General features: G+C 65.5%; 40 protein-coding genes and 2 pseudogenes. 18 read left to right on the top strand and 24 right to left on the bottom strand.

Annotated features, from left to right (window positions below):
• Positions 1 to 124, top strand: a pseudogene (locus tag VF194_RS06580) (IS5/IS1182 family transposase); the annotation flags it as partial.
• 241 nt (positions 125 to 365) lie between these two features.
• On the opposite strand, the gene VF194_RS06575 reads toward VF194_RS06580, so the two are convergent.
• Positions 366 to 1,295, bottom strand: a complete 930-nt coding sequence (locus VF194_RS06575) for a patatin-like phospholipase family protein (RefSeq protein WP_330889251.1) — start codon at positions 1,293 to 1,295, stop codon at positions 366 to 368.
• A gap of 25 nt (positions 1,296 to 1,320) precedes the next feature.
• Positions 1,321 to 2,574: a UbiH/UbiF/VisC/COQ6 family ubiquinone biosynthesis hydroxylase gene (locus tag VF194_RS06570; protein WP_330889248.1), complete on the bottom strand. Its 1,254-nt coding sequence runs from the start codon at positions 2,572 to 2,574 to the stop codon at positions 1,321 to 1,323.
• Between the two features lie 107 nt (positions 2,575 to 2,681).
• Between VF194_RS06570 and VF194_RS06565 the strand changes: the two genes are divergently transcribed.
• From VF194_RS06565 to pgi, 4 genes are all read left to right on the top strand, one after another.
• A complete protein-coding gene (locus VF194_RS06565) occupies positions 2,682 to 3,515 on the top strand; it encodes a DUF1194 domain-containing protein (RefSeq protein WP_330889246.1) in 834 nt (277 codons plus the stop codon).
• Between the two features lie 209 nt (positions 3,516 to 3,724).
• Entirely contained in the window at positions 3,725 to 4,699 is a 975-nt protein-coding gene (gene glpX, locus VF194_RS06560; protein ID WP_330889244.1) for a class II fructose-bisphosphatase, read from the top strand.
• 13 nt (positions 4,700 to 4,712) lie between these two features.
• On the top strand, positions 4,713 to 6,350 hold the full coding sequence (locus VF194_RS06555; protein ID WP_330889242.1) for an alpha-D-glucose phosphate-specific phosphoglucomutase: 1,638 nt from the start codon (positions 4,713 to 4,715) through the stop codon (positions 6,348 to 6,350).
• A 23-nt stretch (positions 6,351 to 6,373) separates the two neighbouring features.
• A complete protein-coding gene (gene pgi / locus VF194_RS06550; protein ID WP_414656078.1) occupies positions 6,374 to 8,038 on the top strand; it encodes a glucose-6-phosphate isomerase in 1,665 nt (554 codons plus the stop codon).
• 61 nt (positions 8,039 to 8,099) lie between these two features.
• Here pgi and VF194_RS06545 read toward each other — a convergent pair whose 3' ends face one another.
• From VF194_RS06545 to VF194_RS06505, 9 genes are all read right to left on the bottom strand, one after another.
• Positions 8,100 to 9,494 (bottom strand): hypothetical protein, encoded by a 1,395-nt coding sequence (locus VF194_RS06545; protein ID WP_330889238.1) that lies wholly within the window; start codon positions 9,492 to 9,494, stop codon positions 8,100 to 8,102.
• Positions 9,491 to 10,600: a hypothetical protein gene (locus VF194_RS06540; RefSeq protein ID WP_330889236.1), complete on the bottom strand. Its 1,110-nt coding sequence runs from the start codon at positions 10,598 to 10,600 to the stop codon at positions 9,491 to 9,493. Before VF194_RS06540 ends, VF194_RS06545 begins: the two co-directional genes overlap by 4 nt.
• Positions 10,601 to 10,682: 82 nt before the next feature.
• A complete protein-coding gene (locus tag VF194_RS06535; protein WP_330889234.1) occupies positions 10,683 to 11,111 on the bottom strand; it encodes an NUDIX hydrolase in 429 nt (142 codons plus the stop codon).
• A gap of 39 nt (positions 11,112 to 11,150) precedes the next feature.
• Complete coding sequence (locus tag VF194_RS06530) at positions 11,151 to 13,463, bottom strand: xanthine dehydrogenase family protein molybdopterin-binding subunit (RefSeq protein ID WP_330889232.1); 2,313 nt, start codon at positions 13,461 to 13,463, stop codon at positions 11,151 to 11,153.
• A gap of 119 nt (positions 13,464 to 13,582) precedes the next feature.
• The gene (locus VF194_RS06525; protein ID WP_330889230.1) at positions 13,583 to 14,839 is read right to left on the bottom strand and encodes an MFS transporter; all 1,257 of its coding nucleotides are present in this window, start codon (positions 14,837 to 14,839) and stop codon (positions 13,583 to 13,585) included.
• A gap of 2 nt (positions 14,840 to 14,841) precedes the next feature.
• On the bottom strand, positions 14,842 to 16,002 hold the full coding sequence (locus VF194_RS06520) for an acyl-CoA dehydrogenase family protein (RefSeq protein WP_330889228.1): 1,161 nt from the start codon (positions 16,000 to 16,002) through the stop codon (positions 14,842 to 14,844).
• A gap of 70 nt (positions 16,003 to 16,072) precedes the next feature.
• Positions 16,073 to 16,873, bottom strand: a complete 801-nt coding sequence (locus tag VF194_RS06515; protein ID WP_330889226.1) for a TIGR02186 family protein — start codon at positions 16,871 to 16,873, stop codon at positions 16,073 to 16,075.
• On the bottom strand, positions 16,870 to 17,796 hold the full coding sequence (locus tag VF194_RS06510) for a sulfite exporter TauE/SafE family protein (protein ID WP_330889224.1): 927 nt from the start codon (positions 17,794 to 17,796) through the stop codon (positions 16,870 to 16,872). The genes VF194_RS06515 and VF194_RS06510 overlap by 4 nt, the downstream gene beginning before the upstream one ends.
• Positions 17,797 to 17,862: 66 nt before the next feature.
• The gene (locus VF194_RS06505) at positions 17,863 to 18,249 is read right to left on the bottom strand and encodes a DUF962 domain-containing protein (RefSeq protein WP_330889222.1); all 387 of its coding nucleotides are present in this window, start codon (positions 18,247 to 18,249) and stop codon (positions 17,863 to 17,865) included.
• Positions 18,250 to 18,420: 171 nt separating this feature from the next.
• Here VF194_RS06505 and VF194_RS06500 point away from each other — a divergent pair, with 171 nt between their 5' ends.
• The 10 genes from VF194_RS06500 (at position 18,421) to VF194_RS06455 (ending at position 32,846) form a co-directional block, all read left to right on the top strand.
• Positions 18,421 to 18,876 (top strand): MerR family DNA-binding transcriptional regulator, encoded by a 456-nt coding sequence (locus VF194_RS06500; RefSeq protein WP_330889220.1) that lies wholly within the window; start codon positions 18,421 to 18,423, stop codon positions 18,874 to 18,876.
• A gap of 73 nt (positions 18,877 to 18,949) precedes the next feature.
• Positions 18,950 to 20,086: a thiolase family protein gene (locus VF194_RS06495; protein WP_330889218.1), complete on the top strand. Its 1,137-nt coding sequence runs from the start codon at positions 18,950 to 18,952 to the stop codon at positions 20,084 to 20,086.
• Between the two features lie 19 nt (positions 20,087 to 20,105).
• Entirely contained in the window at positions 20,106 to 22,424 is a 2,319-nt protein-coding gene (locus tag VF194_RS06490) for a 3-hydroxyacyl-CoA dehydrogenase/enoyl-CoA hydratase family protein (protein WP_330889216.1), read from the top strand.
• Between the two features lie 27 nt (positions 22,425 to 22,451).
• Complete coding sequence (locus VF194_RS06485) at positions 22,452 to 24,245, top strand: acyl-CoA dehydrogenase C-terminal domain-containing protein (protein WP_330889214.1); 1,794 nt, start codon at positions 22,452 to 22,454, stop codon at positions 24,243 to 24,245.
• A gap of 64 nt (positions 24,246 to 24,309) precedes the next feature.
• Entirely contained in the window at positions 24,310 to 25,458 is a 1,149-nt protein-coding gene (locus VF194_RS06480) for an acyl-CoA dehydrogenase family protein (protein WP_330889212.1), read from the top strand.
• 52 nt (positions 25,459 to 25,510) lie between these two features.
• Positions 25,511 to 26,719 (top strand): acetyl-CoA C-acetyltransferase, encoded by a 1,209-nt coding sequence (locus tag VF194_RS06475; RefSeq protein WP_330889211.1) that lies wholly within the window; start codon positions 25,511 to 25,513, stop codon positions 26,717 to 26,719.
• 25 nt (positions 26,720 to 26,744) lie between these two features.
• Entirely contained in the window at positions 26,745 to 28,874 is a 2,130-nt protein-coding gene (locus VF194_RS06470; protein ID WP_330889209.1) for a 3-hydroxyacyl-CoA dehydrogenase NAD-binding domain-containing protein, read from the top strand.
• Positions 28,875 to 29,171: 297 nt separating this feature from the next.
• The gene (gene dctP / locus VF194_RS06465; protein ID WP_330889207.1) at positions 29,172 to 30,323 is read left to right on the top strand and encodes a TRAP transporter substrate-binding protein DctP; all 1,152 of its coding nucleotides are present in this window, start codon (positions 29,172 to 29,174) and stop codon (positions 30,321 to 30,323) included.
• Positions 30,324 to 30,423: 100 nt separating this feature from the next.
• Positions 30,424 to 31,476, top strand: a complete 1,053-nt coding sequence (locus VF194_RS06460; RefSeq protein ID WP_330889205.1) for a TRAP transporter small permease subunit — start codon at positions 30,424 to 30,426, stop codon at positions 31,474 to 31,476.
• Positions 31,477 to 31,478: 2 nt separating this feature from the next.
• A complete protein-coding gene (locus VF194_RS06455; protein WP_330889203.1) occupies positions 31,479 to 32,846 on the top strand; it encodes a TRAP transporter large permease subunit in 1,368 nt (455 codons plus the stop codon).
• Between the two features lie 65 nt (positions 32,847 to 32,911).
• On the opposite strand, the gene VF194_RS06450 is transcribed toward VF194_RS06455, so the two are convergent.
• From VF194_RS06450 to VF194_RS06415, 8 genes are all read right to left on the bottom strand, one after another.
• Positions 32,912 to 33,850, bottom strand: coding sequence for an AEC family transporter (locus tag VF194_RS06450; protein WP_330889201.1), 939 nt, complete (start codon positions 33,848 to 33,850; stop codon positions 32,912 to 32,914).
• 8 nt (positions 33,851 to 33,858) lie between these two features.
• Positions 33,859 to 35,220 carry an acyl-CoA thioesterase gene (locus VF194_RS06445; protein ID WP_330889199.1) on the bottom strand — a complete coding sequence of 454 codons (1,362 nt, stop codon included), beginning with the start codon at positions 35,218 to 35,220 and terminating at the stop codon, positions 33,859 to 33,861.
• Positions 35,221 to 35,302: 82 nt separating this feature from the next.
• Positions 35,303 to 35,965: a helix-turn-helix domain-containing protein gene (locus VF194_RS06440; protein WP_330889197.1), complete on the bottom strand. Its 663-nt coding sequence runs from the start codon at positions 35,963 to 35,965 to the stop codon at positions 35,303 to 35,305.
• Positions 35,955 to 36,806 (bottom strand): crotonase/enoyl-CoA hydratase family protein, encoded by an 852-nt coding sequence (locus VF194_RS06435; RefSeq protein WP_330889195.1) that lies wholly within the window; start codon positions 36,804 to 36,806, stop codon positions 35,955 to 35,957. The genes VF194_RS06440 and VF194_RS06435 overlap by 11 nt, the downstream gene beginning before the upstream one ends.
• A 56-nt stretch (positions 36,807 to 36,862) precedes the next feature.
• Entirely contained in the window at positions 36,863 to 37,357 is a 495-nt protein-coding gene (locus tag VF194_RS06430) for a GNAT family N-acetyltransferase (protein WP_330889193.1), read from the bottom strand.
• On the bottom strand, positions 37,354 to 38,310 hold the full coding sequence (locus VF194_RS06425; RefSeq protein WP_330889191.1) for a DMT family transporter: 957 nt from the start codon (positions 38,308 to 38,310) through the stop codon (positions 37,354 to 37,356). Before VF194_RS06425 ends, VF194_RS06430 begins: the two co-directional genes overlap by 4 nt.
• A 125-nt stretch (positions 38,311 to 38,435) precedes the next feature.
• On the bottom strand, positions 38,436 to 39,239 hold the full coding sequence (locus VF194_RS06420) for a PhzF family phenazine biosynthesis protein (protein ID WP_330889189.1): 804 nt from the start codon (positions 39,237 to 39,239) through the stop codon (positions 38,436 to 38,438).
• A gap of 106 nt (positions 39,240 to 39,345) precedes the next feature.
• Entirely contained in the window at positions 39,346 to 39,612 is a 267-nt protein-coding gene (locus VF194_RS06415) for a DUF1127 domain-containing protein (RefSeq protein ID WP_330889187.1), read from the bottom strand.
• A 105-nt stretch (positions 39,613 to 39,717) separates the two neighbouring features.
• On the opposite strand from VF194_RS06415, the gene VF194_RS06410 reads away from it, so the two are divergent.
• A complete protein-coding gene (locus VF194_RS06410) occupies positions 39,718 to 41,145 on the top strand; it encodes a PLP-dependent aminotransferase family protein (RefSeq protein ID WP_330889185.1) in 1,428 nt (475 codons plus the stop codon).
• Here VF194_RS06410 and thiD read toward each other — a convergent pair.
• The 3 genes from thiD to folP form a co-directional block, all read right to left on the bottom strand.
• Positions 41,142 to 41,990 (bottom strand): bifunctional hydroxymethylpyrimidine kinase/phosphomethylpyrimidine kinase, encoded by an 849-nt coding sequence (thiD, locus tag VF194_RS06405; protein ID WP_330889183.1) that lies wholly within the window; start codon positions 41,988 to 41,990, stop codon positions 41,142 to 41,144. The genes VF194_RS06410 and thiD overlap by 4 nt on opposite strands.
• On the bottom strand, positions 41,987 to 43,333 hold the full coding sequence (glmM, locus tag VF194_RS06400; protein ID WP_330889181.1) for a phosphoglucosamine mutase: 1,347 nt from the start codon (positions 43,331 to 43,333) through the stop codon (positions 41,987 to 41,989). Before glmM ends, thiD begins: the two co-directional genes overlap by 4 nt.
• Positions 43,334 to 43,465: 132 nt before the next feature.
• Positions 43,466 to 44,356 (bottom strand): dihydropteroate synthase, encoded by an 891-nt coding sequence (gene folP, locus VF194_RS06395; protein WP_330889180.1) that lies wholly within the window; start codon positions 44,354 to 44,356, stop codon positions 43,466 to 43,468.
• Positions 44,357 to 44,760: 404 nt separating this feature from the next.
• Between folP and VF194_RS06390 the strand changes: the two genes are divergently transcribed.
• Both VF194_RS06390 and VF194_RS06385 read left to right on the top strand, forming a co-directional pair.
• Positions 44,761 to 45,153, top strand: coding sequence for a hypothetical protein (locus tag VF194_RS06390; RefSeq protein WP_330889178.1), 393 nt, complete (start codon positions 44,761 to 44,763; stop codon positions 45,151 to 45,153).
• A gap of 89 nt (positions 45,154 to 45,242) precedes the next feature.
• Complete coding sequence (locus VF194_RS06385) at positions 45,243 to 45,449, top strand: hypothetical protein (protein WP_330889176.1); 207 nt, start codon at positions 45,243 to 45,245, stop codon at positions 45,447 to 45,449.
• A 3-nt stretch (positions 45,450 to 45,452) separates the two neighbouring features.
• Here the strand turns inward: VF194_RS06385 and VF194_RS06380 are convergent.
• A pseudogene (locus VF194_RS06380) lies at positions 45,453 to 45,581 on the bottom strand (IS1 family transposase); the annotation flags it as partial.
• Between the two features lie 299 nt (positions 45,582 to 45,880).
• Positions 45,881 to 46,977 (bottom strand): ATP-dependent metallopeptidase FtsH/Yme1/Tma family protein (locus VF194_RS06375; RefSeq protein ID WP_330889174.1); only part of this gene is annotated, 1,097 nt, incomplete at its 5' end.

The following is a 46,977-nucleotide window of genomic DNA, read 5'->3' as shown; positions in this document are numbered from 1 at the left end:
CCGCATCGAGCGCTTCTTCTGCCGCCTCAAGCAGTTCCGAGCCATCGCCACCCGCTACGACAAACGAGCCGACCATTTCGCAGCAGCCACAAAGCTCGCCGCCGCCATCCTCTCATACAATTGACGACACACCCTAGCGGTCCAACCGCAACAATGTTGAACGTGGCGCTTACCTTGAAGTCATGTTAGCCGATAGGGATTAGCGGTCCAACCGCAACAAAATCGTTTGCCGCATGCCCGAGTGCACGATGTTAGCCGATAGGGATTAGCGGTCCAACCGCAACCCCGGTCAACGCTCTCGATCTCCCATCGCTATGTTAGCCGATAGGGATTAGCGGTCCAACCGCTTGCGCTTGTACGCTCCCTCACCCCTCCGCCCGATAGCGCTGCAGCACCGGCAAGGCCGATTCCACGGCCGCGCGGCCTTCGGCGATGGCGTCCCTGGCGCGGTCGAACTGCAAAAGGCCCATGCCGGCCAGCCGGGGCATCAGCAGCACATGCGGCGGATCGCCGGCCAGCCGGGCGCGGGTGATGCGATCCTGCATGATGTTGATCGCCGTGGCCAGCACGTCGAAATAGCCCGGCGTCTCCGGCCCCGGCTGCAGCAGCTTGCGCGTGATCAGCGAGGCCTGATTGCGCAAGGCATTCGGCATCTGGCTGAGAATGCGGCCGAGAAATTCGTTCTTCGCATGGGTTTCGACCTCGCCCTGATCGGGCGTCTCCTCGACGAAGCGCCGGCCGAGCAACTCGCCGTTCAGGTTGACCGCGATGATGACCTCGGCGCCGAGCGCGCGGCAGGCCGAGACCGGCACCGGATTGACCAGCCCGCCATCGAGCAGCCAATGCCCGTCATGCGATACCGGGCTGAGGATGCCGGGAATGGTGATCGAGGCGCGCACCGCTTCGGCGATCTGGCCGTCCTGCAGCCAGACCTCGCGGCCATTGGCGAGATCGGCCGCCACGGCGGCGAATTTCTTCGGATAGCTTTCGATCGGCGCGTCGATGCCGAGCCGGTGCAGATAGGCGACGATCTTCTTGCCGTCGATCAGGCCGCCGCCGGTGACGCGGATGTCGAGCAGGCGCACGATCTCGCGCCAGGACATCGTCTCCGCCGAAGCCTTCAATGCATCGAGCCGGCCGGCGATATAGGCGGCGCCGACCAGAGCCCCCATCGACGAGCCGCAGACGACATCCGGCTCGATGCCGGCCTCGATCAGCGCTTCGATCACGCCGATATGGGCCCAGCCGCGCGCCGCGCCGCTGCCCAGAGCCAGTCCGATCCGCGGGTTGCGCATGCGGGCCTCTCTCGCTTTCGGCCCGTCAGGCCAGCCGCTCGCCCTTCAACAGGCGCGGCAGCTTGCCGACATCGCCCATGGCATGGCGCATGAAGAATTTCTTCAGCGGCGGGATGCGGTCGACGACGCCCAGACCGAGATCGCGCGCGATGCGGATCGGCGCGATGTCGTTCGAGAAGAGCCGGGTCAACCCGTCGGTCACGGCGCTCAGCACCAGCGTGTCGGTGCGGCGCCAGCGGGCATAGCCTTCCAGCACATCGGCCTGGCCGAGATCGAGACCCAGGCGTTTCGCCTCGACCAGGGCTTCGGTCAGCGCGGCGATGTCGCGCAGGCCGAGATTGAGACCCTGGCCGGCGATGGGATGGATGCCATGCGCCGCATCGCCGATCAGCGCCAGACGGTGATCGGTGTAACGCTCGGCATGCAGGAAGGTCAGCGGATAGGACCAGCGCGGGCCGACGACATGCGCCTCGCCATAGCCGCTGCCGAAACGGCGCCGCATCTCGGCATCGAAGGCCACGTCCGGCAACGCCATGATGGCCGCGGCGCGCGCGGTCGGCTCGGTCCAGACGAGCGACGAGCGGTGCCGGCCTTCGGCATCGTCGGTCATCGGCAGAATGGCGAAGGGCCCGGCGGGCAGGAAGCGTTCCTGCGCCGCGCCTTCATGCGGCAGCTCATGCGCCACCGTGCAGACGATGCCGGTCTGCTCGTAGGACCAGCGCATGGTGCGGATGCCGGCGCCCTCGCGCACCATCGACTGGCGCCCGTCGGCGCCGATGACGAGGCGGCAGTGCAGTCCGGTGCCGTCGCCAAGCTCGAGTTCCGCGGCGCGGCCGGAGCCGGGCATGCCGCGCGCGATGCGGCTCACCCCCATCGGCGCGAACAGCTTCAGCAGCGGCAGGTGCTCCAGCGCGGCCTGCTGCGCCTGACGCATGATGCGGTTCTCGACCATGTAGCCGAACGGCTGATCGCCGATCGCGGCATGGTCGTAATGCAGGAACAGCAGCGAATCGCCATCGGAGACGCGGATATCCCACATCGGCTGCGCCGCGCCGACATGGCGCCACAGGCCGATCGCGTCCAGCATGCGCTGCGAGGCCAGCGCGATCGCCGAGACGCGGCCGTCGAAGCCGGCGCCAAGCGCCCGGTCGGGATCTTCGCGGTCGATCACGGCGACGGAAATGCCATGCGCGGCGAGCGCGATGCCCTGCGTCAGGCCGGCCAGCCCGCCGCCGACGATGGCGACCTCGAAAGCCTGAATATCCGGTGAATCTGTCATGGCCGTAGCTTCGGCGCCTCGCCCCGGCTTGTCCAGAGCCGGGCCGGCCGAAACCGGGATGGACGCCACCCCGGGGCCGTACTAGCCTTAAGGGCATGCCGCGATGGATGCCGGTCCTTCTGCTGACGGGGTGCATGGCGGCCGGCTTCGCTGGCGCCGGCGAAGCGGCCGAGGAGAAGATCGCGGTCGATCTGGAACTGCAGCTTGCCGTCGACATCTCGGGCAGCATCGATGCCGACGAGGCGCGGCTGCAGCGCGAGGGCTATGCAAGGGCGATCTCGGATCCCGCCGTGGTCAAGGCGATCCAGAGCGGCATCAACGGGCGCATCGCCGTATCCTATTTCGAATGGTCGGACAGCTACAGCCAGCAGGACGTCTTCGGATGGATGCTGATCCAGGACCAGGCCAGCGCCGAGGCCGTGGCGCGCCGCCTGATCGAATTCCCGATCCGCACCGCCCGGCGCACCAGCATCTCCGGCGCCATCCTGCATGCCCTGCCCCGCTTCGGCAGCAGCCCGTACAAGGGCCTGCGCCGCGTGCTGGACATTTCCGGCGACGGCCCGAACAACGACGGCTCGCCGGTCGATCTCGCCCGCGATCAGGCGGTCAATGCCGGCATCGTCATCAACGGCCTGCCGATCATCAACGACCGGCCGAATAGTTGGGGCTTTCCGGTGCTGAAGGATCTCGACCGCTATTACGAAGGCTGCGTCACCGGCGGGCCGGGCTCCTTCGTCGTGGTGGCGGAAAGCTTCGAAACCTTCTTCGAGGCGATCAGGCGCAAGCTGATCCTGGAGGTCGCCGCCCTGCCGGCCAGGCCGGAAACCCTGCCCCGCCACGGCCCGCTCGTCCGGATCCAGCGCAATGCCGGCTACGACAAAGGCTGCGATATCGGCGAACGGCAAAGCCAGGATTTCTGGCGCCGGCGCTATGAGCAATAGGCGCTCCCGATGGCCCTCAGTGCGGGCGCGGCGGCTTTCCCGTCGTCGTCCCGATGATCTTTTTCGGACCGCCCGGCGAATCGGGCTGCCGCGCCTTGGCCGCGCCCGGTTTTTGCCGTATTCCCAGGGAATAAGGTCGCAACCATAGCAGACGGACAGGTCCGGCCGGGCACCCGTTCCGCTTCATTCTTCTTGGGGAGTATCCGCTCATGACTTCGCGCCAGGCTCCGGTCCAGAGTCCCTTCGACCGCGCCGATTTTCCCTTTGCGCTGCGGCAGGTCACCGAGGCCGCCGCTTTGGCCGCCTACGACTGGGTCGGCCGCAGCGAAAAGGAAAAAGGCGACGGCGCCGCCGTCGATGCCATGCGCAGGGCGCTCAGCGAGATCGACATCAACGCCGTCGTCATGATCGGCGAAGGCGAGAAAGACCGTGCACCGCTGCTCTATCGCGGCGAGCGGATCGGCAAGGCCGAGCCGGAAATCGAGATCGCCGTCGATCCGATCGAAGGCACGACGAACATGGCCAACGGCGTCGAGAATTCGATGGCGGTCTTCGCGCTGAGCCCGCGCGGCAGCATGTTCGACCTCGGCCCCAGCTTCTACATGGACAAGCTGGTGGTGCCCAGGGCGGCCAGGGGCAAGGTCGATCCGACCTGGCCGGTGAACAAGAGGCTGGCCGCGCTGGCGGCGGCGCTGGACAAGCCGGTCTCGGAGCTGCGCATCTTCGTGCTGAACCGCAAGCGCCATCATGCCATGATCAAGGAGATTCACGATTGCGGCGCGCGCACGGTGCTGTACGAAAACGGCGATGTCGCAGGCGCCTTCATGGCGCTGCAGAAGGGTCATGGCGTCGATGCGCTGTTCGGCACCGGCGGCTCGCCCGAAGGCGTGATCACGGCGATCTTCACGAAAGCCCTGGGCGGCGATTTCTTCGGCCGCGTCGATCCGCAAAGCGACGAGGAGGCCGCCAAGGTGAAGGCGTTCGGCCTCGACAGCGGCAAATGGCTGAGCGGCAGCGAACTGGTGAAAAGCGACGATGCGATCTTCGTGGCCAGCGGCATCAATTCCGGCCCGCTCTGCCGCGGCGTCAGCATCGAGCGCGGCGAGGTGCGCATGCACACGGTGATCCTGATGGCGAAAACCGGCGCCCGCTACGACCTGGTCAGCCGTTTCCCGAAACCCTGAAGCGGAGCGGCGCATGGTTGTGCGCGAAATCGCGATCAAGCCGTTCGCCGGACAGAAGCCGGGCACCTCGGGCCTGCGCAAGAAGGTCGACGTCTTCCAGCAGCCAGGCTACCTCGAAGCCTTCGTGCAGTCGGTCTTCGATACGCAGGATGCGCTGAAAGGCGGAATGTTGGTGCTGGGCGGCGACGGCCGCTACTTCAACCGGCAGGCGATCCAGACCATCCTGCGCATGGCGGCGGCGAACGGGATCGGCCGCGTCCTCGTCGGCCGCGCCGGCATCCTTTCGACGCCGGCGGCCAGCGCGGTGATCCGCCGCCACAGGGCGCAGGGCGGGCTGGTGCTGTCGGCCAGCCATAATCCGGGCGGGCCGGAAGGCGACTTCGGCATCAAGTTCAACATCGCCAATGGCGGCCCGGCGCCCGAGGCGGTGACCGAGGCGATCTACCTGCGCACGCAGGGCATCGAACGCTATCGCATCCTCGATGCCGCCGATCTCGATCTCGATCGTGCCGGCGAGCGCAAGCTGGGCGACCTGACGGTTTGTGTGATCGATCCGGTCGAGGATCACGCCGCCATGCTGCAGGAGCTGTTCGATTTCGATGCGATCCGCGCGCTGCTCGGGCGGCCGGATTTCCGCTTCCGCTTCGATGCCATGCATGCCGTCACCGGACCCTATGCGCGGCGGCTGTTCATCGACCTGCTCGGCGCGCCGGAGGGCGCGGTCGTCAATGCCGAGCCGAAGGAGGATTTCGGCGGCGGCCATCCCGACCCCAATCCCGTCCATGCCAAGGCGCTGTATGACGAGACCGTGCGCCAGGACCGGCTCGATTTCGCCGCCGCCTCCGACGGCGACGGCGACCGCAACATGATCCTGGGCGCCGGCATCGCCGTCTCGCCCAGCGACAGCCTCGCCGTGCTGGCCGCCAATGCGACGCTTGCGCCGGGTTATGCCAAGGGCATCGCCGGCATCGCGCGCTCGATGCCGACCAGCCGCGCCGCCGATGCCGTGGCCAGGGCGCTGCAGGTGCCCTGTTTCGAGACGCCGACCGGCTGGAAATTCTTCGGCAATCTGCTCGACGCCGGCCGCATCACGCTCTGCGGCGAGGAAAGCTACGGCACCTCGTCGGACCACGTGCGCGAGAAAGACGGCCTCTGGGCCGTGCTGTTCTGGCTCAACATCCTGGCCCGCCGGCCGGGCGAGACGGTGCTGTCGATCCTGCAGCAGCATTGGCGCCGCTTCGGCCGGCACTACTACAGCCGGCACGATTACGAAGGCGTCGATGCCGCCAAGGCGCAGCTTGCGCTGGATGCCCTGCGCGCGGAGTTGCCCACGCTCATCGGCGGCAGGATCGGCGATTTCGCCATCACCGCGGCCGACGATTTCGCCTACCGCGATCCGATCGACAACAGCGAAAGCGCGCGGCAGGGCCTGCGGGTGATCTGCGGCGAGGATGCGCGGCTGGTGGCGCGATTGTCGGGGACCGGAACCGAGGGCGCGACGGTGCGCTTGTATTTCGAATGCTTCGAGCCCGATCCGGCGCGCCAGCAGGACGACGTACAGGCCAGGCTCAAGCCGCTGATCGACTTCGCCGAGCGCTGCACCGGCCTGCGCCAGCAGACCGGTCGCGCGGGACCCGATGTGATCACTTGACGAACCGGGAGAAGGCCATGTCGCTGCCGCCGCCGATCGACCAGACCCCCGCCTGGCGCGCGCTTGCCGCCCATGCCTCGGCGACGCGCCAGCGCAGCCTGCGCGAGCTTTTTGCCGCCGACCCGCAGCGTTTCGATGCGCTCTCCTTCCGGTGCGGCGACCTGCTGCTCGATCTGTCGCGCCAGCGCATCGATGGCGAAACGCTGCGGCTCCTGATCGACCTGGCCGAGGCGGCGGATGTTGCCGGCTGGCGCGAGCGCATGCTGCGCGGCGAGCATGTCAACGTCACCGAGGACCGCGCGGTGCTGCATACCGCCCTGCGCCTGCCCGAGGACAAGAGCCTGGCGGTCGACGGCACCGACGTGGTGAAGGACGTGCATCGCGAACTGCGCCGCATGGCCGAGATGGTCGACGCGATCCGCGGCGGCGTCTGGCGCGGCGCCAGCGGCGAGCGCTTCCGCCAGATCATCGCCATCGGCATCGGCGGCTCCGATCTCGGCCCGCGCATGGTGGTCGATGCCCTGGCGCCCTACCGCCAGGACGGCCTCGACATCCATTTCGTCAGCAATGTCGACGGCGCCGATATTTCGCGCGCCCTCGCCGTCTGCGATCCGGCGGCGACCCTGGTGATCGTGGCGTCGAAGACTTTCACGACGCAGGAGACGATGACGAATGCCGAGACGGCGCGCGACTGGCTGAAGAAGCAGCTTGGCAAGGATGGCGCCGAAGCCGGCGCCTGGACCAGGCATTTCGTCGGCATCAGCGCCAATCCGCAGATTCCAGGCAAGTTCGGCATCCCGCCCGAGCGGGTGCTGCAATTCTGGGACTGGGTCGGCGGACGCTATTCGCTATGGTCGGCGATCGGGCTGCCGATCGCGCTGAGCATCGGCATGCCGCGCTTCCGCGAGCTGCTGGCCGGGGCGCACGCGATGGACGAACACTTCGCAACGGCGCCGCTGCAGCGCAACCTGCCGGTGCTGATGGCCCTGGCCGGAATCTGGAACATCAATTTCCTCGGCTTCAAGGCCCTGGCCGTACTGCCCTACGATCAGGGCCTGTCGAAGCTGGCCTCCTATCTGCAGCAGGCGGACATGGAGAGCAACGGCAAGGGCGTCGACCGCTGGGGCCGCAGCGTCGGCTATGCCACCGGTCCGGTGGTGTTCGGCGAGCCGGGCACCAATGGCCAGCACGCCTTCTACCAATTGCTGCATCAGGGGCCGCAGCCGATCCCGGCGGATTTCATCGTCCCGCTGGGCAGCCATTACCGGCTCGACCGCCATCACGATATTCTGCTGGCCAATGCCTTCGCCCAGGCCGAGGCGCTGATGAAGGGCCGCACGCGGGCGGAAGCCGAAGCCGAGCTGCTGCAGGACGGCATGGCGCCGGAAAAGGCGGCGATGCTGGCGCCGCAGAAGGCCTTCCCCGGCAACCGGCCGAGCACGACGATCCTGCTGCCGCGCCTCGATCCGTATCACCTGGGCATGCTGATCGCGCTCTACGAACACAAGATTTTCGTCCAGGGCACGATCTGGGGCATCAACTCCTTCGACCAATGGGGCGTGGAACTTGGCAAGCAGCTCGCCAAGCCGATCCTGGAGGAGCTGACCAGGCCTGATGCGAAGCATGCGCATGATGGCGCGACCAGTGCGATGATCGCCATCGCGCGCGGCGCTCCGCGGCTGACCTGACCAAAGACATCGTCCTCGGGTTTGCCCGGACAGGCGTCAGCCAGGCATGTCCCGACGGGCGTCAGCCCGGCAGCTTCTCGATGGCCGCCAATCCGTCCTTCATCAGCTTGCCCGCGGCGTTGCCGCCGCTGATCAGCTCCAGCATGCGCACGGCGCCATAGAGTTGCTGCTTGACGGCTTCCCTGCCGAGCGCATTGAGCTTGCCCGCCTTGATATCGCCGATCAAAGCAGCGCCGCCCTGCTCGATCTGCTGGCCGAGCGTCTTCAGGGCCGCGTCGATTTCCTTTTCGCTGCCGATCTCGGCCGCCACCTTCGCCACTTTCTGGATGGCGAAGACGCGGTTTTCCGCCTGCAGCTTGGCTTCGAACAGCGCCTCGCGGTCCGCTGCCGTCGCGCTATCGAGCGCCGCCAGAATCCTGCCGTCGGCGCCGCCGAGAATGCCGCTCCTGACCATGTCGCGCAGCTTGGCGCCGGCGGCATCCATTTCCGGCTGCGGGCCGTCCGCCATGCCGTCCGCCTTGAGGCGCGTCATCATGCGCACGAAATCGTCGACCATGCCGGCGATCGCGCCGTCCCCCAGCCGCACCGGATCGGCACGGCCGATCGATTTGAAAAAGCGCTTGCTGTCGCCGGCGATCACCTGGCGCGCATACTGGCCCGGCTTGAGATCGGCGAAGCCGGTGGGCAGATCGCCCAGGCCGTCGCAGATCGGCAGCAGCTGGAAGGGATCGCTCATCCGGCCGGTGACGATGGCGATCATGTAGCCCGGCCGGCCGGCGCCGCTGCCGCTCAAGGCCGCGTAATGCTCCCTGAACGTCTCGATCTGCCCGTCCAGCAGCTTGCCGACCGGCTTGGGCGAGAATTCCTCGCGCAGGGCTTCAAGCGGCCTGGCGATTTCCAGCACGCCGACCATATCGATCAGATCGAGCAGAACCGTCTCGCCGCCCAGCCTGGCAACGAGCTCGGCGCGATAGGCCGCGTCCGCCTCGGCCTTGGCGATCTCCTGGCGCAGATGCCGCGCCGCGATGGCCCAAAGAGTGGCGCCGAATTTGGCGATGCGCGGATCGGCCAGGGCGCCGATGGCCGGGGCCGGCGAGGCGCGCAGGCTGGCTTCCAGTTCCTTCACCGCCGCGCCGTCCAGGCCTTGCACGACGAAATCCCAGCACGGCGCCAGGGAGGCGCGCGAAATGCGGCCGAATTGCTTGTCGTCGTCTTCCGGCAGGATCAGCAGGTCTTCGAAGGGATGGCAGAAGATGCGCTGCAGGGTCAGATGCCGCGGCGGGCGCGTCTTGACCAGCCGCGGCCTCAGGGTGCCGAGCGCGGCATTGGCCATCGCCGCCGACAGCGCGACGGCGCGCGAGCGCTCGATCAGCAGCGTGAGCTGCGCCACCTTCTCATCGGGAATTTCGAACAGCTTGCGCTCGATATCGCGCAATTCGGCGGCCAGATCGCTCATATCCGCCCCTGCTTCACCGCTTCCACGCGTCTGATCATTTCGATGTCGAGAACCCCCGAATTCCACCCCTCCAGCGCGCGCACCTGCATGCGGTTATTCTCCTGCATCGCCTGTGCGTTGGGCCGATTGGCGGCCTCCTTTTCCGGAATGATCGGCAGAATACGGTAAATTTCCGTTACCGCCGCCCGCTGCGTATCGCGGTCCTGCCGCTCGGCATCCTGCCAGAGCAGGATGATGAATTCCCAGCCATCGACTGTCCACCACAACCGCTCGAGATCGCGGTGCAGGTTGAGCAGCGCCTTGTCCCAGTTGCTCAGCACACGGTCGGCATAGTCGACCGGCCGCAGCACCGACGCCATCAGATCGTCGGCGAAATCGGCGGTGAAATACGCGACCTTGACGATGCCGCGGGCGAGGTCGGCGGCGTCCGACTTGTCGGTCTCGGCCCAGTCGCTGAGCCGGTCGGCGAAGGACATGATGCCGCCGGCCAGGCGGCGCAGGCGGGACGGCTTGGGCATGCCGGGCAGGCCAATCGGCGCCAGCAGCAGCCCCCAGGACTGCAGCCGGTCGTAAAGATCGTTCGGCGTCGTGGCGAAGCGCTTGGCGATCCCGGCGAGGCCGTCCTTGACGCGTTCGCGGCCGGCGGCCGAGGTGAAGTCGGACATATGCAGATTCACCTGCCCCTCCGACATCGTCTCGATCACCGATTTGGACAGGAAGAAGCGCGTCAGCACGATTTCGTTTTCATCGTCGTTGAGGGCTTCTTCCGCCGCGCGCTGCGCTTCCGGTCCGGCCAGGCCGGTCTTGGCGGTTTCCAGCGTCGCCTTGCGGATATCGGGCGGCAGGCAGGAGCCGCCGCTCAGGATCGTCTCCTGCAGCGCGCGGTCATGCATGGTGAGCGAGAAGATGTCCGGCACATCCTTCCAGCGGATCACGTAGGTGCCTTTGACCCCGGAGAAGGCGGAGACGGTCAATTCGAGATTGTCGCGGCTGTCCTGGCGCACGCGCGACTGGCTGAGCGCCGGGGTCGTGAAGGCGACGGCCGTGCCGCGCTCCTCGAACCTGGCGGGCTGGAATTGCTGCCCCGCTCCCTTTGGAAAATTCATCCCTCTACGCCCGACGGTAGAATAGCCGCAACACCAGCCCTACTTAATCACAAGGCCGGGTCGCCGCAAATACCGGCGGCATTCAGGTCAGCCAGATTCGGGATTTTTCGATCACCCGGACGGTTTCGTCCCACAGGACGAAGCGCGGCAGGTCGGCCGGGTCGACCCAGGCGACCGCCGCGGCATCGTCGCCGGCCACCGCCTCGCCGCTGAGCCAGCGGGCGGCGTAATCGATGATGGTGTAATGGTAGGCGATGCGGCCGGCATCGTCGCGCTGCACGGCGTCGATCACCTCGACCAGGCCGAGCAGCTCGATCTCGATTCCGGCTTCCTCGCGCAGTTCGCGGCGGATGCCCTCGGCAACCGATTCGCCCAGGATCTGGGCGCCGCCCGGCAGGCTCCAGATGCCGGCGCGCGGCGGCTTGCCGCGCTGCACCAGCAGAACCTTGCCGTCCTTCCAGACCACGGCACCCAGACCGACCAGCGGCTGCGCGGGATATTCACGCGACATCGGACAGCCCGCCCCGGCTGCGGTCCAGGCCGGCGGCGGTCATTCCGCCGCCAACGCCTGCCTTGCGTTGAGCAAGTCCCAGATCTTCTGCGGCGTCGCCGGCATGTCGATATGGGTCACGCCCAGATCGGCCAGCGCATCGACCACCGCGTTGATCGTCGCCGGCGCCGAGCCGACCGCGCCCGCCTCGCCGGCCCCCTTGACGCCGAGCGGATTGGTCTTGCACGGCACCTCGCAGAGGATCACCTCGATCTCGGGGAGATTGTCGGCGCGCGGCACGCAGTAATCCGTGAAGCTGCCGGTCAGAAGCTGGCCGTCGGCATCATAGACGACGCGTTCATACAGCGCCTGGCCGATGCCCTGCACCACGCCGCCATGAATCTGGCCCTTGACGATGGTCGGGTTGATCACCCGGCCCATATCGTCGGCCACGACATAGCGCACGACCTGCGCCACGCCGGTCGCCTCGTCGATCTCGACCTCGCAGGCATGGCAGCCATTCGGGAAGGTGATCGCCTGCACCTGCCAGTCGGCGGCGGTATCCAGGCTGGCGCCGCTGTGGCGGGCGTGCTCGGCCACTTCCATGATGCCGACGCCGCGATCGGTGCCGGCGACGCTGAAGCGGCCGGCGGCGAATTCGATATCGGTCTGGGCCGTCTCGAGCATCTCGGCGGCGACCGCCTTGCCCTTCTCGATCACCTCGTCCTTGGCCTTGAGGATCGCGCCGCCCTCGGAATAGAGCGAGCGCGCGCCGCCGGTGCCGCCGCCGGTCGGGATCGCATCGGAATCGCCCTGCAGCACGCGGATCCTGTCGAAATCGACGCCGAGCTGATCGGCGACGATCTGCGTATAGGCCGTCTCATGGCCCTGGCCGGTCGATTGCGTGCCGACATAGACCTCGACGAAGCCATCGGGCGTGAACTTGATCTCGGCCCGTTCGGTCGGCGCGCCGCCGGTGGCTTCGAGATAATAGGCCATGCCGATGCCGCGGCGCTTGCCGCGCTTCCTCGCCGCGGCGCGGCGGGCCTCGAAACCGGCCCAGTCGATCGCCTTCAGCGCGGTGTTCGAGGTATTCTCGAAATCTCCCGAGTCGTAGACGAGGCCCATGGCGCTGGTCCAGGGGAAGGCGCTCGGCGGGATGTAATTCTTGCGGCGCAGTTCGGCGCGGTCGACGCCAAGCTCGCGGGCGGCGACATCGATCAGGCGCTCCATCAGATAATTCGATTCCGGCCGCCCGGCGCCGCGATAGGCGTCCACCGGCACGGTATTGGTGAAGACGCCCTCGACGCGCGAATAGACGCCCTGGAAGCGATAGACCGAGGACAGCACCTTGGTGCCGGCCATGGTCGGGATCATCGGCGCATAGGTGGACAGATACGCGCCCATATCGGCGATGTTGTGAATCCGCAATGCCAGAAAGTGGTTGTCCTTGTCCAGCGCCATCTCGGCATGGGTGAGGTTGGCGCGGCCCTGCGTGTCGGTGAGGAACGCCTCGCTGCGTTCCGATGTCCACTTCACCGGCCGGCCCAGCGCCCGGCTGGCGAACAGCGTCATCACCTGTTCCGGATAGATGAAGATCTTCATGCCGAAACCGCCGCCGACATCGCGGGTCACGACATGGAATTTCTCCTCCGGCAGGCTGAAGATCTTGGCCAGCACCTTCTTCTGCACCCAGACGCCCTGGGTCGGAACGTAGAGCGTGAAGCGGTCGGCCTCCTTGTCGAACGCGGCGATCGCGCCGCGCGCTTCCATCGAGGCGACGACGACGCGGTTATTCTCCAGCGTCAGCTTGACCGTCTTGGCGGCCTGGGCGAACAGCGCATCGATCTTGGCCTTGTCGCCGACCTCCCAGTCGAAGGCACGGTTGTTGGGCGCCTCGGGCCAGATCTGCGGCTGGCCGGCTTCGGTGGCGGTGGCCAGATCGGCGGCGGCCGGCAGCGCATCGTAATCGATCTCGACCAGTTCGGCGGCATCGCGCGCCTGCGCGAGGCTCTCGGCGACGATGAAGGCGACCGGATCGCCGACATGGCGGACCATGCCATCGGCCAGAGCCGGACGCGGCGGATCGGCCCGCAGGCTGCCGTCGCGGTTCTTCAGCGGGATCGTGCAGGGCAGATTGCCGACGCCCGCGGCCTTCAGATCGGCAACGGTATAGACGGCCAGCACGCCCGGCGCGGCCTGGGCGGCCTTGGTGTCGATCCTGGAAATCTTCGCATGGGCGTGCGGCGAGCGCAGCACCACGCCATAAGCCTGGCCGGGCAGGTTGATGTCGTCGGTATATTGTCCCTGGCCGGTGATGAAACGCTGATCTTCCACACGGCGAACCGGCTGGCTCTGGCCGAACTTGGTCATCTGGAGCTTCCTTTCGGGGAGACGCGCTGGAGACTGGGGCTGTCCCGGAGCAAAATGATAGGGATTCCGACCGCCCTTTCAACCCGTTCCATGCCGGCCCGATTGCATGGCGACATCCGTCATGGGCCATAGGCCCGCAGCGAGCGATAGGACCAGAACGGCAGGGCGCCGTTGATCACGCAAAAGGCGGAGAACAGGAAGACCGCGGTATAGCCGCCGGTCAGGTCGTGCAGCCACGCGCCGACCAGCGTGCCGAAAGACACGCCCGCACCGGATCCCACCATGATCGTGCCGAAGATGACGCCGAAACGCCGCCCCTGGAAGATCCGCGCCGCCGTCGCGCCGACCATCGGCCCGCGCGCCCCGAAGGACAGGCCGACCAGCAGCACGAAAGCGGCCAGCAGAACCAAGTTCTGATGCGCCTTGAGCGCCCAGAGCGAGGCCAGGCCGGCCAGGCTGAAGCAGTAGGACAGGGCAGCCGAGGCATGCCGGCCGATCCTGCCGTCCAGCCAGGCGAAGCCGAGGATGCCGATCGGGGTCAGCACGCCGACCAGACCGTAGATCGAGGCGGCCTGCAGCGGCGGATAGCCAAGCTCGACCAGATAGGCGACGGCCTGCACCATCACCGAGAACATGCCGGAACTGGTGAAGAAGAAGACCGAGGCCAGGCCCCAGAAGGCGGTGGTGCGCATCGCCGTCGACAGCGTCCATTCGGCATCGGCCGGCATGTCGTCCGATGCCGACGGCGCTGGCGGCGCGATGCGGCCGGCCTGCACCGTCGGCCAATGCAGCAGCAGCAACGAGGGGGCGAGCAGCAAGGCCACGCCGGCGAGCGTAAGATAAGCGATGCGCCAGCCCCAATGCTGGATGACGAACTGCGCCAGCGGCACCAGCAGCAGCGAGCCGATGCCGAGCCCGGCATAGACGACGCTCATGGCGCGCGACAGCTTGGCGCCCTCGAACCAGCGCGCCAGCAGCGCGGAATGCGGCGCATTGCCGAGCGAAGCCGCCGCCGTGCCGACGCCGATGCCGATGAAGACGTAAAGCTGCCACAGCTCGGTGGCCAGGGATGCGGTCAGCAGGCCGGCGATCAGCATCACCAGACCGCCGATATAGAGCTTCAGCGGGCCGAAACGGTCGAAGCAGTAGCCGGCCAGCGGCGCAATGCCGCCGGCCAGCAGCATCTGCACCGAATAGATCGCGGCGACCTTGGCGCGGTCGGCGTTGAACTCGTCGGTCAGCGTCAGCAGGAACGTGGTGAAGGTCTCGCCGGCGCCGCGCGAGAGCGCATTGAGCATGAAGCACAGACCGACCAGCAGGAACGCGCTCTTCGCCGCGCGGCCGGCGGTCCTCTTACTGGATCCATCCTCCGACATGGTCAGCTCTCGGCACCGCTTTCCGCCTGCTTCAGCATATTGCGGGCGATGACGAGCTGCTGGATCTGGCTGGTGCCCTCGTAGAGGCGGAACAGCCGCACATCGCGGTAGAAGCGCTCGACGGCGAATTCCTGGATATAGCCGGAACCGCCATGGATCTGCACGGCCCGGTCGGCGACGCGGCCGACCATTTCGGAGGCGAAGTATTTGCAGCAGGAGGCTTCCATCGAGACGTTCTCGCCGGCGGCATAGCGCCGGGCCGCGTCGCGGATCATGCAGCGGGCCGCATAGGCCTCGGTTCGGCTGTCGGCCAGCATCGCCTGGATCAGCTGGAATTCGGCGATCGGCTGGCCGAACTGCTTGCGCTCGCGGGCGTAAGTCACCGATTCGTGAATCAGGCGCTCGGCGGCGCCGACGCACATGGCCGAGATATGCAGCCGCCCGCGATCGAGCACCTTCATTGCCGTCTTGAAGCCCTGCCCTTCCCTGCCGCCGATGATGTTGGCGGCCGGCACTTTCACGTTGTCGAAGATGACGTCGGCGGTATGCGCGCCGCGCTGGCCCATCTTCTTGTCCGGCTTGCCGATACTGATCCCCGGCGATTTGGCGTCGACGATGAAGGCGGTCACGCCGCCGGCGCCCTTGTTGTTGGGGTCGGTGCGCGCCATCAGCGTGAAGATGCCGGCATGCGGCGCGTTGGTGATGAAGCGCTTGGTGCCGTTGACGACATAATGATCGCCCTGCCGCTCGGCGCGGGTACGCAGGCTGGCGGCATCCGACCCGGCGTCGGGCTCGGTCAGCGCGAAGGACGAAATCACCTCGCCGCTGGCCAGCCTGGGCAGCCAGGCCTGCTTCTGCTCGGGCGTGCCGTCGATCAGGATGCCCTGGCTGCCGATGCCGACATTGGTGCCGAACATGCTGCGGAAGGCCGGCGAGGTCCAGCCGAGTTCGAAAACCAGCTCGACCTCCTCGGCCATGTCGAGGCCCAGCCCGCCATATTCCTCGGGGATGGACAGGCCGAACAGGCCCATTTCGGCGAAGCTGCTGCGAATCTCGTCGGGGATGCGGTCTTCGTCGGCGACCTGCTTTTCCAGCGGCACCAGCCGCTCGCGAATGAAGCGGCGCAACGTCAGCCGCGTCTGCTCAAGTGTTTCCTTGTCCATGGTTTACAACTCTTCCACTGGTCTGGCGTGAACTTGGCATAAGTCGAGCGGGCCGGGAAGATGTCCGCCATCAGCCTCGACGGAATGCCAGCGCGGCAAGCCAGCCGACCATGACCGCCAGCAGGACGGCGACCAGTCCATAGACGGCGGGCTCCTGCCGCGAGAAATCGTAGATCTGCTGCTCAATCCCCTGCTTGTCGATGAACAGCGGGGTCGATTGCGCCGCGATGATGCGGTCATCCCGGATGAGATAGACCTCCGCCCGGTAGGTGCCGACCGGCACGGTCGCGGGAAAATCCATCTCCGCCCTGAACAGCTTGGGGCCGAGGAATTCCAGGCCGCCGATGCTTTCATTGAACAATCCTTCGCGCGTCTTGTGGCGGATCACGGCCTCGCGGAAGCTGGCAAGGTCCCTCGGCGGCTTGGTGCCGAGATAGCGGAAACGCAGGTTGTTCGCGCCGATCTGCAGGCGCTGGAGCAGGGGTTCGGGCGCGATCTCGTTCAGCGGCGCGCTGCTGATCACCGCATAGTAACCGGGAACGCTGTCGAACCGTTCCGAATGCCGGGTCAGCCAGAAGCCAAGGATGCGCCGCTTGCGCCGCACCACGACCTTGGTGGCCGGCCCGCGCACCACGACGATCACCTCGCCCGGCTCGTCGATGGCGCCGAACAGCAGAAGCTGCGTGCCGGTGAAGTTCGAGGTGATCGCGATCAGATGCGACGACAGATCGGTGATCAGCGGCGCATCGGCGGGCACCGGGCCGCGCGGCGCATTGCGGCTGGCCTGGGCGGCCGCCGGCATCGCCGCAAGGACGGACAGCGCGGCAAGCGCCGCCAGAAGAGTGATGAGGATGAGCGCCGGCCGCCTCATTGCGCGCTCACCTCGAGGATGTAGAGGTCGTCCGGCGGGATCACCAATCCGGTCGCCAGCACCACCGCCACGGCCAGCACCAGCGCCCCCAGCAGGCCGCGCAGCTGTTCGCCGCGCAGCAGGCCGCCATGCCGGGCGCCGTATTGCGCGCCGACGACGGAGCCGAACAGCAGCAGCAGCGCCAGGGTGAAATCGACGGTCTGGGTGGTGATGGCGTGCAGTATGGTGGTGTTGGCGGTGACGAAGACGGTCTGGAACAGCGAGGTTCCGATCACCACCGCGGTCGGCATGCCGAGCAGGTAGATCATCGCCGGCACCAGGATGAAGCCGGCGCCGACGCCCATGATCGCCGAGAGGATGCCGACGACGATGCCGATGCCGATCGGCATCAGCACGCTGATGTAGAGCTGCGAGCGCCGGAAGCGCATCTTGAACGGCAATGCGCGGATGACGGGGTGATCGTGCAGGCGCTTGCGGCGCTTCAGGGCCGCGCTGGCGTCGCTTTTGCGCAGCATGGCGCGGACGCTCTCGATCAGCATCAACGAGCCGATCAGGCCGAGGATGACGACATAGGACAGCGAGATCACGGCATCGAGCTGGCCGAGCTGCTTCAGCAGGGTGAACAGCCAGGTGCCGAAACCCGAGCCCATGAGGCCGCCGATCAGCAGCACGATGCCCATCTTGAAATCGACCGCGCCCTTGCGCCAATGGGCATAGACCGCCGAAACGCTGGAGGCGACGACCTGGTTGACGGATGCCGCCACGGCGACCGGCGGCGGCACGCCGATGAAAATCAGCAGCGGGGTGAGCAGAAATCCGCCGCCGACGCCGAACAGGCCGGAGAGATAGCCGACCACCCCGCCCAGACCGAGAAGCAGCCATACGCTGACTGACATCTCGGCAATGGGAAGGTAGATCTGCATAAAGGACGGCCGGAGACCCTAGGATTACAGTCCAAAACTACGCGATTTTTTAAGATCGCACGACAATCATTGCGATTTCGTGACGCCTTCTTTCGCCATTCCAGCTTCGCGGCCGTCCGGCGCCGGCACCCCGGCGCTTTCCAATTCCCGCCCCAGCCGACCGCTCAGGAAGCTGAAATACATGCGGAAATCCGAGAATAACGACCAGAACGGATATTGGAAGGTGGCCGGGCGGTTCTTCTCGACAAAAAAGTGCCCGATCCAGGCCGGACCGTAGCCGGCAACCAGACCGGCGAGCAGCCAGGGCCATTCGCCGGTGCCGATCAGCATGGCGAGGCAGACCAGGGCCAGGGTGGTGCCGAAATAATGCCAGGCGCGCGTCGTCGGCTTGCCATGCTCTCTGAGGTAATAGGGCCAGAAATCCCGGTAATTTGTAATCCGATTGTCGGACATTTTGGTTTCCTCCTTCATTCTCAGCGCGGCTTAAATCCGAATGTTATACCGGTATTCTGCCATAAACTACAAAATGCGGCAGTGCGGCAGAATCCATTTGACGTTTACGTAAGCGGAACGTAAGAGTCTCCCGACTCACTGTCCATGAACCCAAGCCTAGGGAGGCTTACCGTGTCGGAGAAAACCTACACGATCACCGATCTGTCTCACGAGTTCAAAGTGACGGCCCGCGCCATCCGCTTCTACGAGGACAAGGGCCTGCTGCACCCGTCCCGCCAGGGCATGATGCGCGTCTACAACCGGCGCGACCGCGCCCGTCTGATGCTGATCCTGCGCGGCAAGCGCCTCGGCTTCAGCCTGGCCGAGATCCGCGAGATGATCGACCTCTATGACCTCGGCGACGGTCAGGTCGAGCAGATGAAGCTGACGCTCCGGCGCTCGCGCGAGCGGCTGAATGTGCTCGAACAGCAGCGCCGCGACATCGAAACCGCGATCGCCCAGCTCAAGACCGACATTTCCAATATCGAGGATTTCCTCAAGGCCAACCAGAACGGCAACGGCCGGCAGCTCACGCTGAAGGAATTCCGCGAGAGCCGGGCCAAGTCGCTGGCCGAAGTCGCCGAATAAAATATCCAGATCAGGCCGCCAGGCCTAAACTTCGTTCGTTTCAAGTCCGTCCGCTCGTGCAAGGAGACGCATAATGCGCAACGTGGTGATTGCCGGCTATGCCCGCTCGCCGTTCACGCTGGCCCGCAAGGGTGCGCTGACCAAGGTCCGCCCCGACGACCTCGCCGCCCAGGTGGTCAAGGCGCTGATCGAACGCACCGGCGTCGACCCGAAGGAAATCGAGGATGTCGTCGTCGGCTGCGCCTTCCCCGAGGGCGAGCAGGGCCTGAACGTCGCCCGCCTGATCAGCTTCCTGGCCGGCATCCCGCAGGAAGCCGCCGCGACCACGGTGAACCGCTTCTGCGGCTCGTCCATGCAGGCGATCCATCAGGCCGCCGGCGCCATCCAGTTGAATGCCGGCGAAGCCTTCATCTGCGCCGGCGTCGAGAGCATGACGCGCGTGCCCATGGGCGGCTTCAACACCCTGCCCAACCCGAAGCTGCTGAAGGAATATCCGCAGGCCTATGTCTCGATGGGCATCACCGCGGAGAATCTGGCCAAGAAATACGGCATCGACCGCAAGGCGCAGGAGCAGATGGCGATCGAGAGCCACGCCAAGGCGGCGGCGGCGCAGAAGGCCGGCAAGCTGGCCGATGAGATCGTGCCGATCGTCGACGGCAACAACCGCGTCGAACTGGACGGCTGCATCCGCCCGGATACCTCGGCGGAAGGCCTTGCCGGCCTCAACCCGGCTTTCGACGAGAAGGGCACGGTGACCGCCGGCACCTCCTCGCCGCTGACCGACGGCGCGTCGGCGACGCTGATCTGTTCGGAGGATTTCGCCAAGGCGCATGGCCTCAAACCGCTGGCCCGCATCAAGTCGGTCGCCGTCGCCGGCTGCGCGCCGGAAATCATGGGCATCGGCCCGGTGCCGGCAACCGAGAAGGCGCTCAAGCGCGCCGGCCTGTCGCTGAAGGATATCGACATCATCGAGCTGAACGAAGCCTTCGCCGCCCAGGCCCTGGCTTGCGTGAAGCAGGCCGATTACGACATGAGCAAGGTCAACCTGGACGGCGGCGCGATCGCGCTGGGCCATCCGATGGGCGCCACCGGCGCGCGCATCACCGGCAAGGCGGCTTCGCTGTTGAAGCGCGAAGGCAAGCAGTTCGCGCTGGCCACGCAATGCATCGGCGGCGGCCAGGGCATCGCCACCGTGCTGGAAGCCGTCTAAGCGCCGGAGCCGTCAGACCATGACCGAGATCAAGAAAGTCGCGGTGATCGGCGCCGGCGTAATGGGCTCGGGCATCGCCGCCCATGTCGCCAATGCCGGCATCCCCGTGGTGCTGCTCGACATCGTCCCCAATGGCGCGAACGACCGCAGCGCGCTGGCCAAGGGCGCCATCGAGAAGATGCTCAAGACCAAACCGGCGCCCTTCATGCATCCGCGCGTCGCCAAACTGGTCACGCCCGGCAACCTGGAGGACGATCTCGGCAAGCTCGCCGATGTCGACTGGATCTGCGAGGCGATCATCGAGAATGTGGACCTGAAGCGGAAGCTCTATGCGCAGCTCGAGCAGAAGCGCAAGAAGGGCTCGATCGTCACCTCGAATACCTCGACGATCCCGCTCGATCTTCTGACCGAAGGCCTGCCCGACAGCTTTGCGCAGGATTTCGCCGTCACCCACTTCTTCAATCCGCCGCGCTACATGCGGCTGCTCGAACTGGTCAAGGGCCCGAAAACCAGACCGGACGTGATCGAGGCGCTGCGCCGCTTCGGCGATGTGAAGCTGGGCAAGGAAGTGGTCGACTGCAAGGACCGCCCCGGCTTCATCGCCAACCGCATCGGCATCTACTGGTCCACGGTCGCCACCGCGCTCGCCTATGATCTCGGCCTGACGGTGGAAGAAGCCGACAGCATCGTCGGCCGGCCGATGGGCGTGCCCAAGACCGGCATTTTCGGCCTCGCCGATCTGACCGGCATCGATCTCGGCCCCTATGTGGTCGGCTCGATGCTGAAGACGCTGCCCAAGAGCGACGCGCTGCACCAGTTCTACAAGGCCGATCATCCGCTGAATGCGTTGATGCAGAAGATGATCAAGGAGGGCTATACCGGCCGCAAGGGCAAGGGCGGCTTCTACCGCGCCCGCGGCAAGGAAGCGCTCGACCTGAAAACCGGCGACTACCGCCCGACGCAGAAGGCCAGCCTCGACTCCGCCAAGGCAGCCCGCAAGGGCCTGCGCGCCCTGGTCGGGCATCCCGACAAGGGCGGCCAGTATGCCTGGGGCGTGCTGAGCCGCGTGCTCAGCTATGCCGCCGATCTGGTGCCGGAGATCGCCGACGACATCCTCGCCGTCGATGCGGCGATGAAGACCGGCTATGCCTGGAAATACGGCCCGTTCCAGCAGATCGACCAGCTTGGCACGCAATGGTTTGCCGACAAGCTGAAGGCGAGCGGCATGCCGGTGCCCAAGATGGTCGAGATCGCCGCCGGCCGGCCCTTCTACAAGGAAGAGAACGGCAAGGCCTATCGGCTGACGCCCAAGGGCGACTATGCCGAGATCGTCGTCGAGGCCGATGCCTGGGCTTTGGCCGACATGAAGCGCGGCAAGCAGCCGATCGCCTCGAACCGGGGCGCCAGCCTGTGGGATATCGGCGACGGCGTCGCCTGCCTCGAACTGCACACCAAGATGAACGCGGTCGATGCCGACGTCATCGCCATGGTCAAGGAAGCGGCCAAGATCGACAAGAAGGGTTTCAAGGCGCTGATCATCGGCGGCGATTACGACAATTTCTCGGTCGGCGCCAATGTCGGCATCGCGCTGTTCCAGGCGAATATCGCCATGTGGCCGGCCATCGAGCAGGGCATCTCGGAAGGCCAGGATGCCTATATGAAGCTGAAATACGCCCCCTTCCCCGTCGTGGCGGCGGTCGCCGGCATGGCGCTCGGCGGCGGCTGCGAGATCGCCCTGCATTCCTCGGCGATCCAGGCCCATGCCGAAAGCTATATGGGCCTCGTCGAAGTCGGCGTCGGCGTGATCCCCGGCTGGGGCGGCTGCAAGGAGATGATCACCCGCGCGATCACCAACAAGAAACGCCCCGGCGGTCCGATGCCGGCGCTGGCTCAGGTCTTCGAAGCGATCTCGACCGCCAAGGTTTCAACCTCGGCGATGGAAGCGCGCGACATGCTGATCCTGCGCGAGGGCGACGGCATCACCATGAACCGCCGGCGCCTGCTGGCCGATGCCAAGAAGAAGGCGCTGGACCTGGCGAAGGACTACCAGCCGCCCAAGCCGGTCGAGATCAACCTGCCTGGCCCGAGCGCCAGGGCGGCGATGGAACTGGCCGTGCAGGGCTTCCACCAGCAGGGCAAGGCGACCAGGCACGACGTGGTGGTGTCGATGGCGCTCGCCAACGTCGTCTCCGGCGGCAAGACCGACATCACCGAAACGGTCACGGAGAAGAAGCTGCTCGAACTCGAGCGCGAGAACTTCATGTCGCTGATCAAGACCAACGCCACGCTGGACCGCATCGAGCATATGCTGACCACCGGCAAGCCGCTGCGCAACTGATGATGCGGAATTGAGGGAGAAGACGCGATGCCCAGCTATACCGCGCCGATCAAGGATTTCCAGTTCGTGCTGCACGACGTGCTGCATCTGGAGAAGCTGACCAACCTGCCCGGCTTCCAGGACGCCAGCCGCGACGTGGTCGATGCCGTGCTCGAAGAGGGCGGCAAGTTCATGAGCGAAGTGCTCGCGCCGCTGAACCAGGTCGGCGACCGGGAAGGCTGCCATTGGGACAACGGCGTGGTGACCACGCCGAAAGGCTTCAAGGAGGCCTACGCCCGGTATCGCGAGGCCGGCTGGGGCGGCCTGACCTGCGATCCGGAATATGGCGGTCAGGGCCTGCCGCATGTGCTGGGCTTCGCCATGGCCGAGATGCAATCCTCGGCCAACATGGCTTTCGCCATGTATCCGGGCCTGACGCATGGCGCCTACGAGGCGCTGCATCGCTACGGCACGGAGGAGCAGAAGCGGACCTATCTGCCGAAGATGGTATCCGGCGAGTGGACCGGCACCATGAATCTGACCGAGCCGCATTGCGGCACGGATCTGGGCCTGATGCGCACCAAGGCCGAACCGCAGGACGACGGCAGCTACCGCATCACCGGCACCAAGATCTTCATCTCGGCCGGCGAACACGACCTGGCCGAGAATATCATCCATCTCGTGCTGGCCAAGATTCCGGGCGGCCCGGAAGGCATCAAGGGCGTCAGCCTCTTCGTGGTGCCGAAATTCCTGGTCAATCCGGATGGCAGCCTGGGCGAGCGCAATGGCGTGTCCTGCGGCTCGATCGAGCACAAGATGGGCATCCACGGCAATTCCACCTGCGTGCTGAATTACGACAATGCCAAGGGCTGGCTGGTCGGCCAGAAGCACAAGGGCATGCAGGCGATGTTCGTGATGATGAATGCCGCCCGCCTCGGCGTCGGCATCCAGGGCCTGGCGCAGGCCGAGGTCGCCTACCAGAACGCACTGACCTACGCCAACGACCGTCTGCAGGGTCGCTCCATCACCGGCACGAAGAATCCGGACAAGCCGGCCGACCCGATCATCGTGCATCCCGACATCCGGCGCATGCTGATGACGATCAAGGCCTTCACCGAGGGCGCCCGCGCGCTGGCGCTGTGGACCGGCATGGAGATCGACTTCGCCCAGAGCCATCCGGACGAAGACAAGCGCCAGGAAAGCGACGACCTGGTCGCCTTCCTCACGCCGATGATCAAGGCCTACATGACCGATTTCGGCTATCAGTGCACGACCATGGCGCAGCAGGTCTATGGCGGCCATGGCTATATCGCCGAATGGGGCATGGAGCAGTTCGTGCGCGATGCCCGCATCGCCATGATCTACGAAGGCGCCAACGGCATCCAGGCGCTGGACCTGGTCGGCCGCAAGCTGCCGACCGGCATCGGCCGCCTCGCCCGCCGCTTCTTCCATCCGGTCGCCAATTTCATCCAGGACAACATGACGGATCCGGCCATCGGCAAGGATTTCGTCATGCCGCTGGCCAAGGCCTTCGCCCGCCTGCAGACCGCGACCGCCACGATCAGCGAACGCGGCCTGAAGAACCCGGACGAGGCCGGCGCCGCCTCCTGGGATTACCTCAATCTCTTCGCCCTGGTGGCGCTCGGCTTCATGTGGGCGCGCATGGCTCAGGTCGCCAAGCAGAAGCTGGCCGAGGGCGCCGAGGACAAGGATTTCCTCGAAAGCAAGCTGATTACCGCCCGCTTCTTCATGGACCGCATGCTGCCGGATACCGCCGCGCAGCTCGCCAAGATTCAGGCCGGCGCCGAAAGCATGATGCTGCTGAAGGCCGCCAATTTCTGAATTTTAAGCCGTCGAGGGACGGCGTCATACCGTTGTTTGAGTTGAGGAGGAAACGAAAAAGGCAATGACCGAATACGGCATCCCGCGCGACATCTATACCGAAGACCACCAGATGTTCCGCGAGGCGGCGCGCAAGTTCTTCGAGCGCGAGGTCGCCCCCCATCATGCGAAATGGGAAGAGGATGGCATCGTGCCGCGCGAGGTATGGCGCAAGGCCGGCGAGGCCGGCTTCCTCTGCGCCACCATGCCGGAGGAATATGGCGGCTCGGGCGTCGACCGCCGCTACTCGGCGATCCTGATGGAGGAGCAGGCCTATACCGGCTGCACCGGACCGGGCTTCTCGCTGCATTCCGACATCGTCGCGCCCTATATCCTGGCCTATGGCTCGGAGGAGCAGAAGAAGAAATGGCTGCCGAAGATGGCCAGCGGCGAAGTGATCGGCGCCATCGCCATGACCGAACCGAGCGGCGGCTCGGACCTGCAGGCGGTCAAGACGACGGCCATCCGCGACGGCAACGAATTCGTCATCAACGGCCAGAAGACCTTCATCACCAACGGGCAGAATGCCGATCTGGTCATCGTCGTGACCAAGACCGACCCCAAGCAGGGCGCCAAGGGCACGACCTTGTTCCTGGTCGAAGCCGGCCGCGAGGGCTTCACCAAGGGCCGCAACCTCGACAAGCTCGGCATGAAGGCGCAGGACACGTCGGAGCTCTTCTTCGCCGATGTGCGCGTGCCGCCGGAGAACATGCTGGGCGGCGAAGGCCAGGGCTTCTTCTACCTGATGCAGGAACTGGCCTGGGAACGGCTGCAGATCGCCATCATGGCCGTGGCAAGCTGCGAAGCGGCGCTGAACTGGACGATCGACTACACCCGCGAGCGCAAGGCTTTCGGCAAAAGCGTGCTGGATTTCCAGAACACCAAGTTCGAACTGGCCGAGATGAAGACCGAAACGCAGATCGCCCGCGTCTTCGTCGACAAATGCATCGACATGGTGGCGGAGCATAAGCTGGATGCCGCCACCGCCGCGATGGCGAAATACTGGTGCTCGGATCTGCAGTGCAAGATTCTCGACCGCTGCCTGCAGCTGTTCGGCGGCTACGGCTTCATGTGGGAATACCCGATCACCCGCGCCTATGCCGATGCCCGCGTGCAGCGCATCTACGGCGGCACCAACGAGATCATGAAGGAGCTGATCAGCCGCACGCTGTGATCCGCCCGCCATATGGCCTTTAGAGTGAACCCAAGCTGAGGGAGAGAACGCGATGACCGAGGCCTATATCTACGACGCAGTCCGCACCCCGCGCGGCAAGGGCCGCGCCAGCGGTGCCTTGCATGAGGTCACGCCGATGCGGCTGGCCACCACGGTGCTGGAAGCCGTGCGCGACCGCAACGAGCTCGACACGTCCCTGGTCGACGATGTGGTGCTCGGCTGCGTCATGCCGGTCGGCGAACAGGGCGCCGATATCGCGCGTGTCGCCGTGATTCAGGCGAATTATGCCGAAACCACGGCGGGCGTGCAGGTCAACCGCTTCTGCGCCTCGGGCCTGGAAGCCTGCAACATGGCGGCCGCGCAGGTCATGTCGGGCCAGTCGCAGATGGCGATCGGCGGCGGCGTCGAAAGCATGAGCCGCGTGCCGATGGGCTCGGACGGCGGCGCCTGGGCGACGGATCCCGCCGTGGCGCTTCCCACCTATTTCGTGCCGCAGGGTATTTCGGCCGACCTGATCGCTACCAAATACGGCATGAGCCGTGCCGATGTCGATTCGTATGCCGTCGAGAGCCAGAAGCGCGCCAAGCGCTCCTGGGACGAGGGCCGTTTCGCCAAGTCCATCGTGCCGGTGAAGGACATCAACGGCCTGACCGTCCTGGACCGTGACGAGCATATGCGTCCCGACACCACCATGCAGACGCTGGCCCAGCTCGAGCCGTCTTTCACCGTCATGGGCGAGCAGTTCGGCTTCGACTCGGTCGCCACCCAGCGCTACCCGGATGTCGAGCGCATCGAGCATGTGCATCATGCCGGCAATTCCTCCGGCATCGTCGATGGCGCCGCCGCCGTTCTGATCGGCAGCGCCGAGGCCGGCAGGAAGGCCGGCCTGAAGCCGCGCGCCCGCATCCGCAGTTTCGCCTCGATCGGCTCGGAGCCGACCATCATGCTGACCGGCCCGTCCTTCGCCGCCGAGAAGGCGCTGAAGAAGGCCGGCATGACGCCGGCCGATATCGACCTGTGGGAGCTGAACGAGGCCTTCGCCTCGGTGGTGCTGCGCTTCATGCAGGTGCTGAACATCCCGCATGACAAGATCAACGTGAATGGCGGCGCGATTGCGCTCGGCCATCCGCTCGGCGCCACCGGCGCGATGATCCTCGGCACCATGGTCGACGAGCTGGAGCGCAGCGGCAAAAGCACGGCCCTGGTCACGCTCTGCGTCGGCGCCGGCATGGGCACCGCCACCATCATCGAGCGCGTGTAAGCATCGTCAGGACACGGGTAGAGACATGATCGATTACAACGTCGATGGCGACGGCGTCGCCACCATCACCTGGAACATGGCCGACCGGCCGATGAATGTCATGAACGGCGAGAGCCTGGCCGCCTTCCGCGACGCGGTCTACCGGGCCATCCAGGATAAGGCCGTCAAGGGTGTGATCATCACCTCGGCGAAAAGCGACTTCGTTGCCGGCGCCGATCTGGTCAACCTGCTGAAGGAAAGCAAGGACGCCGCCAAGGCGTTGCAGAACAGCTTCGCGCTGCAGAAGCTGTTCCGCGACATCGAAAAAGCCGGCAAGCCCTTCGTCGCCGCAATGAACGGCACGGCGCTCGGCGGCGGCTACGAGATTTGCCTGGCCTGCCACCGCCGCATTGCCGCCGACAATCCGAAGGCGCTGATCGGCCTGCCGGAAGCGACCATCGGCCTGCTGCCCGGCGCCGGCGGAACGCAACGCCTGCCGCGCATGATCGGCGTGTCGAAAGCCTTGCCGATGATCCTGGAAGGCAAGAAGGTCGATCCGAAGACCGCGCTCGGCCTTGGCATGATCGACGAGGTGGTGGCGCCGGGCGAACTGCTCTCCCGCGCCAGGGCCTGGCTGCTCGGCGACGGCCAGCATAATCATGTGAAGCCCTGGGACCAGAAAGGCTTCCGCGTGCCGGAAGCGGCCAATACGCCGAAGGGCGCGCAGGTCTTCACCGCCGGCAATGCCATGCTGCATGCCAAGACCTTTGGCAACTATCCGAACGCGCAGTACATCATGTCCTGCGTCTACGAGGGCACGCTGGTCGACATCGACACCGGCCTGAAGATCGAAAGCCGCTATTTCGTCGCCTGCACCCAGTCGAAGGAAGCGCGCAACATGATCCGCTCGCTGTTCTTCTCGATCGGCGAGGCCAACAAGCTGGCCAACCGGCCGAAGAACGTACCGACCCAGACCTATACCAGGATCGGCATTCTCGGCGCCGGCATGATGGGGGCCGGCATTGCCTGGGCCGCGTCCTCGGCCGGCCTGCAGGTGGTGCTGCTGGATTCCACGCAGGAGGCCGCCGAGAAGGGCAAGGCCTATACTGCCGGCCTGCTCGACAAGCGCATCAAGGCGAAGCGGGCAAGCGAAGCCGACAAGGAGAAGCAGCTTGGCCTGATCAAGCCGACGACGTCGTATGACGATCTGAAGGGCTGCGAACTGGTCATCGAGGCCGTGTTCGAGGACCGCGCGATCAAGGCCGATGTGACGAAGAAGGCCGAGGCGCAGCTCGAGCCGACCGCCATCTTCGCCTCCAATACCTCGACCCTGCCGATCACCGGCCTGGCCGAGGCCAGCGCCCGGCCGGCCAATTTCATCGGCCTGCATTTCTTCTCGCCGGTCGACAAGATGCCGCTGGTCGAAATCATCCGCGGCAGGCAGACCTCGGACGAGACCCTGGCACGGGCCATGGATTTCGCAAAGAAGATCCGCAAGACCCCCATCGTGGTCAACGACAGCCGCGGCTTCTACACCAGCCGCGTCTTCGCCACCTATGTGACCGAAGGCCTGACCATGCTGGCCGAGGGCGTGGCTCCCGCCCTGATCGAGAATGTCGGCAGGATGGCCGGCATGCCGGTCGGGCCGCTCGCCCTGGCCGACGAGGTCTCGCTCGAGCTGATGCACCGCGTGCGCAGCCAGGCGAAGAAAGACCTCGGCGCCGCCTATAAGGCCGACGGCTCGGAGCCGGTGCTGCAATTGATGGTCGAGAAGCTCGGTCGAATCGGCAAGAAGGCCGGCAAGGGCTTCTACGATTACCCGGCCGACGGCAGGAAGCGGCTCTGGCCCGGGCTGGCCCAGCATTTCCCCGCCAAGCCCGAACAGCCGGCTCTCGAAGATGTGATCAAGCGGCTCATTTATATCCAGTCGGTCGAAACCGCCCGTTGCCTGGAGGAGAAAGTTGTCATCGATATACGCGATGCCGATGTCGGCTCGATCATGGGTTGGGGTTTCCCGCCTTTCCGGGGCGGCACGGTCAGCAACATCGATACCGTCGGCGTGACGCCTTTCGTGGCAGAATGCGATAAAATGGCGCAAGTTTATGGGCCGCGCTTTGCGCCGCCGAAGCTTTTGCGCGAAATGGCCGAGCAAGGGCGCAGCTTTTACGCTGCATAAACCGATCTTGTAGCGGATGGGCCTTGGCGGGGCCGGGCGACAAGCTCGGCCCCGTTTGGCTTTGGCACAGCCGCAACGGGCAATGCGTGGCTGCTGCGCCGCACAATTGGTTCGGACGCTGGTTCGGAACCCTTCGACGAATTTACTACTTGCCACTTCCCCTGTCTCAGGCTCAGATGCGCCTCCGGAGACCAATGGATACATTGGTCGTCGGCATAAGAGAAAGGCGCGTTGGGGGTTCAGCGTTACGCCTGGATCCTCGCGAATAAGATCAACAAGCCACTCGGGAGGAAACTTATGGCAAAGAAACGTATCCAAAAATCCTCGACAGCCGCACCGGAAAGCGTCGATCGCCGCCGTCTGCTCAAGACGATCGGTGCCTCCGCCGCGATCGGTGCCGGCGCCAGCGCAATCGGCGCGCCTTTCATCAGCGATCCGGCGAAGGCGGCGACCACCACCTGGAAGGTGCAGACCTCATGGCCGGCCGGCGTCGGCCTCGAAGTCTTCAAGAAATGGGCGAATTCCATCAAGGAGAAGACCGGCGGCGAACTCGAGTTCAAGCCTTTCGCCGCGAAGGAGATCGTCGGCGATTTCGAATTGCTCGACGGCGTGAAGAACGGCGTGCTGGAAGCGATGAACTCCTTCACGCTGTACTGGGCGGGCAAGCTGCCGGCGACGGCCTTCCTCAGCTCGTACCTGATGGGCCTGCGTCAGCCGCATGAGTGGGACATCTTCTTCTACTCGAAGGGCGGCCTGCAGGCGGCGCGCGAAATCTTCGCCAAGCAGGGCCTCTACTATGTCGGCCGCATCCATCATGGGCCGAACATCGTCCACTCGAAGAAGCCGATCCGCTCGATCGAGGACTTCAAGGATCTCAAGCTGCGCGTTCCCGGCGGCATGATCGCCGAGGGCTTCGCCGCCGTCGGCGCCAAGACCACGCTGCTTCCCGGCAGCGAAGTCTTCTCGGCGCTGGAGAAGGGCACCGTGGACGCCGCCGACTATACCGGTCCCGCCGTGAACTGGGATCTCGGCTTCCAGCAGGTCACGAAGTATATCTGGATGGGCCCGCCCGGACTGGAATCGATCTATCAGCCGGTCGACCTGATGGATTTCTGCGTCGGCATGAACCACTGGAACAAGCTGTCGCCGAAGCTGAAGCAGTGGCTCGAGGACGAGATCCAAGTCTATTCCAACATCCATTTCGGCGCGATCCAGAAGGCCGACATGGAGGCCTGGGACAAATTCCTCAAGGCCGGCGTCGAGGTCAACCGCCTGCCGCCGGAAGACCTGCCGAAGTTTCAGAAGGCCGCCGTGCCGCTCTGGTTCAAATGGGCGAACAAGGACAAGGACGCCGCCCGGCTGTTCAAGCTGCAGCTTGAGGTGATGGAATCGCCCACCGTCGGCTATGTCACGCCCGACATGTACAAAGGCCTGAAGATCGATCTCTGAGCGGCCGGCAGTGCAATCCCGTTGATCTGTCGAGGGGGAGGCCACCATTTGGCCTCCTCCTCTTTCACATGATCTCTACCTATCAGCTTTGAGGCGTCGCATGCCAAGTTTGACTTTCGTGCTGCCGCATTGGCTTTACTGGGCAGCCCTCATCTTCTTCCCCTTCATCGCCATGTACCTTGTGTCGCGCCAGAAGCAGCGCGGCGTCCCCACGGGGCCATCGCTGGCCATCGCGTACATGTTCTGGCTCTTCTCGGGCTTCGTCGGCCTGCACCGCTTCTATCTGCGCAGCATGATCGGCGTCGTCTTCATCCCGGTCTTCATCGGCATCCTCTATACCAACAGCCTTCTGTCCGATGCGCGCGAGGATGTCTCGCGCACCCGCGCTGCGGTGGAACATGCACAGCCCGCCGAGGCCGCCGCCAAGAAGCAGGAATTCGCCGCCGCCGAAGCGGAGCTGGCCAACCGCCACACCTGGTCGCGCGGCCTGGCGATCCTGATGGGCGTCATGCTGCTGGGCGACGCCGTGCTGTTGCCTGGCGCGGTACGCCGCCGCCGCGAAGTCGAGCGCGGCCAGGCGGCCGCTCATGAGATCGAGCCGCCGGTCGACTTCGTCGAGGCCGGCGTCGGCCAGGACCCGACGCTGCATTTGCGCACCCGCCTCACCGACGGCATCGAATGGATCAACATCAAGGCCGGCGAATACGTCGCCTACTGGTCGTTGATCGCGGTCTTCGTCTACTACTACGAAGTGATCGCCCGCTACGTCTTCAATTCCCCGACAAACTGGGTTCACGAAAGCATGTTCCTCATGTTCGGTATGCAATACATGATTTGCGGCGCCTACGCCTACCGCGAGGACCAGCATGTCCGCGTCGATGTCGTCTACGCCAAGCTCTCGCCGCGCGGCAAAGCCATCGCCGACATCATCAGCTCGGTCTTCTTCTTCATCTTCACGATCACCATGCTGTGGACCGGCTGGCGCTTCGCCAATGATGCCATCGGCATGGGCGAGCATTCCTTCACGGAATGGGGCATCCAATACTGGCCGGTGAAGCTGATGATCCCGATCGGCGCCGCGCTGATCGCCCTGCAGGGCCTGTCCAAGCTGATCAAGGACATCCTCTTCGTCACCCGGACGGTGGAGGCCTGATCATGGGACTTGAGATCGGCATCGAGTGGCTCAGCCTGCTGCTGTTCGGCGGCCTGGGCCTGCTTCTCATGCTTGGCCTGCCGATGGCCTTCTGTACCGGCAGCCTGGCGATCATTTTCCTCTTCGTCTTCGGCAACCCGGCAATCCTCAACATGTTGCCGTCGCGCATCTTCCCGTTCATGACGGATTACCAGCTTTCCGCCGTGCCCTTGTTCATCTTCATGGCGGCGATGCTGGAGAAAGCCGGCATCATCGAGGAACTGTTCGACGTCATCTATAAATGGCTCGGCTCGGTGAAGGGGGGCCTGGCCTCGGCCACCGTCATTGCCTGCACCGCCCTGGCGGCGATGGTCGGTGTGGTCGGCGCCACCGAAGTCACCATGGGCATGATCGCGCTGCCGGCCATGCTCAAGCGCGGCTACGAGCCCAAGCTTGCCTGCGGCTCGCTGCTCTCGGGCGGCACGCTCGGCATCCTGATCCCGCCCTCGGTCATGGCGATCGTCTATGCGGTGGTGGCGCAGCAGTCGCTCGGCGAGCTGCTGATCGGCTCGATCTTCCCGGGCTTCCTGCTGTCGGGCCTGTATGTCGGCTATATCACGCTCCGCTGCTACATCAATCCGTCGCTCGGCCCCGCCCTGCCGAAGGAGGAACGGGTCGACTTTACCGAGAAGCTGCGGCTGCTGCGCAACACGATCAGCCCGATCCTGCTGATCATCCTGGTGCTCGGCGTGATCTTCTTCGGCATCGCCACGCCGGTGGAGGCGGCCGGCATCGGCACCTTCGGGGCATTGTTCGTCTCGGCGCTGCATCGCCGGCTGACCTGGATCGGCATCCAGGAGGCTGCGATCGCCACGCTGAAGGCGACGGCCATGGTGATGTGGATCTTCTTCGGCGCCACCATGTTCGTCGGCTTCTTCATCGTGAAGGGCGGCCAGACATTCGTCGCCGATTCGATCCTCGGCACCGGTCTTGCGCCCTATGGCGTCCTGCTGCTGATGATGGTGATCCTGCTGGTGCTCGGCATGTTTCTCGACTGGGTCGGCATCCTGCTGCTCACCGTGCCGATCTTCCTGCCGATCCTGAAGGACCTCAACTTCGACGGCGTGTTCGGCATCCCCGGCGTCAGTCCGGCCGATGTCCCGCTGTGGTATGGCGTGATTTTCATCGTCAACATGCAGGTGGCGTTCCTCAGTCCGCCCTTCGGCTACTCGCTCTTTTATCTCAAGAGCGTGGCGCCGCCGCAGATCAGCATGGCGATGATCTTCAGGGCCGCCATGCCGTTCATCGGGCTGCAGCTGGTCGGGTTGACGCTCTGCATCATCTTCCCGGACATCATCCTCTGGCTGCCGAGGATACTCTACGCCCATTGACGGGCATCTCGTTCTGGAGTGAAGCAGCGCCCGGCCACAAGCCGGGCGCTGTCGTTTCAGGGGCGTCAATAGGCGGTGAACAGCACCATGAAGGCGGAGACGGTGACGGTCGCGAGGATGGTCGTCACCAGGATCGTGCTCGACGTGCGCTCGACATAGGTCTTCTGCGCGGTGGCGAGGATATAGACATTCGCCGCCGTCGGCATCGACGCCTGGATCACCGCTATCGCCGTCAGGAACGGATCGAGTTCGAGCACATAGGCCGACAGCATCCAGACCATGAGCGGATGCACGGCGAGCTTGCCGATGGCGGTCAGCGTGATCTGCTCCAGCCCTTCCGAGACCGGCCGGCCGACCAGCGTCAGCCCCAGGGCGAACAGCGCGCAGGGCGCGGCGGAATCGGAGAGCAGTTTCAGCAGGGCACCCAGCGGAATCGGCAGATGCAGGCCGGTCAGCCCCCAAAGCAGGCCTGCAAAGGTGGAGATGATCAGCGGATTGCGCGCCATGCCGATCACCACCCTGCGGAAGATGCCATACCAGGAGGCATGGCCGCCGCTCGAGCCTTCGATGATCGCGGTGGTCAGCGGGATCAGCACGATATGATCGAAGACGATGACCAGCACCGCCGGCAGGACCGCCGCATCGCCGAACAGGGTGACCAGGATCGGCAGGCCCATGAAGCCGACATTGCCGAAGGCCGCACCCATGCCCTGCATGGCGCGCGCGGCCCAGCTGATCGGAAACAGCAGGCGGCTCAGGGCCACCACGATGCCGTAAGAGATCAGGCCGCCGCCGGTATAGGCGGCGACAAAGCGCGGATCGAAGGATTCGACGACCGGCGCTTCGGACATCTTGGTGAACAGCATGGCCGGCAGGGCGAACCAGACCACGAAGGCATTCAGGCCGAGATAGGCCTCGGCCGTGATCAGCCGGGTACGGCCGGCGGCGAAACCGACGAAGATCAGTCCGAAGAAGGGCAGCGAGACATTAAGCAGGGTTTCCATGGAAGGAGTCAGCCGGCCGGGACGGTAACCATCCGCTTGGCGAAGGACTGCCGTACGCGCTCGGGCATGACGATGGACTTGCGCAGCCCGAGATCGAACAGCACGGCGACGATCTCGGCGCGCGCCACCGGCTGATGATCGTTGCTGTCGAGCAGGAAATGGCAGAAGCGCCAGGTCTTCTCGCGCAGTTCGAGGATTCCCGTGCGGCAGTAATAGGCGTCGCCCATCGAAAGCGGCTTGAAGTAGTCGATGTTGTAATCTAGTGCCGCCGAGCCGATGCCCTGCTGGCGCATCTGATCCGCCGTAAGATCGCCGCCCGCCAGCATGTTGCCGGCCGCTTCGGAGAACCGCGCCATGTAGAAGCGCGTCGCCATGCGGCCGCTCTCCTCGCATTCCCAGCGGTCGACCGAACCGCGGCAGGTCTCGTACATACCCTCCACCGGCGTCTTCGGCGCCGGCGGCTGACCGGCCGCCCTGGGCGGCTGCGGCGCCTGGAGTTGCGCCGCCATACGCTCGGCCGCAACGATCACGTCGTCCGGCAAGCGCTGCAATCCGCTGCCATTCAGCGCATCCAGGGCGATCTCGGCTTCGGCCGTGGCCGAAAGCGTGCCGGTCTCGGCCTCGTAGAGTTCGTGATACAACCAGAGGCGATCCTGGGCGACCTTGCGGATGCCGCTTTGCAGGCGCAGCACGGCGCTTTCGTGGTTTTCGCGCCTGAACTGGATGCGATGATGCAGCGGGCGGAGGCAGACGCCATCCTTGCGCAGCCGGCTCGGCCCGTAGCCAAGCGCCAGCAGCACCTGCTTCTCGGCCTCGGCGAAGCGGGCAAGATAGAACTGCACATTCAGATGCCCCATGCGGTCGCATTCCCATGGCTGCACGGGGCAGCGGCCGCTCGGCAGGAACCCGTTTTCCAGCACCGGCATGGCGGACGGCGCCGCAGGCTCCTCGCCGCTCACCATGACGGAGCCGAAGCCGTCGCGCAGATCATCCGGCAGGGCGACGGATTTGCGCTGATCGAGATCGAAGCAGAGCGCCAGTACATCCGCTTTCATGCACAGCGCGCCTGTTTCGGCATTGAACAGGCGGTGATGGAAGCGCAGCTTCCTGCCCTCCGCCAGCTTCACCCCGCTTTCCATGCGGATCAGATCGCCGGCGCGCAGTTCCTGCACGTAATCGAGATCCTGATGCACGGCGACCACGCCAAGCTTGCGCTCGACGAAGGCTTCGCGGCCGAAACCGCCTTCCAGCATGATGGAGGCCGCCGCGTCGCTGATCCGCGCCGTGTAGAACTGCACATTCATATGGCCATACTGGTCGCACTCCCAGGCGGCGACCGAGCCGCGGTAGGTTTCGCGGAAATTGCTCACGATATGCTCTTTATCAATCTGGAGACGATCTTGGAGGGGACGTCATGTTGGCCCGTTATGCCGGCTGGCGCAACCGCCCGGCTCATCCGCCTCCGGCCCGTCGCGCGATGAGGGTTTCGACCTGCCGCCGCACCACCGCCTCGCCGGTATCGCCCAGCATTTTCAGGCGTCCGGTCGCCTCCAGCACCAGGGCTCCGGTGATGCCGGCTGCCAGCGAGACGATCTCCATGCGCAGCTCATCGGCAGCCAGCGGCGCCACCTGCCGCAGGCCGTCGCCCAGCACCGAATAGCATTGGATCAGCCGGCCATTCAGCAAGCGGTCCAGCTCCGGCGTCAGGCCGACCGGCTTCAGGCCCTGCGCAAGGTAAAGCCCCAGATAAAGGTCGTCCGCCCGGCTGCGGTAGAAGTCGTAGAAGGCCAGCGCCGCGGCCATCAGCCGCCGGCCGCGTCGGTCCTCAGGCGCGAGCCCTGCCACCGCCTCGCGCAGATGCTTCAGCAGATCGGCCAGCGAACCGGCCAGCATGTCGGCGTAAAGCGCTTCCTTGCCGGGGTAATGCAGGTAGACCGTGCCGACCGCCACGCCGGCTTCCGCCGCGATGGCGCGCAGGGTGGCGCCGTCCAGGCCGTCGCGGGCAAAGACGCTGCGCGCCGCCTTCAGGATCGCCTCGCGCTTGAATGCCTTGATTGCCGCGCGGCGGCCCTGCCGCCTGCCGGCGGCCTCGGCGATCTTCGCATCAGCGGGCATTCTTCCAGCCGAGCGGATCGCCGCTGTCGCGTTCCTTGACGGCGGCCTTGAAGCCGATCTGCTCGCAGCGCGCCTTGAAGGCGACGCCTTCCGGCGAATGGCGGGTGACGCCGTCGAAGAAGGTGGCCAATGTCTGCGTCGAATTCAGGCCCATATTGTCGTAGGCCTGATTGATCATCAGCTTCTGCATCATCAGCTGGTTCTTCGGCACCGAGGCGATGCGCGCCAGCAGCGCCTCGACGTAATCGTCGAGCTCGGCCTCCGGCACGGCATCGATGACCAGGCCGTATTCCTTCGCCGTCCTGCCATCGATCAGATCGCCGGTCAGCAGCAGGCGCTTGGCCTTCTCGGCGCCCAGCCGATAGACCCACATGCCCGTGGTGGGGCAGCCCCAGATGCGCGCCGGCGGATAGCCGATCCTGGCATCCTCGGCCATCACCACGAGATCGGAGCACAGCGCGATATCGCTGCCGCCTGCCACCGCGAAGCCGCGGATCTTGGTAACCACCGGCTTCAGCGACCGCCATAGGCTCATGAAGCAATCGGTGGCATGCCGCATCCACTGATAATCGATCAGCGGGTCCCAGGGCATGTCCTGGCTGCCCTTCACCGGGCGGGGCGCCTCGGCATAGGCCTTGAGGTCATAGCCGGCGCAGAAGGCGCGCCCGGCGCCGGTCAGGGCGATGACATGCACCTCGTCGTCCCAGTTGGCGCGCTCGACCGCGGCTTTGAGGGCGCCGGGCGTCTCGTCGACAATGGCGTTCAGATGCTCGGGCCGGTTCAGCGTGATCCGCGCGATGCGGCCGTCGCGTTCATAGAGGACGATGGGCTGCTCTGACATGGTTTCCTCCCGCTTCCGGAGCAAACTATATCAATGATCATAAAAATGAACAATGTTCATAAAATGACTTCGCGATAGCGCACATCCGGCATCGGGTTCTCGCAATAGGCCGGGATGTCGTAAAATCCCAGGGCGTCGTAGAGCCTGTTGGCGGCGACCATCCGCTTGAGCGTATCGAGCCGCATGGCCCGATAGCCGAGCCGGCGGCCCTCGGCCAAAATCGCTTCCGCCAGCCGGCGGCCGAGCTGCAGCCCGCGGCCGGCCGGATCGACATAAAGCCGCTTCATCTCGCAGATGCGCCGGCCGTCCTCGGCACATCCCAGATCGCGCAGGCCGACGACCCCCACGGCCCTGCCATCCAGCTTGGCCAGCAGCAGCGCCCCCTGCCTGTCGGGCGCGTATTTGCCGGGCAGGCCCTCTAGCTCCGCATCGAAATCCTGAAAGCACAGGCTGAAGCCGAGCGAGCTGGCATAGTCGAGGAACAGCCGCCTTGCGGCGGCGAGATCGTCCGCTGTCGCGGCCGGTTCGATGCTGATCGTCGTCTCACTCACGGCAGATGTGCCTTTCCTTTGTTGCGCCGGGCAGGTTGCCATACCGCCAGGAACAGCCCGCCGCAAACCGCGGCGACTCCCGCGCCCTGCCAGAGGGACAGCGGCTCGCCGAGCAGCAAGGCAGCCAGCACCGTGCCGACCACCGGCACCAAAGCCGGGAACTGCCCGGCCCGCGCCGGCCCCAGCACGGTGACGGAATGAGCATACAGGAAAACCGCCAGACCGCTGACCAGAGCTCCCTGGAACACGGCCTGGCCGATGACTTCGACGGCCGGCACGCGCACGAGCACTGCGGTATCGGCAAACATCGAATAGGCCGGCAGCCACAGCACCGCCGAGAGCACGGCGATTGCCGCCGTCGCCCGCAATGCCGGCACCCGCCAGCGCCGCAGCAGCGCCGTGAACAGGCCATAGGCGATGCCGGCGGCGATCAGGATCACATCGCCCAGCCAGACATCCTTTCCCGTCGCCTGGAAAGCCGGGCCGGCCACCAGCACCAGGCCGCCGAGCATGAGCGGAAGGCCGATGACCACGCCGGCGGCGGGGCGCTCTCCCAGCAGAAGCAGACCGAAGATCAGACCGGCGATCGGAGTCGCGCCGGGATTGAGCACCGCGCCATGCGCCGCCGGCGCGTAATGCAGGCCCAGCATGACGGCAAAGAAATAGGGTGCGCCGGCCAGCGCCGTCAGCACGATGCCGCGCGGCCAGCCAAGGCCGCCAAGATCCTTCAGGCCGCCGCGCCACAGGATCGGCAGGAAAATCAGCCCGGAGACGACATAGCGCAGCGCGACCAGATCGATCGGGCCCAAACCGGCGAGCGCGCCCTGCCGGCCGGCGACGAAACTGCCGCCGAAGATGATCACGGCCAGCAGGGCGCCGGCAAATGCCTGCGGCTTTCGGCCGGTTGCGGCTTCGCCGCTGTCTGCCGGGACTGCATTCGACGCTTCGGCCATGATCCCACCAGCATAGCGCAGAAAGAAAAAGGGCGAGGCACTCAACAGGGGAAAGTGCCTCGCCCGACCGGCTGTCACGGGCCGGCTATCGGCGGCATCGGGGCAGCCGCCGAACTCTTCTCGCTTCAAACCGTGATGCTGCCCTCCAGATAGGGCTGGCAGACACCGGCAATGCGCACCCGCGCGCCCTCGTCGCGGCAATACAGCGTGCCGCCGCGCGGCGATGCCTGGTAGGCAACGATGTCGCGCTTGCCGAGCCGCTTGGCCCAATATGGAACGGCGGTGCAATGCGCCGAGCCGGTGACCGGATCCTCCGGGATGCCCATCTTCGGCGCGAAGAAGCGCGATACGCAATCGAGGCCCGGCCGGTCGCCGGGCGCCGTGACGATGACGGCGAACTTGTCGGCATGGGCAAGCCCGACCATGTCCGGCGTCAGGCTGCGCACGATTTCGGCCTCGTCATAGACCAGGAAGTAATCGCGCGCGGCCAGGACATCCTTCGGCGGCGCGCCGATCGCCTGGATCAGGCCGGCGCAGGCCGTCACCGGCTCCGGCGCGCGCGCGGGAAAATCCATTGCCAGCCGGCCGCTTTCGCCATCCTGCGTGACGGTCAGCCGGCCGCCTTTGGTGAAGAAGTCGATCTGGCGGCGCGCGCCGTCCAGCTTGTTGAAGATCACCCAGGCGCTGGCCAGCGTCGCATGGCCGCAGAGATCGACCTCGACGGCCGGCGTGAACCAGCGCAACCCGTAACCCTTAACGCCGTCGCGCTGCTCCGGCACGAAGAAGGCGGTCTCGGCGAGATTGTTCTCGGCCGCGATCGACTGCATGACCGCATCGGGCAGCCATTCCTTCAGCGGCACCACGGCGGCCGGATTGCCCTTGAAGACTTTGTCGGCGAAGGCATCGATCTGGTGAATCGGCAGGCGCATCTGTCCCCCCTGTGAAATCCGCGACATCGCTGATCGGACCGGGCGCCGCTGGGGCCACCGGGCAGCGCCGGGCGGCGCCGGAACAGGTGTCAATTAGGACCGGGCGCTAGCGAAGCCAGGCCGGCTTGCGCAATTCGGCCTCGATATCGGCGCGGCTGAGGCCGACATCCTTGAGAATGTCATCCGGCAACGCGGCCAAATCCGCCCGCTCGCGGGCCCGGCGTTGCCAGTCGAGCAGCGTCAGCACGGCAGCCATCGCGCTGGCAGCGCTGACAGCGACCATGCGGTCGATTACCCGGCCGATCGTGCTGCCCACGCGTTCGACCGGGCCGCTTTCATAGGGCCGGCCGATTGTACTAGTCCAATTTGTCACAACACCCCTCCAATGTCTTGCTGGGAGACCTATTGAACCCCGCCAATGGGGGCAAAAACGATATTTGATTGACTCATTGATGGGGTCAATGCAAAAATTGCCACCATGACAATGTGGCTACCCAAACTCGAACACTTTCCCGGCCCGCGCTATCAGGCGCTGGCCGCCGCCATCGAAGCGGCGATCCAGAGCGGCGCGCTGCCGGTCGGCGCCAAGCTGCCGCCGCAGCGCAACCTCGCCTGGAAGCTCGGCGTGACCGTCGGCACGGTCAGCCGCGGCTACATGCTGGCGGAGCAGAAGGGTCTGCTGTCCGGCGAGGTCGGGCGCGGCACCTTCGTGAAATCGCCCAACGGATCTGCGGCCGCGACAACCGACGGCGAGCCGATCCTGCTCGATGGCGGCGAGATCGCCAATCTGGCGACGCCCGGCGTGATCGAGCTGTCGCATAACGAGCCCAGCCTGCCCGATTACGACGACCTGCTGCGCCGCTCGATGCAGACCATCGCGGCCAAGCGCAATCTGCAGCATTTGCTCGGCTACAGCCGCACGCTCGGCGATCCGGCGCATCGCGCGGCGGCGGCCGAATGGCTGCGCCGCGTCGGCCTCGAGGTCGCGCCGGAGCAGCTCATCGTCACCGCCGGCGCACAGCAGGCGCTGGCCGTCACCATGACGGCGATGACCATGCCGAACGAGACGATGCTGGTCGAATCGCTCACCTATGGCGGCGTGCACGAGAATGCGCGGCTGCGCCCGGTTCGTCTGGAAGCCGTCGCCATGGACGAGGAAGGCATCCTGCCCGACGCGCTGGCCGCCGCGGCCAAGCGCACCGGCAGCCGCCTCGTGCTGCTGCAGCCGACCATCCACAACCCGACCACGGCGATGCTGTCGGCGCAGCGGCGCGCCGAGATCGTCGCGGTGGCGCGCAAATACGACCTCACCATCGTCGAGGACGATGTCTATGGCTTCCTGACGCCGGACCGGCCGCTGCCGCTGGCGGCGCTGGCGCCCGAGCGCACCATCTTCATCGCCAGCGCCTCGAAATGCATGGCGCCGGGCCTGCGCGTCGGCTGGATGGCGGCGCCGCCGGCGTTGATCGAACGCTTCGCCGATGCGCTGCATGCCTTCGCGATCAACAATTCCCGCCTCAACCAGGAGATCGTGCGGCTGTGGATCGAGGACGGCACGGCGGCCAGCCTGGCCGAGCGGCTGCGCGAGGAAGCCGCCATCCGCAACGAGATGGCGGCGGAGGCTTTCGAAGGGCTGACCATGCGCGGCAATCCGGCCAGCCTGCACTGCTATCTCGAATTGCCGGCGCCGTGGCAGCCGAACGACTTCACCAACCAGGCGCTGGGCCAGGGCGTGCGCATCGCCAGCTGCACGTCCTTCGTGCCCGACAACCGTCCGAACCCGCCGCCCTGGGTGCGCATTTCGCTCACCCCCTCGCCCGACCGCGCGCAACTGGCCGAAGGCCTGCGCCGCCTGCGCAACCTGATCGAGCGCGGCCCCGGCGGCGCGCGGCGCGCCGTCGTCTAGCGCGAAGCGACGGTATGGCCGTGATTGAGCGGGCCATGGCCTTTGCCAAGGCCCGGCGCCGTTTCGATCGCCCTGCGCAAATAGAGCCGCGCCTGCTCGACCGCGAAATTGAGCGGCTGGCCGAAGGCAAGCCCCGCCGCGATCGCCGAGGCCAGAGTGCAGCCGGTGCCGTGCGTCGAGCGGCTCGGGATGCGCCTGCCTTCGAAACGGTCGCTACCATGCGCCGTGACCAGCAGATCGGTCAGCTCGTCGCCCGGCAGATGGCCGCCCTTGAGCAGCACCGCCTTGGGGCCGAGCCGGAGCAGGGCCTGCGCCGCCGCCGGCATGGCCGCGGCATCGGGGATTTTCAGGCCGCCGAGCGCTTCGGCTTCCGGCAGGTTCGGCGTGATCAACGTGGCGCGCGGAATCAATACCTCGCGCAGCGCGGTTTCGGCCTCCCGCTGCAGCAGGCTGGCGCCGCCCTTCGCCACCATCACCGGATCGACGACGAGCGGCAGTTCGGGCGCCAGGTCGGCCAGGGTATCGGCCACGGCATGGATGATGTCGGCGCGATGCAGCATGCCGGTCTTGACCGCATCGGCGCCGATATCCTGCAGCACCACACGCATCTGCAGCGCCACGAAATCCGCCGGCACGTCATGCACGGCATGCACGGTGACGGTGTCCTGCACGGTCAGGGCGGTGATCGCGGTGGCGGCATAGCCGCCCAAAGCCGTCACCGCCTTTATGTCGGCCTGGATGCCGGCGCCGCCGCCCGAATCCGAGCCGGCGATGATCAGAACCCGGCCGCGCACCTGCCCATGCCCCAGTCCGCGCTCCCGCCCTGCGGATGGCGCGGGGCTCATGCCGCGGCCTGCTCCAGCGCCGAAACGATATCCTCGACCACGGCCTGCACCAGCAGCTCGTCCTCGCCTTCGGCCATGACGCGGATCAGCGGCTCGGTGCCGGACGGGCGGATGACGATGCGGCCGGCCTTGCCCAGCTTGCGTTCGGCGGCATCGATCGCCTTCTGCACGTTCGAGCGTTCCAGCGGCGCGCCGCCGCCATGGCGCACATTGCGCAGCAATTGCGGATAGGGCGTGAAACGGCGGCAGAATTCGCTGGCCTTTTGGCCCGATTCGCTGAGCGCCGACATCACCTGCAAGGCGGCGACCAGGCCATCGCCGGTGGTGGCGAAGTCGGACAGGATGATATGGCCCGATTGCTCGCCGCCGAGATTGTAGCCCTGCTCGCGCATCGCCTCGAGTACGTAGCGGTCGCCCACCTTGGTACGCCTAAGTTCGATGCCGAGCCCGTTGACGAAACGCTCAAGCCCCAGATTCGACATCACCGTGGCGACCAGGCCGTTCCTGGCGAGCCGGCCCTGCTTGAGCCAGCTTTCGGCGATCACCGCCATGAGCTGGTCGCCGTCGATCACCGCGCCGCGCTCGTCCACCATCACCACGCGGTCGGCATCGCCGTCCAGCGCGATGCCGAGATCGGCGCCATGCGCGACGACGGCCTCCTGCAGGGCGCTCGGCTGCGTCGAGCCGCATTCCTTGTTGATGTTGAAGCCGTCCGGCTTCACGCCGATGGAAATGACATCGGCCTCCAGTTCCCACAGCACGGCGGGCGCGACCTTGTAGGCGGCGCCATTGGCGCAATCGACCACGACCTTCAGGCCGGCCAGCTTCTGCCCTTTCGGCAGGGTCGCCTTAGCGAATTCGACATAGCGGCCATCGGCATCGTCCAGCCTTTTGGCGCGGCCGAGCTTCTCGGGCGCGGCCAGAGCCGGCTCGACCTCGCCGGTGATCATCGCCTCGATCTGCCGCTCGGCCGCATCGGAAAGCTTGTAGCCGTCCGGGCCGAACAGCTTGATGCCGTTGTCATGGAAGGGATTGTGCGAGGCCGAGATCATCACGCCGAGATCGCAGCGCAGGGCGCGGGTGAGCATCGCCACGGCGGGGGTCGGCATCGGGCCGACCAGGAAGACATCCATGCCCACGCCGGTGAAGCCGGCGACCAGCGCGGGTTCCAGCATATAGCCGGACAGCCGCGTATCCTTGCCGATGAGGACGCGATGGCGATGCTGGCCGTTGCGGAAATAGGCGCCGGCCGCCATGCCGACGCGAAGCGCCGTGGCCGGCGTCATCGGCTCGGTATTGGCCAGCCCTCGGATGCCGTCGGTGCCGAAGAATTTGCGGGTCATGCTTTGCAGATCACGGAATGGTTTTCGCGAATCGAATGCCTGGAGAAATTTTGCCGCGGACTATGCCACAGAACACGGCGAAACGGCACCCATCGGCTGCACCGCGCCGCGATCAACAAGCGTTACGAGGCGTTACAAATCGCACGGATTACCGCCGATTCGCCGCCAGACGCGGAGGGCCTGCACGGTCTCCGCGACATCGTGCACGCGCAGGATCTGCGCCCCCTGCTCCACGGCGTAGAGCGCGGCGGCGATCGAGCCGGCGAGGCGGCGCGCGGGATCCGCCTCGCCGGTCAGCGCGCCGATCATGCTCTTGCGCGAAACGCCGACCAGCAGCGGGCAGCCGAGCGCCTGCAGATGCCGCAGGTTGCGCAGCAGGGCGAGGTTATGCTCCAGCGTCTTGCCGAAGCCGAAGCCGGGATCGATGATGATGCGTTCGCGCGCAATGCCCGCGGCCTCGCAGGCCTCGATGCGCGCGGCGAGATAATCGCGCACTTCGGCGACCACGTCGTCGTAATGCGGCGCCGCCTGCATGCTGCCGGGTTCGCCCTGCATATGCATCAGCACCACCGGCAGCCCGCTCGCTGCTGCGGCCTGCAGGCTGCCCTCGCCTTCCAGGGCCGAAATGTCGTTGATCAGCGCCGCCCCGGCCGCCGCCGCGGCGCGCATGGTGGCGGCGTTGCGGGTATCGACCGAGATCGGCACGTTCATATCCCGCAGGCCCTCGATCACCGGCAACAGGCGGGCGATTTCCTGCTCCGGGCGGACCGGCGCGGCGCCGGGACGGGTCGATTCCGCGCCGAGATCGACGATCGCGGCGCCGGCGGCGATCTGCGCCTTGGCCAAGGCGATGGCGGCGGCGGCATCGCCGCTTAATCCGTCCCCGGAGAAACTGTCGTCGGTGACATTGACGATGCCCATGACGAGCGGACGGCACCGATCGAGGCCCGGCAGAAAGGCCTGAAATGACCGTTGCGGACCGCCGGAACCGGCTGCGGACCGCTGCTGACCGTTATCGACCATTTTGAACCGCTGCGTCCCGTTTTGACCCGTTATTGACCATTTTGAACCGTTCGTGACCGGTTCGCCTTATACCGGCCTATTCCAGCTTATCCGGCCTTAAACGCGTTTAAGCCATCCTATCCGGGACCGGGAAATCTGGCGTCCGAAATAAGGCGGAAAACCAATTTACATTGACATTATGTTAAGATGTTCTACAAGTCAGGGGTGGAAAGCTCTTTTCTACGATACCACTGCTGGCATATGGCCGCGGGGTGGGGGAAATTCGATTTCCATATGCGCCAAGAACACCGTGGCCGGATGACTATCCGCCGGTAGTGGCCCATGCACCTTATCAGAGGCTTGTCCACCACGATGCTTACGAGGCCGCTAAGCGCGGTTCGAGCTCAGAATCAGCCCTCCGGCTTGTGTACGATCTGGTAACCGACCAAGCTATTGATAAAATTAGAAAAATCATCAAGAACGGACAGCCACGCATAGTTGCGGTTCATGCACAAGAATCGCAGGGCAAGAACAAGATACCAATGGCTTATGCGGAGGTTTTGGCAGCGATTTTAAAGACTTACACCGACCCAGGAATAGTGCAATCTGTTGTCGCAGACCATACCAATGCCGCGTCATTTTACCACAGGATGGTCTCGCCACCGACTTTTGATGGCTATGTAGAGTCTGGTGCCGAGTATTTCATTGTAGATGACACGTGTACCGCAGGTGGAACGTGGGCAAACTTGCGGGGTTACATCGAGTCTAGAGGTGGAATTGTGGTCGGACTATCGACATTAGCAATTCCGACATCTTGAGTACGATATTTCGCTTGCGCAGCATACATTAGCGCGGCTTAGATACCGGCATCCAGAGTTGGACAATCTCTGCAGGCAGGAGTTCAACTATGGAATTGAATGTCTCACGGAAGGCGAAGCGGGCCACTTCTATGCAGCCCCGTCCACTGACACAATCCGAAATCGTCTCGCTGAGGCAAGACGCGATCTCAACATCAGCAGAAATGAAGAAGCTGATGCTGGAGCGCCATGCCCAACAGAAGAAGACTATTCGGGCGCTAGTCACGCCTCCGAAATATCAAATGGCGGCTGAATAATTTTTATTCGGCCAGCGCCGCAATCTCTTCAAGTGTCCAAACGTGATCTGCGACGCCTGCCTGCATGGCAGGTGTGACGCGCAGGCTCTTATGGATGCGCCCGAAATTGTAAAACATAAAATGCAGTGCAATCCCGCATAGGCCGTCACACTGGGCCCGTCACTCTGGGCCCGTCACTCTGGGCCCGTCACTCTCGGGCTTGCCCGAGGGTCCATCCGCCGCCAATGCAGCGATATGGCAGTGCAGGCTCTCCGTCGGCGCCTGTGCCAGTCCGCCTGAGATCCTCGGGCCGAGCCCGGGGATGGCGGACCTGGAGTGACAAGAGGCGGCAAAGAAAGAACGCCCGGGTATGGCCCGGGCGTTTTGCATTTCGAAAAATGGGACCTCGGCTCTCGCCTGAAAAAGGCTCGCCCGGTGACGATGGGGTTAGCTCAGGCGCCCGGCATCGGTTCCGGTTCGAAGCCGCCGGCGCCGCCGGGCTTCTTGTTGCCGCGCGAGCTGCTGGGCACGGCCGAACGCGGGCCGCTATCGCCCGAGGAGGACGGCGTCTTGTCTTCGGGCCGCACGATCGGCTCGCCGCGCAGCAGGGCCTTCACCTCGTCGCCGGAGAGCGTTTCGTATTCGAGCAGGGCCTGGGCGAGCTTGTGCAGATCGTCCATATGCTCGCTGAGCAGCTTGCGGGCCTTCATCTCGGCCTCGTCGACGATGCGGCGCACCTCGTCGTCGATCAGCTTGGCGGTGGCGTCCGAGACATTCTTGCGCTGCGTCACCGAATGGCCGAGGAAGACCTCCTCCTCGTTGTCGCTGTAGCGCAGCGGGCCGAGCTTGGTCGAGAAGCCCCACTCGGTCACCATCTTGCGCGCCAGATTGGTGGCACGCCGGATGTCGTCCGAGGCGCCGGTCGTCACCTTGTTGGGGCCGAAGATCATCTCCTCGGCGACCCGCCCGCCCATCATGATGGCGAGGCGCGACGTCATCTGTGTGAAGTTCATCGAATAGCGATCGCCTTCCGGCAACTGCATCACCATGCCGAGCGCGCGGCCGCGCGGAATGATCGTGGCTTTATGCACGGGATCCGCATCGGGCACGTTGAGCGCGACGATGGCATGACCGGCTTCGTGCCAGGCGGTGAGCTGCTTTTCCTTTTCACTCATCACCATGGAGCGCCGCTCGGCGCCCATCATGACTTTGTCCTTGGCGTCTTCGAACTCGCGCGTCGTCACCACGCGCTTGCCGCGGCGGGCCGCAAGCAGAGCCGCTTCGTTGACGAGATTGGCGAGATCGGCGCCGGAGAAGCCTGGAGTGCCGCGGGCGATGACGCGCAAATCAACGTCAGGGCCAAGCGGCACCTTGCGCACATGCACCTTGAGGATCTTCTCGCGGCCGATGATGTCGGGACGCGGCACCACGACCTGCCGGTCGAAACGTCCCGGCCGCAGCAGCGCCGGATCGAGCACGTCCGGCCGGTTCGTGGCGGCGAGGACGACGACGCCTTCATGTCCCGAGAAGCCGTCCATCTCGGTGAGGA

The sequence above is a fragment of the Ferrovibrio sp. genome (genome assembly GCF_036381655.1).
GTDB lineage: Bacteria > Pseudomonadota > Alphaproteobacteria > Ferrovibrionales > Ferrovibrionaceae > Ferrovibrio.
The sequence above is the reverse complement of the archived record's forward strand: the minus strand, read 5'-3'. Positions and strand labels throughout refer to the sequence as shown.

Excerpts from the sequence above, each read along its gene's own strand:
- VF194_RS06575 (WP_330889251.1), bottom strand. The coding sequence starts at position 1,295 with ATGCGCAACCCGCGGATCGGACTGGCTCTGGGCAGCGGCGCGGCGCGC.
- VF194_RS06570 (WP_330889248.1), bottom strand. The coding sequence starts at position 2,574 with ATGACAGATTCACCGGATATTCAGGCTTTCGAGGTCGCCATCGTCGGC.
- VF194_RS06565 (WP_330889246.1), top strand. The coding sequence starts at position 2,682 with ATGCCGGTCCTTCTGCTGACGGGGTGCATGGCGGCCGGCTTCGCTGGC.
- glpX (WP_330889244.1), top strand. The coding sequence starts at position 3,725 with ATGACTTCGCGCCAGGCTCCGGTCCAGAGTCCCTTCGACCGCGCCGAT.
- VF194_RS06555 (WP_330889242.1), top strand. The coding sequence starts at position 4,713 with ATGGTTGTGCGCGAAATCGCGATCAAGCCGTTCGCCGGACAGAAGCCG.
- VF194_RS06545 (WP_330889238.1), bottom strand. The coding sequence starts at position 9,494 with ATGAGCGATCTGGCCGCCGAATTGCGCGATATCGAGCGCAAGCTGTTC.
- VF194_RS06540 (WP_330889236.1), bottom strand. The coding sequence starts at position 10,600 with ATGAATTTTCCAAAGGGAGCGGGGCAGCAATTCCAGCCCGCCAGGTTC.
- VF194_RS06535 (WP_330889234.1), bottom strand. The coding sequence starts at position 11,111 with ATGTCGCGTGAATATCCCGCGCAGCCGCTGGTCGGTCTGGGTGCCGTG.
- VF194_RS06530 (WP_330889232.1), bottom strand. The coding sequence starts at position 13,463 with ATGACCAAGTTCGGCCAGAGCCAGCCGGTTCGCCGTGTGGAAGATCAG.
- VF194_RS06525 (WP_330889230.1), bottom strand. The coding sequence starts at position 14,839 with ATGTCGGAGGATGGATCCAGTAAGAGGACCGCCGGCCGCGCGGCGAAG.
- VF194_RS06520 (WP_330889228.1), bottom strand. The coding sequence starts at position 16,002 with ATGGACAAGGAAACACTTGAGCAGACGCGGCTGACGTTGCGCCGCTTC.
- VF194_RS06515 (WP_330889226.1), bottom strand. The coding sequence starts at position 16,873 with ATGAGGCGGCCGGCGCTCATCCTCATCACTCTTCTGGCGGCGCTTGCC.
- VF194_RS06510 (WP_330889224.1), bottom strand. The coding sequence starts at position 17,796 with ATGCAGATCTACCTTCCCATTGCCGAGATGTCAGTCAGCGTATGGCTG.
- VF194_RS06505 (WP_330889222.1), bottom strand. The coding sequence starts at position 18,249 with ATGTCCGACAATCGGATTACAAATTACCGGGATTTCTGGCCCTATTAC.
- VF194_RS06495 (WP_330889218.1), top strand. The coding sequence starts at position 18,950 with ATGCGCAACGTGGTGATTGCCGGCTATGCCCGCTCGCCGTTCACGCTG.
- VF194_RS06490 (WP_330889216.1), top strand. The coding sequence starts at position 20,106 with ATGACCGAGATCAAGAAAGTCGCGGTGATCGGCGCCGGCGTAATGGGC.
- VF194_RS06485 (WP_330889214.1), top strand. The coding sequence starts at position 22,452 with ATGCCCAGCTATACCGCGCCGATCAAGGATTTCCAGTTCGTGCTGCAC.
- VF194_RS06480 (WP_330889212.1), top strand. The coding sequence starts at position 24,310 with ATGACCGAATACGGCATCCCGCGCGACATCTATACCGAAGACCACCAG.
- VF194_RS06475 (WP_330889211.1), top strand. The coding sequence starts at position 25,511 with ATGACCGAGGCCTATATCTACGACGCAGTCCGCACCCCGCGCGGCAAG.
- VF194_RS06470 (WP_330889209.1), top strand. The coding sequence starts at position 26,745 with ATGATCGATTACAACGTCGATGGCGACGGCGTCGCCACCATCACCTGG.
- dctP (WP_330889207.1), top strand. The coding sequence starts at position 29,172 with ATGGCAAAGAAACGTATCCAAAAATCCTCGACAGCCGCACCGGAAAGC.
- VF194_RS06460 (WP_330889205.1), top strand. The coding sequence starts at position 30,424 with ATGCCAAGTTTGACTTTCGTGCTGCCGCATTGGCTTTACTGGGCAGCC.
- VF194_RS06455 (WP_330889203.1), top strand. The coding sequence starts at position 31,479 with ATGGGACTTGAGATCGGCATCGAGTGGCTCAGCCTGCTGCTGTTCGGC.
- VF194_RS06450 (WP_330889201.1), bottom strand. The coding sequence starts at position 33,850 with ATGGAAACCCTGCTTAATGTCTCGCTGCCCTTCTTCGGACTGATCTTC.
- VF194_RS06440 (WP_330889197.1), bottom strand. The coding sequence starts at position 35,965 with ATGCCCGCTGATGCGAAGATCGCCGAGGCCGCCGGCAGGCGGCAGGGC.
- VF194_RS06435 (WP_330889195.1), bottom strand. The coding sequence starts at position 36,806 with ATGTCAGAGCAGCCCATCGTCCTCTATGAACGCGACGGCCGCATCGCG.
- VF194_RS06425 (WP_330889191.1), bottom strand. The coding sequence starts at position 38,310 with ATGGCCGAAGCGTCGAATGCAGTCCCGGCAGACAGCGGCGAAGCCGCA.
- VF194_RS06420 (WP_330889189.1), bottom strand. The coding sequence starts at position 39,239 with ATGCGCCTGCCGATTCACCAGATCGATGCCTTCGCCGACAAAGTCTTC.
- VF194_RS06410 (WP_330889185.1), top strand. The coding sequence starts at position 39,718 with ATGACAATGTGGCTACCCAAACTCGAACACTTTCCCGGCCCGCGCTAT.
- thiD (WP_330889183.1), bottom strand. The coding sequence starts at position 41,990 with ATGAGCCCCGCGCCATCCGCAGGGCGGGAGCGCGGACTGGGGCATGGG.
- glmM (WP_330889181.1), bottom strand. The coding sequence starts at position 43,333 with ATGACCCGCAAATTCTTCGGCACCGACGGCATCCGAGGGCTGGCCAAT.
- folP (WP_330889180.1), bottom strand. The coding sequence starts at position 44,356 with ATGGTCGATAACGGTCAGCAGCGGTCCGCAGCCGGTTCCGGCGGTCCG.
- VF194_RS06385 (WP_330889176.1), top strand. The coding sequence starts at position 45,243 with ATGGAATTGAATGTCTCACGGAAGGCGAAGCGGGCCACTTCTATGCAG.